Origin of the sequence: Rhizobium leguminosarum, assembly GCF_010668065.1 — a bacterium.
In the GTDB taxonomy this organism is placed as follows: domain Bacteria; phylum Pseudomonadota; class Alphaproteobacteria; order Rhizobiales; family Rhizobiaceae; genus Rhizobium; species Rhizobium leguminosarum_S.
This window is the reverse complement of the sequence record NZ_WUEN01000005.1, coordinates 343,764-401,434: the sequence shown is the minus strand read 5'-3', so window position 1 is coordinate 401,434 and position 57,671 is coordinate 343,764. Positions and strand designations below refer to the sequence as shown.

The 57,671-nt window shown below is 60.4% G+C and carries 53 protein-coding genes and 2 pseudogenes (2 of these 55 cut by a window edge); 32 read left to right on the top strand and 23 right to left on the bottom strand.

Annotated features, from left to right (window positions below):
• The 11 genes from GR198_RS17185 to sdhC all read right to left on the bottom strand — a co-directional run.
• Window positions 1–2,879, bottom strand: partial view of a 2-oxoglutarate dehydrogenase E1 component gene (locus GR198_RS17185; RefSeq protein WP_029870975.1) — the 5' portion only. The gene continues 106 nt to the left of window position 1, outside the view; only the first 2,879 of its 2,985 coding nucleotides appear in the window; the start codon lies at window positions 2,877–2,879; its stop codon lies beyond the left edge, outside the window.
• Window positions 2,880–3,051: 172 nt separating this feature from the next.
• On the bottom strand, window positions 3,052–3,954 hold the full coding sequence (gene sucD / locus GR198_RS17180) for a succinate--CoA ligase subunit alpha (protein WP_029870974.1): 903 nt from the start codon (window positions 3,952–3,954) through the stop codon (window positions 3,052–3,054).
• 19 nt (window positions 3,955–3,973) lie between these two features.
• Window positions 3,974–5,167 (bottom strand): ADP-forming succinate--CoA ligase subunit beta, encoded by a 1,194-nt coding sequence (sucC, locus tag GR198_RS17175; RefSeq protein ID WP_029870973.1) that lies wholly within the window; start codon window positions 5,165–5,167, stop codon window positions 3,974–3,976.
• A 36-nt stretch (window positions 5,168–5,203) separates the two neighbouring features.
• Window positions 5,204–6,166: a malate dehydrogenase gene (mdh, locus tag GR198_RS17170; RefSeq protein ID WP_003543522.1), complete on the bottom strand. Its 963-nt coding sequence runs from the start codon at window positions 6,164–6,166 to the stop codon at window positions 5,204–5,206.
• Between the two features lie 177 nt (window positions 6,167–6,343).
• Window positions 6,344–7,507 carry a cell division protein ZapE gene (zapE, locus tag GR198_RS17165; RefSeq protein WP_029870971.1) on the bottom strand — a complete coding sequence of 388 codons (1,164 nt, stop codon included), beginning with the start codon at window positions 7,505–7,507 and terminating at the stop codon, window positions 6,344–6,346.
• A 47-nt stretch (window positions 7,508–7,554) separates the two neighbouring features.
• The gene (locus GR198_RS17160) at window positions 7,555–8,070 is read right to left on the bottom strand and encodes a protease inhibitor Inh/omp19 family protein (RefSeq protein ID WP_003543526.1); all 516 of its coding nucleotides are present in this window, start codon (window positions 8,068–8,070) and stop codon (window positions 7,555–7,557) included.
• Window positions 8,071–8,206: 136 nt separating this feature from the next.
• Window positions 8,207–9,025 (bottom strand): nucleotidyltransferase domain-containing protein, encoded by an 819-nt coding sequence (locus GR198_RS17155; RefSeq protein WP_029870969.1) that lies wholly within the window; start codon window positions 9,023–9,025, stop codon window positions 8,207–8,209.
• A 5-nt stretch (window positions 9,026–9,030) separates the two neighbouring features.
• Window positions 9,031–9,810 (bottom strand): succinate dehydrogenase iron-sulfur subunit, encoded by a 780-nt coding sequence (locus GR198_RS17150; RefSeq protein WP_003567268.1) that lies wholly within the window; start codon window positions 9,808–9,810, stop codon window positions 9,031–9,033.
• An 18-nt stretch (window positions 9,811–9,828) separates the two neighbouring features.
• Window positions 9,829–11,670 carry a succinate dehydrogenase flavoprotein subunit gene (gene sdhA, locus GR198_RS17145; protein ID WP_029870968.1) on the bottom strand — a complete coding sequence of 614 codons (1,842 nt, stop codon included), beginning with the start codon at window positions 11,668–11,670 and terminating at the stop codon, window positions 9,829–9,831.
• Window positions 11,671–11,676: 6 nt separating this feature from the next.
• Window positions 11,677–12,057, bottom strand: coding sequence for a succinate dehydrogenase, hydrophobic membrane anchor protein (gene sdhD, locus GR198_RS17140; RefSeq protein WP_018448193.1), 381 nt, complete (start codon window positions 12,055–12,057; stop codon window positions 11,677–11,679).
• 10 nt (window positions 12,058–12,067) lie between these two features.
• Window positions 12,068–12,463, bottom strand: coding sequence for a succinate dehydrogenase, cytochrome b556 subunit (gene sdhC / locus GR198_RS17135; RefSeq protein WP_012559217.1), 396 nt, complete (start codon window positions 12,461–12,463; stop codon window positions 12,068–12,070).
• A gap of 315 nt (window positions 12,464–12,778) precedes the next feature.
• On the opposite strand from sdhC, the gene GR198_RS17130 reads away from it, so the two are divergent.
• Entirely contained in the window at window positions 12,779–13,270 is a 492-nt protein-coding gene (locus GR198_RS17130) for a hypothetical protein (RefSeq protein ID WP_029870966.1), read from the top strand.
• 128 nt (window positions 13,271–13,398) lie between these two features.
• On the opposite strand, the gene GR198_RS17125 is transcribed toward GR198_RS17130, so the two are convergent.
• The 6 genes from GR198_RS17125 to GR198_RS17100 all read right to left on the bottom strand — a co-directional run bounded on the left by GR198_RS17125 (window position 13,399) and on the right by GR198_RS17100 (window position 18,894).
• A complete protein-coding gene (locus GR198_RS17125) occupies window positions 13,399–13,752 on the bottom strand; it encodes a RidA family protein (RefSeq protein ID WP_029870965.1) in 354 nt (117 codons plus the stop codon).
• A gap of 178 nt (window positions 13,753–13,930) precedes the next feature.
• Window positions 13,931–14,800 carry a LysR substrate-binding domain-containing protein gene (locus GR198_RS17120; protein ID WP_029870964.1) on the bottom strand — a complete coding sequence of 290 codons (870 nt, stop codon included), beginning with the start codon at window positions 14,798–14,800 and terminating at the stop codon, window positions 13,931–13,933.
• A gap of 133 nt (window positions 14,801–14,933) precedes the next feature.
• Window positions 14,934–15,998: an ABC transporter ATP-binding protein gene (locus tag GR198_RS17115; RefSeq protein WP_029870963.1), complete on the bottom strand. Its 1,065-nt coding sequence runs from the start codon at window positions 15,996–15,998 to the stop codon at window positions 14,934–14,936.
• Window positions 15,999–16,008: 10 nt separating this feature from the next.
• Window positions 16,009–16,848 carry an ABC transporter permease gene (locus tag GR198_RS17110; RefSeq protein WP_029870962.1) on the bottom strand — a complete coding sequence of 280 codons (840 nt, stop codon included), beginning with the start codon at window positions 16,846–16,848 and terminating at the stop codon, window positions 16,009–16,011.
• A complete protein-coding gene (locus GR198_RS17105) occupies window positions 16,845–17,729 on the bottom strand; it encodes an ABC transporter permease (RefSeq protein ID WP_029870961.1) in 885 nt (294 codons plus the stop codon). Before GR198_RS17105 ends, GR198_RS17110 begins: the two co-directional genes overlap by 4 nt.
• A gap of 88 nt (window positions 17,730–17,817) precedes the next feature.
• A complete protein-coding gene (locus GR198_RS17100; RefSeq protein WP_029870960.1) occupies window positions 17,818–18,894 on the bottom strand; it encodes an extracellular solute-binding protein in 1,077 nt (358 codons plus the stop codon).
• 261 nt (window positions 18,895–19,155) lie between these two features.
• Here GR198_RS17100 and speB point away from each other — a divergent pair, with 261 nt between their 5' ends.
• From speB to GR198_RS17005, 19 genes are all read left to right on the top strand, one after another.
• Window positions 19,156–20,217 (top strand): agmatinase, encoded by a 1,062-nt coding sequence (gene speB, locus GR198_RS17095; RefSeq protein WP_029870959.1) that lies wholly within the window; start codon window positions 19,156–19,158, stop codon window positions 20,215–20,217.
• An 84-nt stretch (window positions 20,218–20,301) separates the two neighbouring features.
• A complete protein-coding gene (locus GR198_RS17090) occupies window positions 20,302–21,099 on the top strand; it encodes a transporter substrate-binding domain-containing protein (protein ID WP_012759291.1) in 798 nt (265 codons plus the stop codon).
• Window positions 21,100–21,243: 144 nt separating this feature from the next.
• On the top strand, window positions 21,244–21,912 hold the full coding sequence (locus GR198_RS17085) for an amino acid ABC transporter permease (protein WP_011653827.1): 669 nt from the start codon (window positions 21,244–21,246) through the stop codon (window positions 21,910–21,912).
• On the top strand, window positions 21,909–22,556 hold the full coding sequence (locus tag GR198_RS17080) for an amino acid ABC transporter permease (protein ID WP_164069304.1): 648 nt from the start codon (window positions 21,909–21,911) through the stop codon (window positions 22,554–22,556). Before GR198_RS17085 ends, GR198_RS17080 begins: the two co-directional genes overlap by 4 nt.
• Before the next feature lie 154 nt (window positions 22,557–22,710).
• Window positions 22,711–23,682, top strand: coding sequence for an ornithine cyclodeaminase family protein (locus GR198_RS17075; protein ID WP_029870958.1), 972 nt, complete (start codon window positions 22,711–22,713; stop codon window positions 23,680–23,682).
• Window positions 23,683–23,911: 229 nt separating this feature from the next.
• Window positions 23,912–25,762: a LysR family transcriptional regulator gene (locus GR198_RS17070; RefSeq protein WP_029870957.1), complete on the top strand. Its 1,851-nt coding sequence runs from the start codon at window positions 23,912–23,914 to the stop codon at window positions 25,760–25,762.
• Window positions 25,763–25,919: 157 nt separating this feature from the next.
• Window positions 25,920–27,362: a UbiD family decarboxylase gene (locus GR198_RS17065; RefSeq protein WP_164069303.1), complete on the top strand. Its 1,443-nt coding sequence runs from the start codon at window positions 25,920–25,922 to the stop codon at window positions 27,360–27,362.
• A complete protein-coding gene (locus GR198_RS17060) occupies window positions 27,359–27,934 on the top strand; it encodes a UbiX family flavin prenyltransferase (protein WP_012759297.1) in 576 nt (191 codons plus the stop codon). The genes GR198_RS17065 and GR198_RS17060 overlap by 4 nt, the downstream gene beginning before the upstream one ends.
• Window positions 27,935–28,042: 108 nt before the next feature.
• Window positions 28,043–29,653, top strand: coding sequence for an ABC transporter substrate-binding protein (locus GR198_RS17055; protein ID WP_164069302.1), 1,611 nt, complete (start codon window positions 28,043–28,045; stop codon window positions 29,651–29,653).
• Window positions 29,654–29,798: 145 nt separating this feature from the next.
• A complete protein-coding gene (locus tag GR198_RS17050; RefSeq protein ID WP_027689410.1) occupies window positions 29,799–30,737 on the top strand; it encodes an isocitrate lyase/PEP mutase family protein in 939 nt (312 codons plus the stop codon).
• 67 nt (window positions 30,738–30,804) lie between these two features.
• The gene (locus GR198_RS17045) at window positions 30,805–31,800 is read left to right on the top strand and encodes an ABC transporter permease (protein ID WP_164069301.1); all 996 of its coding nucleotides are present in this window, start codon (window positions 30,805–30,807) and stop codon (window positions 31,798–31,800) included.
• Entirely contained in the window at window positions 31,797–32,720 is a 924-nt protein-coding gene (locus tag GR198_RS17040) for an ABC transporter permease (RefSeq protein ID WP_164069300.1), read from the top strand. The genes GR198_RS17045 and GR198_RS17040 overlap by 4 nt, the downstream gene beginning before the upstream one ends.
• A 1-nt stretch (window position 32,721) precedes the next feature.
• Window positions 32,722–33,747 (top strand): ABC transporter ATP-binding protein, encoded by a 1,026-nt coding sequence (locus tag GR198_RS17035; RefSeq protein ID WP_164048446.1) that lies wholly within the window; start codon window positions 32,722–32,724, stop codon window positions 33,745–33,747.
• Window positions 33,748–33,749: 2 nt separating this feature from the next.
• Complete coding sequence (locus GR198_RS17030) at window positions 33,750–34,817, top strand: ABC transporter ATP-binding protein (protein WP_164048447.1); 1,068 nt, start codon at window positions 33,750–33,752, stop codon at window positions 34,815–34,817.
• Window positions 34,817–35,395: a TIGR02444 family protein gene (locus GR198_RS17025; RefSeq protein ID WP_164048448.1), complete on the top strand. Its 579-nt coding sequence runs from the start codon at window positions 34,817–34,819 to the stop codon at window positions 35,393–35,395. The genes GR198_RS17030 and GR198_RS17025 overlap by 1 nt, the downstream gene beginning before the upstream one ends.
• A 14-nt stretch (window positions 35,396–35,409) precedes the next feature.
• Entirely contained in the window at window positions 35,410–35,613 is a 204-nt protein-coding gene (locus tag GR198_RS17020) for a hypothetical protein (protein ID WP_164048449.1), read from the top strand.
• Entirely contained in the window at window positions 35,588–37,201 is a 1,614-nt protein-coding gene (hutH, locus tag GR198_RS17015) for a histidine ammonia-lyase (protein ID WP_164048450.1), read from the top strand. Before GR198_RS17020 ends, hutH begins: the two co-directional genes overlap by 26 nt.
• 85 nt (window positions 37,202–37,286) lie before the next feature.
• Window positions 37,287–38,477, top strand: coding sequence for an amino acid aminotransferase (locus tag GR198_RS17010; protein WP_164069299.1), 1,191 nt, complete (start codon window positions 37,287–37,289; stop codon window positions 38,475–38,477).
• A gap of 108 nt (window positions 38,478–38,585) precedes the next feature.
• Entirely contained in the window at window positions 38,586–40,388 is a 1,803-nt protein-coding gene (locus GR198_RS17005; RefSeq protein ID WP_164069298.1) for an adenine deaminase, read from the top strand.
• A gap of 76 nt (window positions 40,389–40,464) precedes the next feature.
• Here the strand turns inward: GR198_RS17005 and GR198_RS17000 are convergent, their stop codons facing one another.
• Complete coding sequence (locus tag GR198_RS17000; protein ID WP_029870944.1) at window positions 40,465–40,722, bottom strand: CrpP-related protein; 258 nt, start codon at window positions 40,720–40,722, stop codon at window positions 40,465–40,467.
• A gap of 221 nt (window positions 40,723–40,943) precedes the next feature.
• Between GR198_RS17000 and GR198_RS16995 the strand changes: the two genes are divergently transcribed.
• From GR198_RS16995 to GR198_RS16980, 4 genes are all read left to right on the top strand, one after another.
• Complete coding sequence (locus GR198_RS16995; RefSeq protein ID WP_029870943.1) at window positions 40,944–41,942, top strand: TRAP transporter substrate-binding protein; 999 nt, start codon at window positions 40,944–40,946, stop codon at window positions 41,940–41,942.
• 94 nt (window positions 41,943–42,036) lie between these two features.
• Window positions 42,037–42,501 carry a TRAP transporter small permease gene (locus GR198_RS16990; RefSeq protein ID WP_164069297.1) on the top strand — a complete coding sequence of 155 codons (465 nt, stop codon included), beginning with the start codon at window positions 42,037–42,039 and terminating at the stop codon, window positions 42,499–42,501.
• Window positions 42,498–43,784 (top strand): TRAP transporter large permease, encoded by a 1,287-nt coding sequence (locus tag GR198_RS16985; protein ID WP_130853424.1) that lies wholly within the window; start codon window positions 42,498–42,500, stop codon window positions 43,782–43,784. The genes GR198_RS16990 and GR198_RS16985 overlap by 4 nt, the downstream gene beginning before the upstream one ends.
• Window positions 43,757–45,055 carry an aspartate aminotransferase family protein gene (locus tag GR198_RS16980; RefSeq protein ID WP_164069296.1) on the top strand — a complete coding sequence of 433 codons (1,299 nt, stop codon included), beginning with the start codon at window positions 43,757–43,759 and terminating at the stop codon, window positions 45,053–45,055. The genes GR198_RS16985 and GR198_RS16980 overlap by 28 nt, the downstream gene beginning before the upstream one ends.
• A gap of 92 nt (window positions 45,056–45,147) precedes the next feature.
• On the opposite strand, the gene GR198_RS16975 is transcribed toward GR198_RS16980, so the two are convergent.
• From GR198_RS16975 to GR198_RS16970, 3 genes and pseudogenes are all read right to left on the bottom strand, one after another.
• Complete coding sequence (locus GR198_RS16975; protein WP_164069295.1) at window positions 45,148–46,005, bottom strand: LysR substrate-binding domain-containing protein; 858 nt, start codon at window positions 46,003–46,005, stop codon at window positions 45,148–45,150.
• 151 nt (window positions 46,006–46,156) lie between these two features.
• A pseudogene (locus GR198_RS35855) lies at window positions 46,157–46,290 on the bottom strand (IS701 family transposase); the annotation flags it as partial.
• Between the two features lie 30 nt (window positions 46,291–46,320).
• The gene (locus tag GR198_RS16970; RefSeq protein WP_164069294.1) at window positions 46,321–47,004 is read right to left on the bottom strand and encodes a GntR family transcriptional regulator; all 684 of its coding nucleotides are present in this window, start codon (window positions 47,002–47,004) and stop codon (window positions 46,321–46,323) included.
• Between the two features lie 112 nt (window positions 47,005–47,116).
• Between GR198_RS16970 and GR198_RS16965 the strand changes: the two genes are divergently transcribed.
• The 8 genes and pseudogenes from GR198_RS16965 to GR198_RS35850 form a co-directional block, all read left to right on the top strand.
• Window positions 47,117–47,770 carry a GntR family transcriptional regulator gene (locus GR198_RS16965; RefSeq protein ID WP_312876452.1) on the top strand — a complete coding sequence of 218 codons (654 nt, stop codon included), beginning with the start codon at window positions 47,117–47,119 and terminating at the stop codon, window positions 47,768–47,770.
• A 115-nt stretch (window positions 47,771–47,885) separates the two neighbouring features.
• On the top strand, window positions 47,886–48,722 hold the full coding sequence (locus GR198_RS16960; protein WP_164069292.1) for an ABC transporter substrate-binding protein: 837 nt from the start codon (window positions 47,886–47,888) through the stop codon (window positions 48,720–48,722).
• A gap of 77 nt (window positions 48,723–48,799) precedes the next feature.
• Complete coding sequence (locus tag GR198_RS16955) at window positions 48,800–49,492, top strand: amino acid ABC transporter permease (protein WP_164069291.1); 693 nt, start codon at window positions 48,800–48,802, stop codon at window positions 49,490–49,492.
• 15 nt (window positions 49,493–49,507) lie between these two features.
• Window positions 49,508–50,398: a 4-hydroxy-tetrahydrodipicolinate synthase gene (gene dapA / locus GR198_RS16950; protein WP_164069290.1), complete on the top strand. Its 891-nt coding sequence runs from the start codon at window positions 49,508–49,510 to the stop codon at window positions 50,396–50,398.
• Window positions 50,399–50,409: 11 nt separating this feature from the next.
• A complete protein-coding gene (locus tag GR198_RS16945) occupies window positions 50,410–53,343 on the top strand; it encodes an FAD-dependent oxidoreductase (protein WP_409514054.1) in 2,934 nt (977 codons plus the stop codon).
• Entirely contained in the window at window positions 53,340–54,068 is a 729-nt protein-coding gene (locus tag GR198_RS16940) for an amino acid ABC transporter ATP-binding protein (RefSeq protein WP_164069289.1), read from the top strand. The genes GR198_RS16945 and GR198_RS16940 overlap by 4 nt, the downstream gene beginning before the upstream one ends.
• 204 nt (window positions 54,069–54,272) lie before the next feature.
• Window positions 54,273–54,686 (top strand): DUF3830 family protein, encoded by a 414-nt coding sequence (locus GR198_RS16935; protein WP_018072093.1) that lies wholly within the window; start codon window positions 54,273–54,275, stop codon window positions 54,684–54,686.
• 433 nt (window positions 54,687–55,119) lie between these two features.
• A pseudogene (locus GR198_RS35850) lies at window positions 55,120–55,316 on the top strand (hypothetical protein); the annotation flags it as partial.
• Window positions 55,317–55,373: 57 nt separating this feature from the next.
• Here GR198_RS35850 and GR198_RS16925 read toward each other — a convergent pair.
• Window positions 55,374–57,053, bottom strand: coding sequence for a glycoside hydrolase family 3 protein (locus GR198_RS16925; protein ID WP_164069288.1), 1,680 nt, complete (start codon window positions 57,051–57,053; stop codon window positions 55,374–55,376).
• A gap of 213 nt (window positions 57,054–57,266) precedes the next feature.
• On the bottom strand, window positions 57,267–57,671 hold the 3' portion of the coding sequence (locus GR198_RS16920; RefSeq protein WP_164069287.1) for a class I SAM-dependent methyltransferase. The gene runs 243 nt beyond the window's last position; only the last 405 of its 648 coding nucleotides appear in the window; its start codon lies off the right edge, out of view; the stop codon is at window positions 57,267–57,269.

Sequence of the window (57,671 nt, the reverse complement as noted above, 5' to 3'; positions counted from 1 at the left end):
CGCTGGTACTTCGCGTCGATATGGGCGAGCACCCATTCGAGGAAGGGGTCGATGAACGACCATGCGCCCATGTTCTTCGGCTCTTCCTGGCACCAGACCATCTCGGCATTGCGGAAGCGCGACAGCTCGTTGATCAGCGCCTTTGCCGGGAACGGATAGAGCTGCTCGACGCGCAGAAGATAGATGTCGTCGATGCCGCGCTTTTCACGCTCTTCGAGAAGATCGTAATAGACCTTGCCGGAGCACATGACGACGCGGCGGATCTTGTTGTCCTTCTGCAGCTTGATCGGGCCGTCCTTGATCACTTCGGCATCGTCCCAGAGCAGGCGATGGAAGGCGGATTCGCCGGCCATTTCGGCAAGCGTCGAGACCGCCCGCTTGTGGCGCAGCAGCGACTTCGGCGTCATCAGGATCAGCGGCTTGCGGAAGTCGCGCTTCAGCTGCCGGCGCAGGATGTGGAAGTAGTTCGCCGGCGTCGTGACGTTGGCGACCTGCATGTTGTCTTCCGCGCAAAGCTGCAGGAAACGCTCGAGGCGGGCCGAGGAGTGTTCCGGACCCTGACCTTCATAGCCGTGCGGCAGCAGGCAGACGAGGCCCGACATGCGCAGCCACTTGCGTTCGCCCGACGAGATGAACTGGTCGAAGACCACCTGCGCGCCGTTGGCGAAATCGCCGAACTGGGCTTCCCACAGCGTCAGCGCATTCGGGCGAGCGAGCGAATAGCCATATTCGAAACCGAGCACGGCCTCTTCCGAAAGCATCGAATTGATGACTTCGTAGCGCCCCTGCGTCGGCGAAAGACTGGCGAGCGGAATGTAACGCTCTTCGGTTTCCTGATCGTAGAGAACCGAGTGGCGCTGCGAGAAGGTGCCGCGTTCACAATCCTGGCCGGAGAGGCGGATCTTGCTGCCTTCGACGCAGAGCGCACCGAAGGAGAGCGCTTCGGCCATAGCCCAGTCGATACCCTCGCCGGTGGTGATCATGTTGGCGCGGTTTTCCATGAAGCGCTGGATCGTGCGGTGCGCGTTGAAGCCCGCCGGGATCTCAGAGAGCTTGCGGCCGATCTCCTTCAGCGTCTTCATCGGCACCGCGGTCTTGCCGCGGCGCTGCTCGTCGGCATTGTCGGCCGTGCGCAGGCCCGACCACTCGCCGTCCAGCCAGTCGGCCTTGTTCGGCTTGTAGTGCTGGCCAGCCTCGAACTCCTGCTCGAGATGCGCGCGCCAATCGGCCTTCATCTTCTCGACTTCACCGTCGGTAAGCAGGCCCTCGGCGACGAGACGGGCTGCGTAGAGCTGCAGCACGGTCTTGTGGCCGCGGATCACCTTGTACATCTTCGGCTGCGTGAAGGACGGTTCGTCGCCTTCATTGTGGCCGTAGCGGCGGTAGCAGAACAGGTCGAGCACAACAGGCTTGTGGAACTTCATGCGGAATTCGGTGGCGATCTTCGCCCCATAGACCACCGCTTCCGGATCGTCGCCGTTGACGTGGAAGATCGGCGCCTCGATCATCTTGGCGACGTCGGACGGATAAGGCGACGAACGCGAGAAGGCCGGGTTCGTCGTGAAACCGATCTGGTTGTTGATGATCACATGCATGGTGCCGGCGACGCGGTGGCCGCGCAGACCGGAAAGGCCGAGGATTTCGGCAATGACACCCTGGCCGGCAAAGGCCGCGTCGCCGTGGATCAGCAACGGCAGCACCTTGGCGCGTTCGGAAAGCGGGATGATGTCGCCGTCCCAGACGGTGGCGGTCATATCCTGCTTGGCGCGGGCCTTGCCCATGACGACCGGATCGACGATTTCGAGATGCGACGGGTTCGCCGTCAGCGAAACGTGGATCTTGTTGCCGTCGAATTCGCGGTCGGAGGAGGCGCCGAGATGGTACTTGACGTCGCCCGAGCCCTCGACCTCGTCGGGAGCGGCCGAGCCGCCCTTGAACTCGTGGAAGATTGCGCGGTGCGGCTTGCCCATGACCTGGGAGAGCACGTTCAGGCGGCCGCGATGGGCCATGCCGAACAGGGCCTCCTTGAGGCCGAGCTGGCTGCCACGCTTGAGGATCTGCTCCAGCGCCGGGATCAGCGATTCGCCGCCGTCGAGGCCGAAGCGCTTGGTGCCCTTGAACTTGACGTCGAGGAACTGCTCGTAGCCTTCGGCTTCGGCGAGCTTGGCGAGGATTGCCTTCTTGCCTTCCGGCGTGAAGGCCACACCCTTGTCCGGCCCTTCGATGCGCGCCTGAATCCAGGCCTTCTCTTCGGGATTGGAGATGTGCATGAATTCGACGCCGAGCGTCGAGCAATAGGTGCGCTCAAGGATCTCGATCATCTCGGGGATGGTCGCGTATTCGAGGCCGAGCACGTTGTCGATGAAGATCTTGCGGTCGTAATCGGCGGCCGTGAAGCCGTAATTCTCCGGCGACAGCTCGTGGTAGTCCTCAACGGCAGCAGCGATGCCGAGCGGGTCGAGCTTGGCATGCAGGTGGCCGCGCATGCGGTAGGCGCGGATCATCATGATGGCGCGCACGGAATCGCGCGTCGCCTGCAGCACGTCGATGCCGTCGGCTGGCTTGCCCTGAGCTTCGGCCTTGGCCTTCACCTTGGTCTCGATGACCTTCTCGACGATGCCCCAGTCGCCGTCGAGAGCCGATACCAGATCGCCGCTTGCCTGAAGCGGCCAGTTCTTCTTGCGCCAGGAAGCGCCCTTGGCTGCCCTTTTCACATCGCTGGGATCCTCCTCCAGCGCCTTGAAGAAGGACCGCCACTGATCGTCGACCGATGCCGGATCTTCTTCGTACCGCGCGTAGAGCTGCTCGATATAGGCAGCGTTGGCGCCATCCAGAAACGAGGTGATCTGAAACTGCTCGTTGGCTTCTTGCCGTGCCATGGTGATATGCGGACGCTTCCGTCCGCCTCCTGACTTTGATGAATTTGCCGGCTTGATGGCCGGCTGCCGCATTCCGATTGCCGCCTGTCCGCGGCGCATCTGCTGGTCTGGTTTTGTCGAGGCCGGGCGGAAGACGCAGATGCCGTTCCTCCGCCCGGTCTATATAGGTGGCTTAGCCCTTGAGGACTTCAACCAGCGTCTTGCCGAGGCGGGCCGGGGATGGCGACACCTTGATGCCTGCCGATTCCATCGCCGCGATCTTCGATTCCGCATCGCCCTTGCCGCCGGAAACCACGGCGCCGGCATGGCCCATAGTGCGGCCCTTCGGGGCCGTACGGCCCGCAATGAAGCCGGCCATCGGCTTCTTGCGGCCCCGCTTGGCTTCGTCCTTGAGGAACTGCGCTGCGTCTTCTTCAGCCGCCCCGCCGATTTCACCGATCATGATGATCGAGGTCGTGGCTTCGTCAGCGAGGAACATTTCCAGGACGTCGATGAACTCGGTGCCCTTGACCGGATCGCCGCCGATGCCGACAGCCGTCGTCTGGCCGAGACCTTCATTGGAGGTCTGGAAGACGGCTTCGTAGGTCAGCGTACCCGAACGGGAAACAATACCGACGGAACCCTTGCGGAAGATCGAGCCCGGCATGATGCCGATCTTGCATTCTTCCGGCGTCATGATGCCTGGGCAGTTCGGCCCGAGCAGGCGCGACTTGGAACGCTCGAGGCGAGCCTTGACGCGAACCATATCCAGGACCGGGATACCTTCGGTGATGCAGGTGATGAACGGAATCTCGGCGTCGATAGCTTCGATGATAGCATCGGCGGCTCCTGCCGGCGGAACATAGATGACAGACGCGTCGGCGCCGGTCTTTTCCTTGCCCTCGGCAACGGTAGCGAAGATCGGCAGGCTTTCGCCCTTTGCGCCGGTCCAGGTTTCGCCACCCTTCTTCGGGTGGATACCACCGACCATCTGGGTGCCGTAGTAAGCAAGCGCCTGTTCGGTGTGGAACGTGCCGGTCTTGCCGGTCAGACCCTGAACGAGGATCTTGGTGTCTTTATTGACGAGAATAGACATTCTTTCAGATCCTTCAAAATTAGCCGTTGACCGCCGCGACGATCTTCTTGGCCGCATCGTCCAAGTCGTCAGCCGCCGTGATCGCCAGACCCGACTCGTTCAGGATCTTCTTGCCGAGCTCGACATTGGTGCCCTCAAGGCGCACGACGAGCGGAACCTTGAGGCCGACTTCCTTGACCGCGGCAATCACGCCCTCGGCAATGACGTCGCACTTCATGATGCCGCCGAAGATGTTGACGAGAATGCCTTCGACCTTGGGGTCTGCGGTGATGATCTTGAAAGCTGCAGCAACCTTCTCCTTGCCGGCGCCGCCGCCGACGTCGCAGAAGTTAGCCGGCTCCTTGCCGTAGAGCTTGATGATGTCCATGGTCGCCATGGCAAGGCCCGCACCGTTGACCATGCAGCCGATGTTGCCGTCGAGCGCGACATAAGCGAGGTCCCACTTCGAGGCCTCGATTTCCTTGGCGTCTTCTTCGGTCTCGTCGCGCAGCACCTTGACGTCGTCGTGACGGAAGAGCGCATTGCCATCGAAAGACATCTTGGCATCGAGGACGCGCAGGTGGCCGTCTTTCATGACGATCAGCGGGTTGATCTCCAGCAGAGCCATGTCCTTCTCGCCGAAGGCCTTGTAGAGCATCGGGAATAGCGTCTTGGCGTCCTCGGCGGCAGCACCCTCGAGCTCAAAAGCCTTGGAGATCGCAGCAACGTCGGCAGCCGTCACGCCGGCTTCCGGATCGATGGCGATCGTCTGGATCTTCTCAGGCGTGTCGTGGGCGACAGCTTCGATGTCCATGCCGCCTTCGGTGGAGACCACGAAAGCCACGCGACCGACCGAGCGGTCGACCAGCAGCGAGCAATAGAGCTCGCGAGCGATGTCGGCGCCGTCTTCGATATAAAGGCGGTTGACCTGCTTGCCGGCTTCGCCGGTCTGCGCCGTCACCAGCGTGTTTCCGAGCATTTCCTTGGCATGGGCGACGACTTCGTCGATCGACTTGGCGAGACGCACGCCGCCCTTGGCTTCCGGCGACAGTTCCTTGAACTTGCCCTTGCCGCGGCCGCCGGCATGGATCTGGCTCTTGACCACGTAAAGCGGACCGGGAAGCGACTTGGCGGCAGCCTCGGCTTCTTCAACCTTGAGAATAGCCACACCTTCGGCAACCGGCGCGCCATAGCCCTTCAGCAGAGCCTTGGCCTGATATTCATGAATGTTCATGGGTGTATCCCTGTTTCGATTACTTCAGCCCGTCGACTACTTGAGGGCAGGCGCGATGTTGATGCAGGCTTCGCAGAGACCGGCGACGGCGCCGACGGACTTGTCGAAGGCTTCCTTCTCGGTCTTGTTGAGATCGATCTCGATGATGCGCTCGACGCCGCCGGCGCCGATGACGGTGGGAACGCCGACATACATGTCCTTTACGCCGTACTGACCGGAGAGGTGGGCCGCGCAGGGCAGAACCCGCTTCTTGTCCTTGAGGTAGGATTCGGCCATCTCGATCGCCGAGGCGGCCGGCGCGTAATAGGCCGAGCCGGTCTTCAGCAGGCCGACGATTTCGGCGCCGCCGTCACGGGTGCGCTGGATGATTTCTTCAAGGCGCTCCTTGGTGACCCAACCCATGGTGACGAGATCGGTGAGCGGAATGCCGCCGACCGTCGAGTAGCGGGCGAGCGGCACCATCGTGTCGCCGTGGCCGCCGAGAACGAAGGCCGTGACGTCCTGGACGGACACGTTGAATTCCTTGGCGAGGAAGAGACGGAAGCGCGAGGAGTCGAGAACGCCGGCCATGCCGACGACCTTGTTGGCCGGCAGGCCGGAAAACTTCTGCAGCGCCCAGACCATGGCGTCGAGCGGGTTGGTGATGCAGATCACAAAGGCATTGGGGGCATACTTCTTGATGCCGGCGCCGACCTGCTCCATGACCTTGAGGTTGATGCCGAGAAGATCGTCGCGGCTCATGCCGGGCTTGCGGGCGACGCCCGCCGTGACGATGCAGACGTCAGCGCCTTCGATCGCGGAATAGTCGCTGGCGCCCGTCAGATTGACGTCGAAGCCTTCGACCGGCGACGACTGGGAAATATCGAGACCCTTGCCCTGGGGAATGCCGTCCGCGATGTCGAAGAGAACGATGTCGCCCAGTTCCTTCAGGCCGGCGAGGTGCGCCAGCGTGCCACCAATCATGCCAGAACCAATGAGTGCGATCTTGTTACGCGCCATTTTCGCTGTTTCCTTTGCGATCAAATTCGTTGAACGGACGCGCAAGGCACCGCCCAATGACGCAATCGCATAGACCCAAAGCCAAAAAATGGCAATTCATTATTTTTGATGCAGCGTTTTCAATCGTTTAGATACAAAAATTCTTACGTAAACGTAAGGTATTCTGTCACCAAATTGTTACTCTGCGGCGCGTTTCTCATGGTGCAGCGCAAGATATTCCGCACTGCGCATCTCGAACAGGCGCGATGCCGTGCGGTCGAATTCGAAGCCCTCGATGCCCCGACGTTGCAGCAGCAGTTCCTCCGGCATGGCCGCCGCGGAAATGTAAAGCCGCACGGCATGATCGTAGAATGTATCGACCAGAATGATGAACCGTTTGATCTGGTTCCGCTTTTCCGGCCCGAGCAAGGGAATGTGATCGAGGAAGACCGTATCGAAACGTTCGGCAATGGCCAGGAAGTCGACCGCCCCGAGCGGCTTGTCGCAGAGATCGGCGAAGGAGAACCGCGCCATGCGGTCGACGGCGAGCGGCACATGGATGTGGCGCCCCTTCATCGGAATATCCAGCGGCTGCGCCTTGCGCCCATGCAGCGCCTGCGTCCAGGACGCATCCATCGCCATGTCGTTATGCTCGTTGATCGGCACCAGATAGACCGGCTGGCTGCTCAGCTTCCCCATCCGGTAGTCGGTCGGCGAATCCAGGGTGACGGTATCGACATGCTGCTTGAGCAAGGCAACGAAGGGCAGGAAGAGGCCGCGATTGAGACCATCCCGGTAGAGATTGTCGGGCTCGACATTCGAGGTCGCGACCAGCACGCATCCGCGCGCGAAAAGCTCGGAGAACAGCCGCGACAGGATCATCGCATCGGCAATGTCGGTGACCGTGAACTCGTCGAAGCAGAGCAGTTCTGCCTCGTCATAGAGCGCTGCGGCGACCGGCGGCATCGGATCGGCCTGCCTGGTCTCGCCGTTCTTGAGCTTCAGCCGGTGCGCCGCGATACGGTTGTGCACATCCGCCATGAATTCGTGGAAATGCGCCCGGCGCTTCTTCCTGCACGGCGCCATGGCGAAAAACATGTCCATCAGCATGGTCTTGCCGCGCCCGACGCTGCCGTGGATATAAAGCCCCTTGATGCCGTCGGCGGATTTCTTCTTGGCCGCAAACAGCCAGCCGAGCGCGCTCGATTTTGCCGCCGGCCGCCGCTGCTTCAGCCCGGCGAGCACCCGGTCGAGGTTCTTTGCCACGTCCATCTGGGCGGAATCGACCTGGAGCGCGCCCGATGCGGTCAGCGCTTTAAGCTGTTCGCAGACGCTGAGCGCATAATCGGGCATTGGTTGCATGAGGGCATATCCGCCTGTCAGTCAACGGCGGAGACCCGCCGGAACATTTACCGGCTGAGACTGATCGACTGGCCTGTGCTCGTCTGCCCCTCAAAGCGGTTGTCGGCCGTCTTGTAGACGCTGCCGAGCTGGTTGCCCGAGCGGTCCTTGAGCAGCACCTGCTTGCCGGCGACCTCCCAGGAGCCCATCGCCGTCAGCTCGCCGACGCAGCCACGCGTTCCGCCGCGCGAACCGCTGCCGAGATTGGTGAGCGTCAGGAACATGTCGCAGCTGCCGTTGACACGCCAGCTTCCGACCATCGATTCCTTGGTGATATCGAGCGCATTCGCGGCCATTGCGCCGGGCTGAGCGCCCGGCATCGGCGCCGTCGTCGTCGGCGCGGCCGGAAACTGCGAGCTGCCGGTCGGCGGCGGAAGCTGCCCGCCCTGCACCGAGGGCACGGGCTGCGCCGTCAACGGCGCCGGGCCGGCACTGGCGTTGGAGCTGTAATCATATGCCGTACGCTGACAACCGGCTAGCGACAGAACCACCACCAGACCTGTCATCGCATATCGCAACTGCATCATCATACTCCTGAATTCGGCCATCGCCGTAGAGAAACGGGCGTGAGACAAGTCCGATTATCGTAATTCGCTTTGGTTAATCAAGTCGGGCAGCATAAATTGCCCGTGACAACAACTAACCGAAAAACGATACAGTTCAACTGTCCCGCTGCAAAACTTCCTGCACATAGAATTTGTCAGCAAGGTGTTGCCCGCGTTCATCTCTGTCAGGATCCCTGTCGAACTCGCGCAATGTCTCGGAATAGCGCTCCAGTGCACCCTGCAGGAACACTTGCACCAGTGCCGGTGGCAGGCCTACACCCATTTCGCGCGTCTGCTTCTTGACATGCACGAGATCGAGTATCGCTGCCCGAAGTTCCGGCGCGACGGAGATCGTCTCAAGGCATTCCAGCATATTCATCGGCGGTAGCACGCGATATGAACGCTGCCGCATCCATTCGAGCGCGATGGCTGGCCGCACGGCATAAAGCAGCTTCTTCAGCTTGATCGCGTCGTCGCCCTGGTTCTGAAAATGTTGCCGCATGAGCCCGACATAATGGGCAGCAACCTTCTCGGGCACCATGATGAGATCGAGCAGCGCGCCGAGACGGGAGCGAAAACCAGCTTCTTCTTCGTAGGCGATCGGCGATTTCAACCATTCGACCACCACCGCATTGCCCTTCAGCGCAAGCTGCAGCGCCTTTCGCAGATCCCAGCCGCCCGTATCGATATCGCCGACGATCGGAAACTCGATGACATCACGCGCCGAAACGAGCGAGAGATGATGTTCGACAGGACGGATATAGACAAAGCGGCAATCATAATCGCTGTCGGGAGATGGAAAGCCCCAGGCGCGGCTACCACTTTCGATCGCAAAACCGATGCGGATGCCCCGTTCGCGCACCGAAGCAAGCCGCGACCTGATCTCCATGACGGCTTCGGGATCGAAGCCGTCTATACCGCCATCGGTATGCATGCTGATCAAACCCGGCGCTCGACCATCATCTTCTTGATTTCGGCGATCGCCTTGGCTGGGTTGAGGCCCTTCGGGCAGGTCTGCGCACAGTTCATGATCGTGTGGCAGCGATAGAGGCGGAATGGATCCTCGAGATTGTCGAGGCGCTCACCGGTCGCCTCGTCTCTGGAATCGATCAGCCAACGATAGGCCTGCAGCAGAACGGCCGGCCCGAGATAGCGGTCGCCGTTCCACCAGTAGCTCGGACAGGAGGTCGAGCAGCAGGCGCAGAGGATGCATTCATAGAGGCCGTCCAGCTTCTGCCGGTCCTCGTGGCTCTGCTTCCATTCCTTGGCCGGCGCCGGCGACACCGTCTTCAGCCACGGCTCGATCGAACGGTGCTGGGCATAGAAGTTGGTGAGGTCTGGAACCAGATCCTTGACGACAGGCAGATGCGGCAGCGGATAGATCTTCACCGCGCCCTTGATATCGTCGAGGCCCTTGGTGCAGGCGAGCGTGTTCGTGCCGTCGATATTCATCGCGCAGGAGCCGCAGATGCCCTCGCGACAGGAACGGCGCAGCGTCAGCGTCGGGTCGATCTTGTTCTTGATGTAGAGCAGACCGTCGAGCACCATCGGTCCGCAATCGTCGACATCGATGTAGAAGGTGTCGATGGACGGGTTCTGCCCGTCATCCGGGCTCCAGCGATAGACGCGGAACTCGCGGGTGTTCTTGGCACCCGCCGGCTTCGGCCAGACCTTGCCTTCGCGCATCTGAGAATTCTTGGGGAGAGCGAGTTCAACCATATCAGGTTCCTCTTGAGATCAGTAGACGCGGGCCTTCGGCTCGATCTTGTGCGGATCGATGCCCTCCGCGATGAGCTCGGTGTGAACAGGCCGGTAGTCGAGTTTCACCTCGCCTGCCTCGCTCACCCAGGCGAGCGTATGCTTGCGCCAGTTGACATCATCGCGGCCCGCGAATGCACCCTCGGTATAGTCCTCACGTGCATGCGAACCGCGGCTCTCCTTGCGGGCCTCGGCGCCGTAAATCGTCGTGATGGCATTGGCCATCAGGTTCTGCAGCTCCAGCGTCTCGACCAGATCCGAATTCCAGATCATCGAACGGTCAGTGACCTTCAGATCGCCCATTTCCTGCCAGATCGCCGAAATGCGCTGGCAACCGGATTCCAGCGATTCCTGCGTGCGGAACACCGCTGCATCTTCCTGCATGGCGCGCTGCATCTTCTCGCGCAGTTCTGCCGTCGGCGTGCCGCCGCTGGCGTGACGCAGACCATCGAAGCGGTCCATGATCTTGTCGCAGGCGGCAATGTTGAGATGTGGGATCGGCGCTGCGCGGTCGATCACCTCGCCGGCGCGGATCGCAGCGGCCCGGCCGAAGACCACGAGGTCGATCAGCGAGTTGGAGCCGAGGCGGTTGGCGCCGTGCACCGAGGCGCAGCCGGCTTCACCCACTGCCATCAGGCCGGGAATGATCCGTTCCGGATTGGCACCGTCGGCATTCAGCACTTCGCCCCAATAATTCGTGGGAATGCCGCCCATATTGTAGTGAACGGTCGGCAGAACCGGGATCGGTTCGCGCGTGACGTCGACGCCGGCGAAAATCTTGGCGCTCTCGGAAATCCCCGGCAGGCGTTCATGAAGAACGGCCGGATCGAGATGATCGAGATGCAGGAAAATGTGGTCCTTCGCCTTGCCGACACCGCGGCCTTCGCGGATTTCCAGCGTCATGCAGCGCGAAACGACGTCGCGCGAGGCAAGATCCTTGGCCGAAGGGGCGTAACGTTCCATGAAGCGCTCGCCCTCGGAATTGACGAGGTAACCGCCTTCGCCGCGCGCGCCTTCGGTGATCAGACAGCCCGAACCGTAGATGCCGGTCGGATGGAACTGCACGAATTCCATGTCCTGCAGCGGCAGGCCGGCGCGCGCCACCATGCCGCCGCCGTCGCCGGTGCAGGTGTGCGCAGACGTTGCCGAGAAATAGGCGCGGCCGTAGCCGCCGGTCGCCAGCACCACCATCTTGGCGGCGAAGCGATGGATCGTGCCGTCATCGAGGCACCAGGCGACGACGCCGGTGCAGCGGCTGCCGTCTTCCGACATGATCAGGTCGAGCGCGAAGTACTCGATGAAAAATTCGGCATTGTTGCGCAGCGACTGGCCGTAGAGCGTATGCAGGATGGCGTGGCCGGTACGGTCGGCAACGGCGCAGGTGCGCTGTACCGGCGGGCCTTCGCCGTAATTCTGCATGTGGCCGCCGAACGGGCGCTGATAGATCTTGCCTTCCTCGTTACGCGAGAACGGCACGCCGTAATGCTCGAGCTCATAGACCGCCTTCGGCGCTTCCATGGTGAGATACTGCATGGCGTCGACGTCGCCGAGCCAGTCGGAACCTTTGACGGTGTCGTAGAGGTGCCACTGCCAGCTATCCGGCGTCATGTTGCGCAGTGAGGCGGCGATGCCGCCCTGGGCGGCGACCGTATGCGAGCGGGTCGGAAATACCTTGGTGATGCAGGCTGTGCGGAAACCCTGCTCGGCCATGCCGAGCGTGGCGCGCAGCCCGGCGCCGCCGGCGCCGACGACGATCACGTCGTAGGAGTGATCGACATAGTTGTAGGCTTTGCCATTCTGGGCGGGTGAAGTCGGTGCCATATCAGCTTATCCTACGAATGCGATTTTCAGAATGGCGAAGAGACAGAGGCCGGCAATCAGGATCGCAAAGAACGTGTTCAGCATCAGGAGAACGATCTTGCCGAATTCGCCGTGCACGTAATCCTCGATGATGACCTGCATGCCGAGCTTCATGTGGATGACGCCCGAGATCACCATCAGCCCCATGACGACGGCGACGAAGGGGTTCGACAGCGCGCGAACCACATCCGCATAGGGCGCGCCGGCATAGGCGAGCATGAAGATGACGAAGAAGAGGATGAGCGGAACATTGGCGACGGCCGTCAGCCGCTGGCGCCAGAAATGATCCGTGCCGTCCTTGGCGGAGCCGAGCCCGCGAACCTTGCCGAGGGGGGTGCGCATATCCATGAGAGGACCTTCAGAAGCGAATGAGGAAGCCGATCACCCAGACCAGCACGGTCAGACAGAGCGACCCGATGATGTTGGCGATGGCGAGCTTGGTCGAGAACTCTTTCCCGAAGCCATAGCCGAGATCCCACATGAAGTGGCGGAAGCCGCCGAGCATGTGGTGCAGCAGCGCCCAGGTATAGCCGAGAAGCACAAGCTTGCCGAGAAGGCTGCCGAGCACCCAGTTGGCCCAGTCATAGGAGCCCTGGCCGCTTGCCGCCGCGATCAGCCACCAGGCGACGAGCAGCGTGCCGACGTAGAGCGCGCCACCGGTAATGCGGTGGACGATGGACATGACCATGGTGGGAATAGGTTTGTAGATTTGCAGATGCGGCGATAGGGGCCGGTTATTTGTCACGTTCGCCATCAGAACCTCGCGGCGGCTTCTCTGCGCTCCCGGATTTCGGAGCATGCTCAGTCAACCACACGAATGACAAAATTCTCTGTGTGCGTTGCATCAATTGCGACGTTTAATCACCGGAACCGCCGACGACAAGCACAATCGCTGTCTGCTTTTAATTTAATCGATTCGCGTTACCGGGAAGTTTGCAGGCTAAAGAAACTGGTCTTTTCCGCTCAAATTTTGTGCCGGTTGTCCGACCTGAATGGACAAGCTTCTGCTTTTGGCGCAATCTGGCGTTAACGATTTGTTAGGGATCGGGATTCCGGAGGCCGGCCACCCATGTTTCGCAGTCTGTCCGCAGTCGCCCTGCTTGCCCTGTCCGTGCTTGCTGCACTTCCCGCCGAAGCCGGCGACCGTCGTCATGATCGTCGCTTTTCCGACCACCGCCACGCTTTTCATGGCGGACTGCTTCTCGGCGAACGTATCGGCTGGCGCGATCGCGGCATCCGTTTCGACAATGCCTATCGATATAGGAACCGCAAAGAACGGATGCCGTTCCTGAAACAGTTTTCATCGCCGGCGACAAATCGCATCGCCCGCAACAATCTGATCGTCGTTGTACCCCAGGCGCAGGGTAGTGACGGCGGCGGCACCTATGCCGGCTCTTCCTATGTCTATCAGGTCGATGGCGGGACCTATGTCGGCGGCTATGGCTATGGCTATCCCACAGCACGGCCGGAGCTGCTGGCCCCGAAAGCAAAGGTCATCGATATCGCAGTGCAGGATGATCCCTGTGCCTACGAGGCCAATGTCTGCGTCATCCGGCCTTAGAGCATGTCGCGCAAAAGTGTGCCGCGGTTTTGCGACAATGACATGCGTAAAAACAAAGACCTAAAGCGCGAGGAGCGAATCTGAAAGATCGCGACGCGCTTTAGTGCATGATGACGAACGCAGGCGGCTCAAATTTGCCCGGCCCCACTCTTTCGCGACGCGGCTATGTCAATACGGATGGCGCACATCGGCGGGAGATTCTTGTCCTCAAACGTCGCCCGCCGTGGCGTTCCGCTATCCGGCATCCAAGCATCCCAGGCTCTGTTCATTTCCTCGAATGAGGCAAGGTCCCTGAGCCAGATGTGGGCGAGAATGATCTCTGACTTGTCGGTACCTTCGCGCAGCAGCATGTCATTGATGCGCTCCAGTATTTCGTTGGTTTGCGCCGTCACGCTCGCTCCCCTCGTCAGGTTTGCGACCTGGCCGGGCAGATAGGCGGCATCTGCGAGCAGAGTTTCGTCAACTTTGGCTTGCCCCATCATCGTATTCGCAGACTTCCATCAATGCTTGATATTGGGTCGTCGACCCTTCATTCGATCACTGTGGGGCTTCGCTCGCCACTTCGGTAGAGGGAATTAAATTGACCCGATATAATGGAAGCTGAACGCTCCTGGGACAGGCTGTCGCCCGAAAACCGATGACACTTTTCGGCATCATGCTCTAGCTGGACAATATGGCCGTATGCCGCGAAATGAAGTCCACAAGGTAGCGCGCGCCTTCCGCCGTCTCGGGTTGAGCATAGAGACCGATCTCGATGCGCACCGGACCGGGCAGATCCGCCGATCGGTCAAGCGTCCGGCAGCCCTCCGGCTTCGTGGTAAGCATCATTGGCGCGATACCGATACCGACGCGAACCGCGGTCGCCATGGCGACCAGGGTCGATGCGACGCACGCCGTCTTCCACTTGACGTTCCGCTGGGACAGCGCCGCAATCGTCGGGAGCGTCCAGGGACACTCCTCCTCGAACATGATGATCGGAAGCGGTTTTTCCGTATCCGCCACAAAGTCGGATCTGACCGTCCACATCAAATATTCGGTCCAGATCAGGGTCGGCTTTCGCGAGAGGCAGGTGATGTCGCAAACCACGAGATCGAGCTTCCTGTCTTCAAACAGTTTGGCGAGGCGGCGATTCGGCTCGACAATGATGTCGATCTCGACCTTCGGGTTCTGGGCTCTGAAGGCACTAAGAATGTCGATCAGGTGGCCGGCTGCGAAGTCCTCAACGACGCCGAGGCGAATGCGGTCCTCGATCATCTTGCCTGTCAGCCTTTTCCCGACCTCGTCGCTGAGGGCGACCATTTCGCGGGCATAAGCCAGCATGATCTGCCCATGGCTCGTGAGTTCGAGGCCCTTTGACGAACGCGAAAACAGCGTAACGCCGACAAGCTCCTCCAGCTTGCGGATCTGCATGCTCACGGCCGCCTGCGTTCTGTTCAGCTTGACGGCTGCTCCATTGACGGTGCCGATCTCCGCGACGGTCAGAAATGCACGAAGCAGATAGGAATCAAGATCAAGCATCAGAAGCCGCATTCCATACTTTGTGGCGCTCGAGAGCCGAGGGCCTCTCCGCCTATAAGCGGATATTGGACGAACCATGTTCTTCCGGCAACTGGTGACCCTTAGCCCCCGGGCGCAGCGCAAGCTGCGCCCGGTCAATGCCAGCTTATCGCGCGAAGAGGACGCATGCCTCGGGGGGAATGGAAACGCTGATCTCCTGCCCGCGCGCGAAGGCTATGTCTGGACGGTTCGGGCAAGCCGAGATAATGCGGTCGCCACTGGCGAGGTCCAGAACGACATGCCTGAAGGCACCGAGTGTCACGACGTCGGCAACGCGTCCGGGCATGGCTCCGGCAGCCGGAGCGCCGGACGATATCTCGACGCTTTCCGGCCTCACGCAAATCTCGGCGGCACCTGAAAGACTTCCCGTGGACGCGACCGGAAACTCCCAGCCGGATTCGGAGCGAAATTTCCGGGACGTTCCGCCCGCGGCCGAAATCGAGCCATGAATCCAATTCGTCCGCCCCATGAAATCCGCGACGAAATGCGAGTCTGGACGCCAATACACATCATCCGGCCTGCCGGATTGCATGATTGCTCCACGGTTCATCACGAATATGCGCTCTCCCAGGCTCATCGCCTCCTCCTGGTCGTGGGTTACCACGATCGCGGTCGAGCCGACTGCGGCGAGCACATCCTTCAATTCGGTGCGCAGCTCATGGCGAAGTTTGGCGTCGAGGGCCGACAGGGGCTCATCCAGAAGAAGGAGGCTCGGATGGGTGGCGAGCGCCCGCGCAAGCGCAACACGCTGCTGCTGGCCACCGCTCAACTGATGCGGCCGGCGCTGTCCGAAACCGGTGAGCCGGACGAGCTCAAGCATCTCGGCAATGCGGCGCGGTATTTGCCCCGGCGGATGGTTGCGATGGCGAAGTCCGTAACCGATGTTCTGTTCGACGGTCATATGCGGGAAAAGAGCGTAGTGCTGGAACAGCAGCCCGACATTGCGCTCATAGGGTTTCAATCCGGCCATCGGCTCGCCGTCGATCAAGATCGAGCCTTTGTCGGGCCGCTCGAATCCGGCAATGAGCCGAAGAATGGTGGTCTTGCCGCAGCCGCTCGGTCCAAGCAGTGCGATTGTTTCACCTGGGTTCACCGAGAAGGAGACATCACCGAGGGCGACAGTTTCGCCGAAGCGCTTGCTGACCCCCTCAAATTCCACGGCAGAAATCATCGTATTATCCTCATGAACGAAACAAACCCTGACCGACGACAGTGTCGAAGCCGACGACACGGTCCAGCACGACGATCAGCAGCGCGGTGACGGCAATCAGGACCACAGCCGCCGCAGCGATCGTCAGATCGAAAGCCGCGCGCATGTTGCTGACCAGCGTAACAGGCAAGGTCGTTGCGGACGGATCGCTCAGAAAGAGACTGATCGATACGTCATCCATCGAAATTGCGAAGGCGAAGATCGCGCCGGTAACGACGCCCGTCCGCATGAGCGGCAGAGTAATGGTCCAGAAGGCCTGGCGCTCGGTGGCGCCGAGAACCATTGCGGCTTCCGTCAATCGTTGGTCGCTGCCGAGAAGGCTGGCGAGACTGGTCCTTATGCAATAGGGCAACGTCACGATCACGTGGCCGAGCAGCAGGCGCGCCATACCATTTGTGATACCGGCCTTGGAAAGGAAAAGTAGCAGGCCGAATCCAATGACAACAGGCGGGACGATGAGTGGCGAGAGAAAGGCCGAAGTCAGCGCTGCCTTTCCTGGAAAATTGCCCCGGGCAAGACCGACAGCCGCCGCAGTTCCGATCGTGACGGACAGAATCGTGGTGAGTACCGCCAAGATGAGGCTGGTGCGCAGGCTGGCAAGGATATCCGCCTGGGAGACGAGCCGTTCGAACCAGTGAAGCGACAGGGCAGGTGGCGGCATCGGGCCGAGGTAGGTCCTGGCGTCGAAAGCCATGACGCATGTTATCACCAACGGGATGGCGAGGAACGCCAATCCAAGGCCGATGACACTGTAGGCAAGGGAAGCGGCGATCCGGTCTCCGGTTCGCGCTGCAAGAGACTGTCTGCTCATCGGGAAACCTTCCAGGCCTGCGCAAAGGTTATGACAGCGACGACCGCCAGGGCCGCAGCAAGCATGACGAGCGAGATCGCCGCGCCGCTTGGATAGTTGGCAATATCGCTGAACCGGGTGTAGATGACGTTCGACATGAAAAGCACCCGGCCCCTCCCGAGCACCATGGGAATGACGAAGGCGCTGATCGCGAAAGTCAGCGAGACAAGCGTGCTTGAGATCAGAGCCGGGAAGCTCAGGGGAAGCGTGATCGACAGATGGGCTTTCCATCCCGGCGCGCCGAGCGACTGGGCCGCATCGAGCAGACGCGGATCGATCGATTGCATCGCGCCAATCAGCGTTAGCGTTGCGACCGGTATGATCGAGTGAACCAGACCCGCAATAACGACGATATTGATATATTCGCGGCTGTTGGGAGAAAGGCCCAGTGTCAATAGGAAGGGGCGGAAGATGCCGACCGACCCGAAGGTCAGTTCGATCGCGTACGTCTTGATCAGGACGCTGGAAAGAACAAGCGTAATCAAAAAGCCGAGGGTGAGCGTACGCATCCGCGGCGAAATGCGCCGCACGATGAAATAGGCCAGCGGGAATGCCACAAGCTGGCCGATGATCGCGGCCACTCCGCCGATCCAAAAGGTCGTCAGCAGGACACTTGCAAACGCCTGGTTTGCAAGCTCGTAATAGTTTTGGACCGTTGCTGCGGCATTTTCAACGGAGCCGACGCGCCCCGGCGTAAACTCCTTCAAGCTTTCCATTGCCAGGTTGATGAGCGGTGACAGAAAACCGAATGCGAACACCAGGAGGGCTGGCCCAAGCGTCAGGGCAGCATCTCGGCGATCCGGAATTGAAATGGCAACGGATTGCCGCCTTACCGTGGTCATGATGGAACAGCCTTTTCCTCGCCCTTGCGGGCCATGAGAAAGGGAGGTTGTCGAAGCCCGCGCCTACGACAACCTGCCGCGAGGTGTCTTAGAGCAACGGGGCGATGTCCTGCTCCCAGCGCTTGGACCAGGCATCCTGCTGTTCGAGAACGGCGTTGTAGTCCGGCACATAGACGAAGTTCGAAAACTCGTCCGACGTGAAGGACAGATGCTTGAGATTGTCGGGCGTGACCGCCTTGCTGTTCAACGGCGCTTCGCCAGCCACCTTGGCGTAGAGCGAATTCATGTCCGGGCTGATCGCGAAGTTGACGAAATCGAGCGTCGCCTTGGTGTTCGGTCTATTCTTCAGGACGCCGAAACCGCTCTGGTAGAGGAAGGCCTTGAAGTTGCTGTCCTTGGTGAAACGCGTAACCGGGAAGTTCTTCGCCACGGCCGCCCAGCCGGGCTCAGCGAAGAAGCCGACGGAGGTCTCGCCCGACGTCAACGAATTGGTGAAGTCGATATCGGTGATGGCGACGCGGCCGATATTGCCGGATTTCGCCAATTCCGTCATGAGCTTCCACCCGGGTTCCATATTCGTTTCACTGCCGCCGGCGTGAAGGGCGAGCGCGACGATCTGGAGCATCATGCTCTGTGTCGGGCCCGGCCAGCAGATCGCACCCTTGAGATCGGGGCTGAGCAGATCATCGATGGTCTTCACGGCGATAGGAGCCGTGTCGGTTCGGGCGCCGAAATACATGCCGCCAACTGCGCGTGGGACCGCTTTGATATTGCCCTTGCCGTCACGAATGATGATTTTCTCGGGAATATTCGCAAGATTGGGAATATCGGCAGGATTGATGGTCTCGAGCCAATCCTCCTTCACCATGCTGTTGAATGAGCCTTCCCAGCCTGCGACGTAGTCGTAGTCGACATTCGGCCAGATGGCCTTGATCTTTGGCAGGATCGCGCCCGCGCCACCCTGGTGAAGAACCCAGTTGAATGTCGCTGCATTCTGGTCGGCGGCAATCTGCTTCATCGCTTCGACGACATCGCCGCCCCATTCGACGGCGGTGAGATTGCCGCTGCCGGCTGCGGCGGATCTCGCAAACCCGGTCATCGTGCCGGCAATGCCCGCGGCAGCGGCAGATCCGAGGAAGCGGCGGCGTGTCATATCATGCAACATGGCAGGTTCCCTTTGTTGTCGGCCCTGTGCTGGACCGTTCGCATCGGAGACTGCTTGGAGGTTACCAACCGCGGTAGTGGGAAAATTCTCGCCGGGTTATAAAGTTTTCTGAATGCACCGATGAACGCATTACCCGCGTCGCGGAGCCTCGGCGGATCCAAGCTATCAAGAATCGTTATATCCCCTCTCGAATTTTCGCGGTTCCAAGAGAAGCGTGCGGCGCTGATGATGATGGCAGCATCAATACCGTGGGAGCCTGCCTTGACCATTGACCGGGATTTTCTGGAGGATTTGAGAAAGCGCTTCGGCAGCGCTGCAGGCGGAGAGATGGAAGATCCGCACTTCCGCGCCGTGGCGGCGAGCGTATTCAAGGACGGCGACAGCCGCAAATGGCCCTTCGCCGATCCTGCGACCTTTCTGGACGCCCGTTTCATCGAGAACGGCTTGCAGCCCGAGGTGCTTGAGGCGCTTGACGTGGCTTTGATCGGCGTGCCGATGGACCTCGGCGTCACCAATCGCGCCGGCGCGCGGCTGGGGCCGCGGGCCGTCCGGGCGATCGAGCGTATCGGGCCCTACGAACATGTTCTGCGTGTCGCGCCGATGGGAGGGCTAAAGGTCGCCGATGTCGGCGACGTGCCGATGCGCAGCCGGTTCGGCCTGGCCGAATGCCATGCCGACATCGAGGCCTGCTACCGGATGATCGCGGCAACCGGGGTCATCCCGCTGTCGGTCGGCGGCGACCATTCGATCTCCGGCGCCATCCTCAAGGGCCTGGCGGCCAGCCAGCCGGTCGGCATGATCCACATCGACGCTCATTGCGACACCGCCGGTCCCTATGAGGGCTCCAAGTTCCACCACGGCGCGCCTTTCCGCGAGGCGGTTCTGGCGGGCGTGCTCGATCCGAAGCGTACGATCCAGATCGGCATCCGCGGCGGCGGCGAATATCTCTGGGAGTTCTCCTTTGCCTCCGGCATGACCGTCATCCACGCCGAAGAGGTGGCGGAGATGGGCCTCAAGGCTGTGATCGCAAAGGCTCTGGAGGTTGTCGGCGGCGGTCCGACCTATCTCAGTTTCGACGTGGACAGCCTCGACCCGGCCTTCGCCCCGGGAACCGGCACGCCGGAAGTCGGCGGGCTTCAGCCGAGGGAGGCCCTGACCCTGCTGCGCGGCTTCAAAGGCATCAACCTCATCGGCGGCGACGTCGTGGAAATCGCGCCGCAATACGACAACACCACCAACACCGCGCAGATCGCCGCGCAGGTTCTGTTCGAACTCCTGTGCCTCGCGACGTTCAGTCCCGCGGTCAGGACAAAGCTGACCTGAGAACCAGCTCCACAACGGCAGCGGGCCTCGCGCCCGCTGCCATCCATCACCTGTCGCACAACACGTCTCAAAAAGGGGAACGACATGACTGCTCTTATGAAATTGCGCTACACCGCCACCGCGGCAATTGCCGTATTCGGCATCCTGGCAGGGGCCGCGCAGGCCGACGAACTTGCCGATATCAAAGCCGCAGGCGAGATCAACATCGGCATCTTCTCTGATTTCCCGCCCTTCTCTTCGGCAAGCGCCGATATGAGCATCAAGGGCTATGACGTCGACGTCGCCCAGAAGATCGCCGACGGGCTCGGCGTGAAACTCAATCTGGTCAGCGTTACCGGCCAGAACAGGATCGCCTACCTGAACGACGACCGCGTCGACCTGCTGATGAGCGTCGGCTATTCGAAGGAGCGCGCCGAGGTTATCGATTTTGCCGCCCCTTACGCCCCCTACTATATCGCCGTCATCGGTCCGGCGGCGCTGAAGGTGAGCGGCAAGGAAGACCTCGCCGACAAAACCGTTGCCGTCAATCGTGGGACGCTCGAAGACACCTCGCTGACGGCCGTCGCCCCCGGCTCGGCTGCGATCCAGCGTTTCGAGAACTATAATTCGGTCATCCAGGCCTTCATATCCGGCCAGACCCAGTTGATGGTCGTCGGCAACGATGTCGGCGCGCAGGTTCTGGCACGACAGGACGAGCTGAAGCCGGAGCAGAAGTTCCAGCTCCTCAGCTCCCCCTCGCACATCGCGCTCCGCAAGGGCGAGGAAGGCCTGAAGAAGGTCGTCAACGACAGCGTCGCCGCAATGATCTCCGATGGTTCGCTCGACGCAAGCTCGAAGAGCTGGCTGAAAGCGCCGCTCAACCCTGAAAACCTGAAGGACTGACGAGGGCAGCCTCCCACTCACCAGAGCGTGATGCCGAAAACTGCAGGCGATTGCGGTGGCATCATGCTCCAATTCTTTGCTTGAGAGGCTGATCGGGATTTCGGGCCGACCCGGCCCGGATCATCCGGCTCCAAAGGACAAGCGATGAGATACAGCCTCGATTTCAATTGGCTTTGGGACGGAATGGGAGCTCTGGCTTATGGCGCAGGCACGACGCTTGCACTGACGGTCTCCACATCGGTCCTCGGGATCGTTCTCAGCATTCTCGGCGCGGCCGCGCGCCGGGGACCTTATCCATGGTTGCGCAAGCTCGTCGGGCTGTATGTGGAAATCATGCGCAACACGCCATTCCTGGTGCAGCTGTTCTTCATCTTCTTTGGCTTGCCTAGCCTCGGCATTCGCCTCGATCCGATCACTGCCGCCGTCCTTGCCATGACCCTCAACATGGCCGCCTACACGATCGAGGTGGTCGGGGCCGGGCTCGATGCCATACCGAGAGGCCAGAAGGAGGCGGCGCAGGCACTCGGCCTCAGGCCTCGGCTGGTGTTCTTCAAGATCATCCTGCCGCAAGCGATCGCCATCATCTTTCCGGCGCTGACGAGCCAGATCATCATCATGATGCTGGAATCGGCGGTGGTTTCGCAAATATCCGTCCGCGAGCTGGCGCAGGAGGCCGATCTGCTTCAGTCGCGCACCTTCCGCTCCTTCGAGACCTATCTGGTGGCGACGTTGATCTACCTTTCGATGTCCGCCGCACTTCGCCGGCTCCTTTTCGCCGGGAAGCGCCGTTTTCTGGGAGCCGGTCTGGCATGATTGAGTTCACCTTCTGGGACATTCTGCGCAATCTTGTCTTCGCGACACGCTGGACCCTGCTGCTTTCGCTCGCAGCCTTTGCCGGCGGCGCCATCGTTGGCCTGGCGATCCTGTCTGCGCGGATATCGAAAACACGCTGGCCGCGCAGCTTCGCGTCCGGCTACATTGCCCTGTTTCAGGGAACGCCGCTCCTGATGCAGCTGTTTTTGATGTTTTTCGGCCTGCCGATGCTCGGCTTCCGGATCGAGTCATGGACCGCCGCCGTTTGCGGCCTGACGTTCTACGCCAGCGCTTATCTTGCCGAAATCTGGCGGAGCGGCGTCGAGGCGGTGCCGCGCGGGCAATGGGACGCCGTAGCCAGCCTGGGCTTGCATCGTCTCCTCGAACTTCGCCTTATCATCCTGCCGCAGGCTTTCCGGATCACCCGCGCGCCGACGGTCGGGTTCTTGGTCCAGTTGATCAAGAGCACCGCACTGGCCTCGATCCTCGGCTTCGACGAACTGCTGAAAACCGCGAACGCCATCAACAACGCGACCTTCGAACCTTTCAAGGTCTACGGTCTCGTCGCGGTGATCTTCTTCGCCCTGTGCTATCCGCTGACGCAATACGCCAGATTTCTGGAGAAGAAAGCGGCGTTTGGCTGAGCGGTGCTCAATGCTCCGCATTCCGATCGCAACGTGTCCAAAGGGCCGATGCTGGTTGAAAAGCTGGTGCGCCGCGCAGCGGCGACGCGGCTCTCGTTCAATCACACAGAATTCGCTTTATCCAGCAGTCAGAATTTACCGGGAGATCGCTTCAATGACCGACACACAAATCCGTATTCTCGATGCCCGGACAACGTGCGAACTCCTCCCTTTCGGTGCGCTGGTCGCGACCCTGCGGCAAGCATTCGCCGAAGGCTGTGTCGTGCCGGTGCGGCATCACCACACGATAGCCAATAGCGGCGAGCCGGATGCGACGCTGCTTCTGATGCCTGCCTGGCATGAAACGCACCGGTCGGAGCGCTACCTTGGCATCAAGATCGTCACCGTCTTTCCCGGCAACACGGTGCGCGGCATTCCCGGTTTGACCTCGACTTACATGCTCTATGATGGTCGGACCGGGATGCAGCTTGCGCTACTTGACGGAAACACGATCACCACGCGCCGCACGGTAGCGGCATCGGCCCTTGCCGCGGATTATCTTGCCCGAAAGGACGCCCACCGTCTGCTGGTGATCGGCGCAGGCCGCGTCGCGAACCTCATACCCGATGCCTACCGCGCCGTCCGGCCGATCGCGCATGTCGATATCTGGGATATCGATCCCGCCAGCGCCGAACGACTGGCGCAGAGCCTCCGGCAACGTGGGCTCCAGGCCACTGCCGTCACGGATCTGGAAGCAGCAGTGCGGCAGGCCGATATCGTCAGTGCGGCGACGCTGGCGACAGCACCGCTTATCCGCGGCGCATGGCTGCGGCCGGGCACCCACGTCGATCTGATCGGCGGCTTCACCCCGGCGATGCGCGAGGCCGATGACGAGGCGCTTCGGCGCTCGTCTGTCTATATCGACACGCACGAAGCCCTTCACGAAGCGGGCGATCTGGTTCAGCCGATCAGGGCCGGCGTCATTTCTGCGGATGCGGTGCGTGCGACACTTGACGAGCTGTGTCGCCGGGATGTTCCAGCGCGGACGTCCAACGATGAGATCACTCTCTACAAGGCAGTCGGAACGGCGTTGGCCGATCTTGCCGCCGCGACGATGGTGTATGAAGCCGCTTTGATCGCCGGCTGACGTCTTTTTGGGTCCGGGCGATCGCGAATGATCTGAACTCCCGGTTTCGACGCTCTCGGCCTGTCCAGGCATTCGATCGCCAGTGCTGCGAGCGACCAAAGTCCGACACCGACCATGTCGGTTCGGTGGGCGAAGGGGAAGCAATGGGCCGGCGCTGATATTCGTGCGGTATAACGCTTTGTATGCCATAGTCGGGGAAGCCCCTTGTGCAATCCGATATAGACCCGCAGTGATTACAAATCCGCCGCGCATCGAAATCCAGCAACTGGCCCATTTCGTGCTGGCCTGTCAGAGCCCGACGCTGGCAGAGACCGCGCGCGAGCTTGGAATTGCTCCTTCGGCGCTGACATCAAGTCTGCGTACTTTGGAAAATGAACTTCAACTCAAGCTCTTCATTCGGAAAAGCGGTCACCTCAGCCCTTTACCGGCAGCCTTCTGGCTGTTTCAGCAGGCAACGGCCATCCTTCATCGCGAAAGGTTCGTGCGTCGGATGCGGAACGGGGGCACGGGGCCCCTTCGCATCGATATTCGTCTCGATCTCAGTTTCTCCATCGGCCGGTTTTCGAAGGCGATCGGACGTACCGTCGAAGATATGGAACGCGAGCGGCCCGACCTGCTGATCGACGTGATGTTTGCAGACATGCGAGAAAAATCCCTTGTTGATGACGGGGCCGCGGAAATCCCGGACAACGCGGGTTCGATGGAGATCGAAGTCGGCTATATGACCGGCGTGCCATCTGCGAAGCTGCCTGCGATGACGCCCTTTTACGATGAGGTCTGGTTTTCCGTCGGAACGGCGGAGGCCGCGGTTGATCTTCGCTCCCCCAATCAGAAATTTGTCGTTTTGAAAATGCGTCAGGCACTTCGCGATGCCGTCACCCGATATGCGGACGAGCACGGCATCCGCGACCGCATGATCCTGATGGACGAGGAGCCGGCAGACCTTCATCGACTGCTCAACGAGTTTCCGCAAATGCGTTTCCTGATGCCCCGCAGTATGGTCGCCGACCGGCTCGGACTTGCGCGCCTGCATCTGGAGCCCCTCGATCCGCCGTTGTCGAGCACCTTGGGCGTGCGCGCAAACGGGCCGGACCAGGAGGTCGTGTCCGCCCTGCTTTGTAACCTCAAGAAAAATCTGGAGGCAACGGAGGCCAATATCGTCTTCCGGCCGCAGTTGACGGCACGTCAATTGCACTACTTCAACCTTGCGCATCTCAGCGGAGGTATTTCGGCGGCGGCGCGCGCGGCGCATATCACGCAACCTTCCGTTTCGACGCAGATTCAGAAGATCGAGGCAGTTGTCGGGCAACCCCTGTTCGAACGGCGGCGCAACGGTGCCGAGAGCACGAAGGCCGGCAAGGCATTGCTTCCCTTCACCCTGGAGATCGAGGAGCGCATCGATAACCTCCTTCGGGCCAGTCTGGATATTGCCGCCCACACACAGGCGACCATCTCGATCGGCATGCTGCCGAGTTCGGGGCATGACAGCGTCATGACGGACAAGGTGGCGCAGGCACTGACGGCAACCCGCCTTGGCCATCCCGAATACCGGCTGAGAATCATCGAAGGTTCCAACGCTGCGCTTCACGACCAGGTACGTGCGGGAGAGCTCAATCTGGCCATTGTCGGTGCCGTCCAGACGCAGATGACCCGGATCCATCTCGGGCCGAGCGAGCGCCTGTCGGTCGTTGCCAATCCGGCCTTGGACCTTGCCGGTCGCACGGAGATTCCACTGGCCGAAGTTTGCGGATTTCCGTTGGTTCTCGGAATCAAGCATCTCAGCATCCATCAGGCGTTCATGGCAGCCGCCAGTGCGCGTCATCTGCGTGTCGAACCGGTCATGGACGTCGGTTCCCTGCCATTGGCCATCGCCATGGTCCGCCGTTTGCCGGTCTGTACGGTTCTGCCGGTGTCCTCGGTCCAGCAGGATATCGACAGCGGGCGCCTCACCGCGGCGCCGATTACAGAAGACGTCATCGCCGGAAACCTCTCGGTGATTTTCTCCGGCGAAAGGACGCTGTCCGAGGCCGAGCGGACGATGATCCAGTCACTCGCTGCCGTCTTCGGCCGACAGGCGTGATCTAAAAAACATATCGTGTCGAATCGCGCTCATGCACCGAGCATTCTGATTTTCCTATCCTCCAATTCATGATTTTCGAGCTACCCAGCCTCCGGCCTGCGGCTGATACTTGCCGCATCAAAACAGCCCTCGGAAATGACTTTCACAGGATTGCCGGATGAATGATCACCCTGATCCGCTTGAAAACGCGGCCATGACATCCGGGACGGCCGGCGCTGCAATGCCACGCGGCGAAAGCGATCAGTCGTGTCGGGGCATTCTTCAGGAGCTCGACCGTCGCGGTCGGCTGCTGGTGATTTCGGAGGAAGTCGACCCGATCCACGACGTATCGGCCATTCTTTCCATCGTCGATGAAAGGGCCGCGGTGCGGCTCGACTGCATCAAAGGTCACGACATGCCGATCTTCGGCAACATCCTGTCGGATCTCGATCGTGTCGCCCTGGCGCTTGGCGTCGCGAAAAGCGATATCCAGGAAACGCTGCTGTCCTCGATCGCGTCTCCGGTGCCGCCAGTCTTCGTGGACGATGCGCCGGTACAGCAACAGCTATTCCAGGACGATATCCTGACCCGGCTTCCAGTCCCGACATTCTTTTCCAAGGAGACCGGTCCCTACATTACCGCGGGTCTGATCGTGGCGCGCGACCCTGAAACGGGCCTGGGCAACGCGTCCTATGCCCGTATCAAGGTGCTTGGTCCGAACGAGGCGATGATCGGAATTGCACCAAACCATCATCTCGCCATCATGGCCCGCAAGGCGGGCGCCAAAGGCGAGCCGCTCCCCTTCGCCGTCGTCCTCGGCGCGCATCCAGCCATTCAGCTTGCCGCCTGCTTCTATCTGGGGCTTGGTGACGATGAAATGCACTGCGCCGGATCGCTGCTCGGCGAGCCGGTGCGGCTTGCCCGCTGCAAGTCGGTCGATCTTGCCGTGCCTGCAGAGGCGGAGATCGTGCTCGAAGGTCATATTCATATCGACGAGCCGATCCTCGAAGGGTTGGTCTCGGAATATCACGGCATGTACGAGGATTACGGTTCCGGGGTGCGCGTCAGATTTGAATGCATGACTTGCCGCTCCGACGCGATGTTGCAGGTGATCGAGCCCGGTTACCACATGGAGCACCTCTATCTCGGCGCGGTGCCGATCGCTGCCAGCCTCAAGGCCGTCATCCGGCGGTCCGTTCTCAATGTCGGCGAGGTTGCCGTCACCGCATCAGGCAGCGGACGGAACAACGTGGTCGTGCAGATCGATGCGCCCCGCCCGGGACAGGCACGCCGCATCATGTCGATCTGCTGGGGTGCGGTCAGCATCGTCAAGAACATCACGATCGTCGACAGCGATGTCGACCCTTGGGATCTCGATGCCGTCGAATTGGCAAAGATGACGCGCATGCGCGCGGAGCGCGACATTCTGATCGTCACGGACCTTCCGGCAGACCGGTCCGAGCCTCAGGAAGACGGCGGCGTGATCGCCAAGGTCGGCTACGACGCCACGATGAAGCCGGGCGATCGAAGGGAAGGGTTCGACAAGGCGCTTCCGCCGCCGGATTCCTACGAACGGATGCGCAAGCTGCTGTTGCGCGTCAAGCCGGAGATGCTGATTTGAGGCGATTGATCATCGGCATATCAGGGGCTTCCGGTGCAATCTACGGACTGCGTGCGCTGGAGATGCTGCGGGACTTCGACGATGTCGAGACGCATCTCGTCATATCGCCCGCGGCGATCCGCACGGCACTGGCCGAAGGGACGGGAAAGACCGCAGACGAAATCCGTGGCCTCGCCGACCGGGTCTACAGCCACGGGGATATCGGCGCTTCGATCGCCTCCGGTTCCTTCCGGTGCGACGGCATGCTGGTTGCGCCATGCTCGATCAAGACGCTGAGCGGGATCGCGCATTGTTATGCGGACGATCTGATCGTGCGCGCCGCCGATGTCTGCCTGAAGGAACGCCGCCGGCTGGTGCTGATGGTGCGGGAAACGCCGTTGCATGCGGGCCATATCGCGCTGATGGACCAGGCAACACGCAACGGCGCCGTCATCATGCCGCCGGTGCCGAGCTTTTACACGCTGCCGAAATCAATCGCCGAAATGGTCGACCAGACCGTGGGGCGTGCGCTGGATCAATTCGGGCTTCATCATCCGACGGTCCGGCGCTGGACGGAGGATCATAACGACTGAGCCATGAAGAGCAGCGCTGAAAGCTGCCGGGCCATCATGTCAACCGCATGCAAAACAACGACGCACAATCACTCCCCCAGGGGAACTCAAAAAAAAGGAGATAGAGTGATGTTGTCAGACAATCGTTCCAGAAGGTTGCAGAGCCTGTTCATGCGCGGCGCCGCCGTGTTGCTGTTGTCGCTCATGGCGGCCGCACCCGTGATGCTCGCCGCGTCTCAAGCCGCCGCGCAGACGGAAAAACCCGTTAGCGGCGGCGCGATGACCATCATCAACGGTTCGGACATCAAGAGCTGGGATCCGGCGATCACCGCCGGCACCTATCCCGGCGGGCCGATGGATGTGCTCGACGCCGTCTACGGCTTTATCGTCTACGTCAACGACAAGGGCGTCGTGACCGGCGGCATGGCCGAAAGCCTGACCAGCACAGACGCCGTGACCTGGACCTTGAAGCTTCGCAAGGACATGAAGTTCACAGACGGGACGCCCTATGATGCGGAAGCCGTCAAATACAATTGGGACCGCGCCGCCGATTCGGCCACGCTTTCACCGGCGCAGCCGTTCATATCCTCATGGAACAAGGCGATCACCGTCGTCGATCCGCAGACGCTGACGATCAAGCTGTCCTCCCCGAACGCCAATTTCGCAGCCCAGGTCGCCGAGCTGTGCCCCTTCATCGCCTCGCCGGCAGCATTGAAGGCCGCTAAGGAAAAGACCGACATCAAGCCGGTGGGCGCCGGCGCCTTTACGCTGACCGAATGGAACCAGGGCATATCGATGACCATGGCCCGCAATCCCGGTTATTGGGATCAGCCGCGCCCCTATCTGGAGACGATCAAGTTCGCGATCATTCCCGAAACCAACAGCCGCATCGCCACCGTCGTGCAGGGTGGTGCAACGATGATGGCCGGTTATCCCTATCAGTTCGGCTCGAACGCAACGGCGCCGGGGGTTGCGACCCGCGAGATCCCGATCCGCGGCATCAACCGCGCCTATCTCAACCAGGCCAAGGGTATCTTCACGGATGTTCGCGCCCGCGAGGCCTTCTATTCCGCCATCGACCGCGCGCGGCTGATGCAGGCCTTCACGCAGATGCCCGGATACAAGGCACCCAGCAATTACTTTGGAGAGAATTCGCCCTATTTCGACAGCGCTTCATCTCTTCCGGCCTATGATCCGAAGAAGGCGCAGGAACTGTTCGACGCTCTGAAGGCGGACGGCAAGCCGTTCTCGATCAAGATCGTCACCTATACCAACTCGGACCTGAAGCGTCTTGCCGCCTACATCCAGCAGGTGCTGACCGGCTATGAAGGCGCCTCGGCTGAGATCGTCGAGGTCGACCAGGCCTCGCTGATCCAGCGATGCAAGACGCAGCTCGACTTCGACATCTGCGTCGAAGGCGGGGTGCTGGTGTCGAACGGCGCCGAGCCGAACATTTCCAATCTGCTGAGTTCCGGCGGTGCTTTCAACTGGGGACAGTACAAGAGCGCCGAGATGGACGCTGCATTGAAGGAGGCCAGCTCCACCCTCGACCCTGCCGCTGTCAAAGCCGCCTATGTCAAGGTTCAGAAGCTCGTCGCAACCGAAATGCCGCTTTACATCTTCGGTGAACAGACGCGCTCGCTGCTGCTGCGCGACAATACCGGCGGCGTCGTTCCTTCGAACGGCGGCATCCTGCAAAAGCAGTTCCTCTACGTCTGCACGGATGTCTGCCAGAAATAGCGGGTTCCAGATCACGACGTGCAGGCTCGCCCGGAAGATCCGGGCGGGCAGCGAAGGGCCGGTCGATGGGCTGGACGACCGTACAAGCCAAAGACGTTAAGACGACAGAATGAGCCCTGCGATGCGGGGCGATCGGAAAAGGTGGATGACGATGATCGGCAATCGCGAGAAGGTGAAGTTTCGGGACCTGGTTTCCCGCAAGCAGGTGTTCACGCCCTGCGTCTGGGATTGCTACTCCGCCAAGGCGGCGGAAATGGCCGGCTTCGAGGCGATCCTGCTCAGCGGCGCATCACTGGGATTCAGCATGTCCGGCGTGCCGGATCTTGGCCTGCACAATCAGGAGGAATTGGTCTACGCGACCGACCGCATCGCCGACTATTCGCCTCTGCCACTGGTCATCGATGCCGATGACGGTTTCGGCGATGTCGTCCAGACCTTCCGCACCTGTTATCGTCTCGCCAAAGCCGGCGCCGGAGCGATCCTGATCGAGGATACGCCCAATGAACGCGGCTACGCGCGGTTCGGCCGCGCCATGGAGGCGGCGACGCTTGCCGGCAAGGTCGATGGAAACGTGCCGCACGAGGTCGTCTCGCAGGAGCTCTGGCTCGCCAAGATCAAGGCCTCGATCGAAGCCTGTCAAGGCACCGATTGCGTGGTTATCGCACGCACTGAATCCAAGCTCGAAAAGGGGTTGGACGACGCTATCGAACGCTGCGTGCGCGCCGCAGCACTCGGCGCTGAGATGACCTATGTGCACGGCCTGCGCACATTGGAGGAATGCCGGAAGGTGGCCAAGGAATTGCCCGGCTGGAAGATGTTCGGCGATGTCGCGACCGTCAACGGCGTGCCCTTCGTGCGGCTCGAGGAAATCGAGGCGCTCGGCTTCAACCTGGTGACCATGCACTATCTCGAGAAGGGATCGATGTATGGCATGATGGATTACGGTCGGCATGTCTTCAAGGACCGCAGCACGCGTTACGCGGACGAGCACAGCATGGGCGGCATGACGCCTGCCGAGCAGAAGGCCTCGCTGGAGCGGGACAGCGGCTGGCTCGATGCCGAGGACAGATGGAAGGCGCTCTGATCCCGGAGGCCGGCCGCTCTGCCGTCTCGTATTGCGAAATCCGGATGCCGGTCCAGTCCGGCATTGGATGTTCCACCTGACAATCGGAGTCCGATCGTTGCGAATTGCCAAGCTCTCCTATCTGAAAGCGGTCGGCGTCCGGCTTCTGGCCGGCATTCCGGTCTTCCTGCTGGTGACGTTCTCGGCGACGGCGCTGTCGAGCCTGATGCCGGGGTCGGCCGCGCAGCTGATCCTTGGAGAGAACGCGACGCAGGCGCAGATCGATGCGCTGAACAGCCGTTACGGTTACGATCTGCCGGTCTGGGAACGTTATCTCGGCTGGCTCGGACGGCTTCTGCAGGGAGATCTCGGGCAGACCATGTTCAGCCAGCAGTCGGTGGCAAAACTGCTGGTCGACCGGGCGGCGGTGACGTTCGAGATCGCGTTGCTTGCCATGTTCGCCTCGCTTCTGATCGGCGTGCCGCTGGCCATGTACACCGCCAGCCGTCCGGGCGGCATCCTCGATACGGTGCTGCGGGCAGTGTCCTCGGTCATGCTGTCGATCCCGACTTTCGTCATCGTGGTTCTGCTCGGTTTCGTCTTCGCGATCGTGCTGCGCTGGCTGCCGGCGACCGGCTGGGTTACCTTCAGCGACGATCCGATCGGCAATCTCTACTACGTCGCCTTGCCGGTAATGTGCCTCAGCGTGCACCAGGCAGCCTATTTCTACAGGGTGAGCCGCAGCGAATTCGTCGCGGTCCTCCAGGAGGACTATGTCCTCGTTGCCAGGGCCAAGGGCCTGCCGACGCGCTATATCCTGATGCGCCACGTGCTGCGCCCGGCCTCTCCTCAGGTGCTGACGGTGATGGGCCTGTCGATGACCTATCTGCTCGGCGGTTCCTTCATCGTCGAGAGTTACTTCGCGGTGCCCGGCATCGGCTGGACCGTTCTCAATGCAGTCAGCAGCCACGACCTGCCCGTCATGCAGGCCATCCTCTCGCTGACGGTGGTGATCTTCGTCGTGATCTTCATCCTGGTCGATCTCGGTTACGCGCTTATCGATCCGCGGGTGGACGTGTCATGAGCCGCCTCCAGCCGACACAAACGGACCTCGTGCCCGGCGAAGCGGTCGCATTGGCGGAGACGTTGAATGCCGCGATGCCGAAGACCGCGCGGTTCCGTATGCCGAGCGGCCATCCGATGGAATGGTTCGCCTTCTTGTTCCTGGCGGTTCTGATCATCTCCTCGGTTTTCGTGGAGTTCATTCCGGGTCTCGTTCGGGCAAGCTTCCCCTATGGCGATTTCTCGCAAGGCCCGGAATGGAGCCTGAACGGCCTGTTCGGAACCGATGCGCTCGGGCGCAGCATCCTGTCCCGCGTGCTCTACGGTGCGCGAACGACGCTCGCCATCGTCTCGGTCGCGACGCTGATCTCGCTGGTGATCGGCATGATCCTCGGAATGCTGGCCGGCTTCTATCGCGGCCCGGTCGAGCGGATCGTCGATCTCTATGCCAATTCCATGGCGTCGCTTCCGCCGATCCTCGTCATCCTGGCGCTGATATCGGTGACCGGAAACTCGGTTTTCACGATGATGCTGGCGCTTGGCCTGCTCGACATCGGAACTTATGCACGCATCGCCAAGGGCGGCGTGATTGCCCAGAACGATCGTGATTACGTGTTGGCAGCACGCGCCATGGGCGCGTCGGATGTGCGGCTTCTGCTGCGCGAGATCCTGCCCAATCTCGTTCCGGCGCTGACGGCCATCGTTCCGCCGCTGATGGCGGGGCTGATCATCACGGAGGGATCGCTGAGTTTTCTCGGTTACGGCATTCCGGCGCCGGCGCCGAGCTGGGGCGGGATGATCGCCAGCTCGACCGACCTGCTCAGCCGCTTTCCACTGCTGATCTTCGGACCAATCGTCGCCATCGTTCTAACAGTTTACTCGCTCAACACGGTCGGGGATTGTCTGGCCCGTCGCATGAACCATCGCGGCAGGGAACTCTGATATGAACGAGGCAGCGAACACCACCCCGGTCCTCGATTGTCACGAGCTCTCCTGTCATTTCAGGTCGCCGTTCGGGCCGATCCGCGTACTGCACGACGTCAGCTTCAGCATCCCGCCGCGCACGACGCTCGGCATCGTCGGAGAATCCGGCGCGGGCAAATCCATGCTGGTCAAGACGATCATGGGCATTGCGCCGGAGGGCATGAAAACCAGCGGTCGCATCCTTGTCGACGGGACCGATCTGTCGACGCTTAACGAGACGAAACGCCGCGCTTTTCTCGGCCGCAAGTTCGGGATGGTTTTCCAGAACCCGATGACATCCCTCAATCCGTTCGTGCGGGTGGGACGGCAGATCGAAGAGGCAAGCCGCTTCCATCTGCGGCTCGGAAAGGCGAAGGCGAAGGCACTCGCGATCGAGCTGCTGGCAAGCGTCGGCATTCCCGATGCGGCGGAATGTTACGGGCACTATCCGCATCAGTTTTCGGGCGGCATGAAGCAGAGGATCATGATCGCCACGGCACTTGCCTGCCAGCCGGATCTCTTGATCGCCGACGAGGCGACGACCGCGCTCGACGTGACGGTTCAGAAGGAAATTCTCGATCTGCTGCAGCTTATCCAGCAGCAGCGGCAGATGTCGATGATCCTGGTCACGCACAATCTGGGCATCGTCGCGGGACGCACCGACGACATCCTCGTGCTCTATGGCGGGCATGTCGTGGAATACGGCCCGACGGACACCGTCTTTTCCCATCCGCGCCATCGCTATACCGAGGCTCTGCTTTCGGCGATGCCGCGCATGGACCACCCGGCTCATACGAAACTGCGCACGATCCCGGGCCGTCCGCCCGATCTTGCCAACCCCGCGCCGGGATGCCCGTTCGCACCGCGCTGTCCCGCCGCCGAGGCTCGCTGCCATGTCTCGATGCCGCCGATGACCACCAGTGCGGACGGCAAGCATCGCTTCGCCTGCTATGTGCCTGTTCAAACCGGCGATGCAGCCGACACCGCGGCCGAAAGGAGGGCATAGTCATGAATGACGAGGCTTCCGGCCAGGCCGTCGATACAGGTGCCGCAACGCATGCCTTCGATGCCTTCCTGCGCGACGACGCGCTTTTGAAGGTACGCGATCTGTCGGTCAGATACCGGCGCGGCGGCAAGACCTTTGTTGCGGTCGACGGCGTCTCCTTCGACGTGGCACCTGGGGAAACGCTCGGTCTTGTCGGAGAGTCGGGCAGCGGCAAGACGACCATCGGCCGTGCCCTTCTGAAGCTGCTGCCGAAAGCGGACACGCGTGTCGACGGCCACGTCGAATATGACGGCCTGAATGTTGCCGATCTGTCTGCTTCCGATCTTCGCGCCATCCGCAGCAAGCTGCAGATGATCTTCCAGGACCCTATTTCTTCCTTCAATCCGCGCCGCAAGGTGCAGGATATCGTCGGAGAAGGCCTCGAGATCCAGGGCATCCGCAAAGCGGAAAGACTGGAAAGGGTCGAGCGCGCGCTCAACGATGTCGGCATGAGCAGGACGATGGTGGAGGGCCGCAGGCCGCATCAGTTTTCCGGCGGCCAATGCCAACGCATTGCGATCGCGCGGGCGCTAGCCGTCGGGCCGGAGCTGATCGTCTGCGACGAGCCGGTTGCATCTCTCGACGTGTCGGTGCAGGCGCATGTGATAAATCTTCTGCAAGATATCCGCCAGAAGCGAAACCTGGCGCTGATCTTCATTTCCCACGATCTCGCCGTCGTGCGCAATGTCAGCGACAAGGTCGCCGTCCTCTACATGGGCAAGATCGTCGAGATCGGAACCGGCGATGCCATCTATCGGCGTCCGGCGCATCCCTATACCCGCATGCTGCTGGAAGCAGTCCCGGTTCCCGATGCCAGCCGGAAGATCGTGCCGAGCGCAACGCCGACGCAGGCCTCGTCGCGGAGCACGCCGCCGTCCGGATGCCGGTTCCGCCTGCGTTGCCCACGCGCTCAGGCGATCTGTGCGGGAGAGGAACCAAAGCTTACGGCGATGCCCTACGGCCAATTCGCGGCCTGCCATTTCCCTCACGACGAACCGGCGCCCGGAATGAAGACGGCGGAACAAGCGTGATGGAAAAAGCCCCTGATGCATTCGCAGAAAAAACGGTGGCAAGCGGCAACGCGCGCTCGGAACAGGATACCGGAGCTGCGAGGCGCGCTGCTTTCTGTGCCAATGTGTTCGATGTCATGGTCCGGCTCTACGGCGAGCCCGGCATCGCGTCCTGGTGCCTCGAAGCCCAGACACGTCATGCGGTGGACGTGCCGTCCCTGCTGTTCTTCGCTCTTGCGGATCGTGACGGACACGGCGCGGATGACAGCGAGATGCAGCGGCTTCTCGAACGTGCCGGCGAATGGCGCGCGCTTTTCGTCCTGCCGTTGCGACATCTTCGGCTAACCCTGCGTCAAGGCCGCAGGCACACGGCAGAGATTGAATTTTACCAGAAGATCAAGGCAGCAGAGCTGGAGGCGGAACGGCTGCAGGTCCGGCGTCTGGCCGACGACTTTCTCCCGCTCGAAGGGCCGGGCGAGCTGGTAGCCCGTTATCTCGAAACGATTTCCATGCCGGAATCCGAAGCAGGGACATTGGTCGGACAGCTTCGAGCCGCCGCCAAAGCCGTGTGCCACGGCTTTCCCCATCATGCGCACTGAGGATCGAAGACATCATGAGCGATTTCGACGCCGTCATGACAGGAACCATCGTCACCGATGAAGGTGTCGCGGAAAACTACGTCGCCGTCACTGGTGGCTTTACCGCTGCGATCAAGACAGGCTGCGCTCCCGGCGCGCGTGTTCGATTTCGGCACTACTTTCTCACACCTATCGAGCTTCAAGGACATCGAGATGAACGCCATAATTCTAGACGGTGACAGCCTGACGATCAAAGATACCGTTCGCATCGCGCGCCAGGGCGCCAAGGTAGTGCTCGCCGATGCAGCGCGCGCCGAAATCATCAAGGTGCGAAACTATATCGAGGAAAACTGGCTGACCGAAAACGCGCCGCCAACCTACGGCTTCAACACCGGCGTCGGTAAGCTCAAGGATTATGCCATCAACCAGACCGATAACGATCGCTTCCAGCGCAATATCGTGCTCTCGCATTGCTCCGGCATCGGAGAACCGGCGTCGGAAGAAATCGTCCGCGCCATGATGGCCGTCCGTATCAACGCCTTCTGCCTCGGAGTTTCCGGCCTGAGGATCGAGGTGGTCGATCGTCTCATTGAGATGTTGAACCGCGGCGTTCACCCTGTGGTGCCGATCCAGGGGTCGGTCGGCGCGTCTGGCGATCTGGCACCGCTCGCGCACATGGTTTCGGTGCTGATCGGCTATGAGGAAGCGGAAGCCTATTACCAGGGCGAACGCATGCCGGCGCCGCAGGCTCTGGAAAAAGCCGGCATCTCCCCAATTGCTTTCGATCTCAAGGCGAAGGACTGCCTTGCCCTCATCAATGGCAACAGCCTCTGCGCGGCCATGGCGGTTCTCAACCTCCACGACGCCGAGATGCTGATGAAGACAGCCGATGCGGCCGGCGCGCTCAGTCTGGAGGCGATCCGCGGCGAGCAGGCGGCATTCGATCCCCGCATTCATCTCGTGCGCAAGCAGCCCGGGCAGATCGCGACTGCGGAAAATATCCGTCGCATTATCGAGGGCAGCCGTCGCACGACCGAGGCAGCACGTGCGGTACGCCTCGAGGACGATATCCTGCATCCGAAACACACCGCCCGGATCCAGGATCAGTATTCCTTCCGTTGCCTGCCGCAGGTGCATGGAAGCTGCCGCGACCAGCTGGAGCACGCCAAGGAGGTGATCACGCGCGAGCTCAACGCCGCGACCGATAATCCGCTCGTCTTCTGGAACGAACTCGGCGCGCTGGAATTCCTGTCCGGCGGCAACTTTCATTGCGAACCCATCGCTTTCGCCATGGACTTGCTGACGATCGCTTTGGTGGAAATCGGCAATATTTCCGAGCGTCGCCTGTTCTCGCTCTGCGACACGACATTGAACTACGGCCTGCCGCCGAATCTTGCCGGCAAGCCGATCGGCCTGAATTACGGCTATGGCATCATCTCGACGGCTGCGGCGTCCGTCGCATCGGAAAACAAGACGCTGGCTTTCCCCGCCGTTGCCGATACCATCCCGACCAAGAGCAGCCAGGAAGACCATGTTTCGATGGCGACATGGGCATGCCGCAAGACGCGTCAGGTGGTCGACAACATGCCGAAGATCCTTGGTGTCGAATGCCTGCTTGCGGCCCGCGCCATCTTCCTGACCGAAGAGGCACTCGGCGGCTACAAGCTCGGAGCCGGCAGCCAGGCGCTCTATGACGCGCTTCGCGACGCGATCCCGTTCCAGCAGGAGGACAGCTACATGCCCAAGCAGACCACACCGGCTCTCGAGATCGTGCGGTCCGGGGCATTTCTCGAGACCATCGAGAACAAGATCGGCGCCCTGAAATAGGCGGGCCAGCTGATTTGCGCTGCGGCCGCATCATGAAGCGCCGGCGTTTCATCGCCGCCCGCAATTCCCCTGACCGGAGAGAACCATGTTCGATGATCTGATAATGCCGCCAGCCGACAAGATCCTGTCGTTGATGCCGATTTTCCGGCAGGACAGTCGTTCGAACAAGATAGATCTCGGCGTCGGAGTCTACCGGGACGCCTCGGGTACGACGCCGATCCCGCGGGCGGTGAGGGAGGCAGAAAAGCGAATCCATACCGCGCAGACGACCAAAGCCTATGTCGGTCCGGCCGGGGATCCTGTTTTTTGCGATCTCATCGGCAGGCTTGTCTTCGGCGAGGCCGCGCCGTGGGAGCGAATTCGCGGCATCCAGACGCCGGGCGGAGCAGGCGCCTTGACGGTGCTCGCCGGCCTGATCTGCCTGGCGCGCCCGGGTGCTGCGGTCCATGTGCCCGATCCGAGCTGGGTGAACCATGTGTCGATCCTTGAAGACAACCGGCTTCGGGTCGTCACTTACCCGTACCTCGATCGCCGAACAGGCGAGGTGGATTTCGACGCCCTGCTCGATCATTTCTCACGATCGGAGCGGGGCGACATCGTGTTGCTGCACGGCTGCTGCCACAACCCGACCGGCGCCGACCCGAGCCGTTCGCAATGGCAGGCACTGGCAGAGATCATCGCCGAGCGCGGGCTCGTTCCGCTGGTCGATATCGCTTATCAGGGGTTTGGCGAGGGTCTCGAGGACGATGCCTTCGTGGTACGGCTGCTCGCCGGCATGGTTCCGGAAATGCTCGTCTCCTCGTCATGCTCGAAGAATTTCGGAATCTATCGCGAGCGCACAGGTGCCGCATTCATTCTCGCCGCCAACGCGGATCGAGCGGATGCAACCAAGGCGCAACTCACGGTGCGAGCCCGCGTCGTCTATTCGATGCCGCCGGATCATGGCGCGGCTATCGTTCGCACCGTCCTGGAAGACCCCGCACTCGCGGCCGACTGGCGCGCCGAACTGGATGGTATGCGCTCCAGCATTCTGTCGCTGCGCCAGGGGCTTGCTGCCTCCTTCCGGCGTTTCACCAATGGCAGCGACTACGATTTCCTCGCCAAGAACAAAGGCATGTTTTCGCTGATCGGTCTGACACCCGGAGAAGCCGTGATGCTGCGCGAGCACCACGCCATCTACATCGTCGAGGACGGACGCATCAATGTCGCCGGGCTGCAGACCAGCCAGATCGACACCTTTGCGGAAGCCGTTCTGGCGGTTCGCGGGAAACGCTGATTGGCATTCGTTTGAGGCCAGAGACAAGAACTATTCGTGCTTCCTTCCGCCGACGGCGTTCCTTACAATCTCGCCAGTCCTCCCCCGAGCCCTGGAAATGAGGTTTACATGAGCACGCTTACCCGCTTCTCCGTTCAGCCGCTCTCGACCATGACCCGCCGTCTTGCCGATGTCGCCTCCGCTCGTCGCGAACCCGACCTGGTCATCCAAGGCGCACGCGTCTTGTCCACCTATTCGGAGCGCTTTCTCGACGGACGCGAAGTCTGGATTTCGGGGGGCCGCATTGCGGCCGTGAAGCCGGCCGGCAGCTACAGAGGCGGGAGCGCCAAACTCTACGACGCCAGGGGCGGCATCATCGCCCCGGGCCTGGTCGATCCGCATATCCATATCGAATCCTCGATGGTGACGGCCTGCGCCTATGCGGAAGCGGCGCTCCTCAACGGCACGACGACGATCTTCTGCGACAGCCACGAGATCGGCAATGTCATGGACGTCGCCGGCGTCGAGGCCATGCTCGAGGACGCACGGCAGGCGCCGCTGTCGATCTTCCTGACCGTGCCGAGCACCGTGCCGGCGACGACGCCGGATCTGGAAACGGCCGGCGGCGACCTGACGCCGGACAAGATCGCCGCCCTGTTCGACAAATGGCCGGAAGCCGTGGCTCTCGGTGAGAAGATGGATTTCGTCCCCGTTGCGATGGGCGACGAGCGCAGCCATGCGATCCTGGCTGCAGCGCTCGAGCGCGGCAGGCCGGTATCGGGCCATGTCTACGGACGGGAGTTCGTTGCCGCCTACGCCGCATCCGGCGTCACCGACACGCATGAAGCCATCGACCGCGACATTGCCGACGACCTGCTGGAAGCCGGCGTGTGGATCTTCCTGCGCGGCGGCCCGCCGACGACTCCCTGGCATTCGCTGCCGCAGGCGATCAAGACGATCACCGAGCTCGGCGCTTCCCACAAGCGCGTTGCCGTCTGCACCGACGACCGTGATGCGGAAGATCTGCTCGCCTTCGGCCTGGACTGGGTGACTCGCGAAGCCGTGAAATACGGCATGAGGCCGGAACAGGCCTGGGCGATGGGTTCGCTGCACGGCGCGACGCGGTTCGGCATGGAAGGCGAAATCGGCGGTCTGGGCGGCGGTCGCCGCGCCGACCTGGTGCTTCTCAGCGACGACCTTACGCCTGTTAGCACCTGGTATGGCGGCGAGCTCGTCGTCGACGGCAAGAAGATCACGCCGATCCTCGACGAAGCCCTGTCGAAACCGTACCGCTATCCGGACGCCGCCTACCACACGGTCAAGCTGCCAAAAAATCTCAAGCTGACACCGGACCTACCGACGGAGACGGTCGTCGCTCATACGATCAAGACGGAGCTGCCTGGCATCACCCTCGGCCATGTCACCGTCACGCTGGAACCGGCCAATGACTGGCAAGCCCATTTCGACAAGCACGACCTCTGCTTCGTGACGGTGGTGGAACGTCACGGCAAGTCTGCCGGCAATGTCGCCCACGGACTGCTCAATGGCTTCGGGCTCAAACAAGGCGCTGTCGCATCCTCGGTCGGCCACGACAGCCACAACATCATCGTCGCCGGCACCAATGCCGCGGACATGCAGGTGGCGCTCGACGCGATCGAAGAAAAGCAGGGTGGCGTCTGTGTCGTGATGGACGGCAAGGTGACGGCCATGGTGCCACTGCCGGTCGCCGGGCTTTTGTCCGACAAGCGCGTGCACCAGGTCGCCGACGAGGTAAAGGCCCTGAAGCTCGAATGGGAAAAGGCAGGCTGCACCATCGCCTATATGGGCTTCAACCTTATCCCGCTATCAGTCATCCCGGAAATCCGGATAACCGACAAGGGCCTGGTGCTGGTGCCGGAAATGGTGATCTCACCGCTCTTCGAAAAGGCCTGAACGCTGAGGTGCCGATCCTTCGCCGTGACGGAGCAAGAAAACCTAACTTGTCGCTAGCGAACGACCATCAATAACGTTAGGCATCGAGCGCCCGTTGTTTGGCAGTCGAGATCAACTCCTTGAAGTGCGCAGCAATCCTACCTTCGCGGCTAGCGTCCTCCGCTTCCCAACCGAACTTCCACGCGTCGTGACGCGCAAGCCAATCCCCGAGGGCGCTGGTATCACCAGTCGGCATCCTATGGGCGGCGAGGTATGGGTTTTCGTGAGCCTTCAGGCCGAGCACCCGCGCCCTTGAGCCTGCTTCCTGTAGATCGATCAGCTCTTCAATTGTCATACGCGATCCCCCACGATGTCGGCGACGGTAGCATCGTGGTCCGCGCATGCAAGTGAATGCTAATTAATGGGTTAATTTGGGACAGTTGCGTGACAAGCGGCGCAGCATAACGATCTGATATAGCAACATAACGTTTCCTGATCGAAGACGTTGCTTTACCGATTGTACCCCTGAGAAAGGCCGCACATACTCTTGGTCATAACAATGACAAAGAGGGTAACATGTTAGAATTCAATATCATGCGGGCTCACGCCGGTCGCCTTTCCATGTCCACCATCGCTGGCATCCTGTTGCTTTGCACCGGCCAAGCGAATGCCGAAACTCTTCGGCTCGCCCACGCGTCAAGCTCGAAGAGCCTCATTCAGGAGGCTGTCTTGGTGTTCGCCGACAAGCTCGCCGGCGAAACCAAGGGCGGCCTTACCGTCCAGATTTTTCCAGATGGTCAGTTGGGCGATGAGGGACCGATCGCCGATGGTGTCGGTTCCGGCTCCATCGATATCGGGCTAGGCGGTGTTGCGGATGCGATCGATCCGAAGCTCAACGTCGTCACCTTGCCGTTCTTGTTTTCCGATGCAGAAGCGGCGCACGCCTTTCTCGACGGACCAATCGGGAAAAAGGTCTTCGACACGGGTGCAGACAACGGCTTCAAGATGCTCGGCGCGCTTGATTCCGGTTTCCGTCAATTTGCAACCGTCAGCAAATCAATCGCTACACCGGAGGATATCAAGGGTCTGAAGCTGCGGACGCCGCCGAACCCGGTCATTCTCGCAACCATCGAACAGCTGGGTGCCCTGCCGCAATCGATTCCTTTCGGGGAAGTCTATACCTCGCTGCAATCGCATGTGGTCGACGGCGTGGAGCCGGAAATACGCGATTTCGCGGATCAGAAATGGTATGAGAGCGCGAAGTTCCTGTCTGTCTCGAACTATATCTGGACGCCGAATTACTGGTTCATGAACAAGGAGCGCTTCGACGCTCTGAGCCCGGAAGACCAGGCTGCGGTGACCAAAGCAGTCGAAGAGACGACGATCTGGTACCGCGGAAAACTTGACGAAGTCTATGCTCAGGTCATTGAGGATCTCAAGTCGAAGGGTGTCACCGTAACGACGGTGGACACGACACCCTTCCGTGCGATGGTTGATCCTGTCTATGTGAAATTCGGGGCGGAATGGGGCGACGATCTGGTGTCGTCCGTGCGCTCGGCAGCAGCCGGAAAATAGGCAATGCCTAGGGCGAGGATGCAATCGGTCCTCCGACGTGTCCTTGCCGCATTCGTTGCCTGTGCAGCCACGTCCTCCTTTGATGGAAAGCCCTATGAAACGCCTCGCTTCTTCAGCGGTCTTCGTGATGACGATCGTTGGTGTCCTCGTTGTCGTCGCCCTAATCCTTTCTACCGGGCTTGGTGCCGTAGGCCGGTATCTCGGTCTTTCCGGAATCACTTGGTCATTTGAAATGGTCGGCATCCAGTTCTTGTGGACGACCGCGATCGGTGCTGTTCTGTCGGAGGTCGCCGGCGAAAACGTTTCCATCGACGGCAACACGTCCACCAGTGGCCGGAACCGCTGGTTTCGCATCTATCACAATCTCATCCTGCTCACCGTTGCCGCCGCCTTTCTGTGGAGCGGCAAGGCCATGCTTGCGCGCACGGGATTTGTTCCGACCCCCGTTATGCGCGCGCCGAGTTGGACCGTTCAGAGCATCATCGTCTTCATGGGCGCCACTCTCGCCATCATCGCCATTGCGCGCATCGTTTCGGCATTCCGGGAGCGTGGCCAATGACGCTTCTGGTTCTCTTCGGCGTCTTCGCCATCACGCTCTACACTGGTGTGCCGGTCGCATGGTCGATCGCGTTTTCCACTCTTGTCGTCATTTACTTCGGTCTGGTTCCGCTCCCACCCTCCTGGTTTGCGCAACAGGTCTATATGGGAGCCGATTCCATTTCATTGGCGTCCATCCCGCTGTTTCTCGTCGCCGGCGGCATCATGAACGAGGGTGGCCTGACACGCCGGATCATCGACCTTGCCAATGACATGGTCGGCTGGGTGCGAGGAGGATTGGGTGTCGTCAATGTCGCGACCTGCATGATTTATGGCGGAATTACCGGATCGGCCACGGCCGACACGGGTGCTGTCGGTGCCATCATGATCCCGGCGATGGCCGAACGGGGCTATCCAAGAGACTTCGCTGCAGCCGTCACCGCTGCGGCCGGTACGCTCGGCATCATTCTTCCGCCGAGCGTCGTCATGATCATGTACGGGGTCATAACGGATACGTCGATCGGCGGGCTATTTGCAGCAGGCATCATTCCAGGTCTTATGTTGGCGGTCACATTCATGCTCACGGCCTGGTGGGTTGGGGTGAAGGAGAACTTTCCAAAATCGGAGACCCGTCCGACCGTAACAAGCTTCAGCAAGCACCTTTTGCGGGCACTTCCTGCGTTAATGATGCCGATTGCGGTTCTCAGTTCCATGCTGAGTGGGCTTGCGACAACAACGGAGGCTGCTTTCGTGGCAGTGGTCTGGGCTCTTCTGGTCGGAGGCGTCCTCTACCGCGAAATTACCTTGGCCGGCCTTTGGAAGATTGGGGTGGAGACGGTGCGCATGACCGGCGCGATCATGATCATCATGGCTGTTTCCGTTCCGTTTTCCTGGATACTGACCGTCGAGCAGATTCCGCAATGGACCGCCGGGCTCCTTCATGCTTGGGGAGCCGGTCCGACAATCACCATCCTACTGATTCTGGCGCTTCTGACCTTCGTCGGCACCTGGGCGGATCTTGGGCCTTCGTTGATCATCCTCGCACCGATATTACATCCGATCGGCATGGAAGCCGGATTACAGCCCTATCAGCTTGGTCTGATCTTCACCATGGCGCTGGGTATCGGATTGTTCACCCCACCGGTGGGCACCAACATCTTCGTCGTCTGCAACGTCGCCAAGGTCGGGGTGAACGCGGTTACGCGCAGGCTTATCCCGTTCTTCATTACCAGCAACATCTGCCTCCTGCTCGTCGCCTTCATTCCGGAGACGACGGAATGGCTTCCGCGTTACTTCGGGTTCTAGCAACCGTCCGTGGCCGCAACGAATGGACAAATACGATGACGACACATCTGGTTGGGGGAATCTCCAGCGCCGGGCGGGCCTTGCCACCCATGGACGGCAAACCCTTTGTCGCCCGACGGTCCCAAGGCGCCTATATCTGGGACGACAGACAGCGCCAGTATATCGATACGGCGCTCGGATTTGGGGCGACGGTGATCGGCCATGCGAATCCGCTGGTTGTCGAGGCAGTCACTGCCGCCCTGCGCAATGGGCCGATGCCGGCCTTTGCCCATGATGGAGAGGAGGAAGCTGCCAGCGTGCTGACCGCTGCGACGCAGCATTTGTCGCGGGCGATCTTTACCAATACCGGTAGCGAGGCTGTTCATCTCGCCTGCCGGCTCGCTCGCGCTGCCACGGGCCGCTCCTATATCGCAAAAATGGCTGCCGGCTATGATGGCTGGTATGACGACGTTACGCTGGGCCAGGCGGGATCCGCCGATGCGGCAATGCTCACAAACGCACGGCCGGTGCACGAGCGAACCACGCTGCTGCGCTTCAACGACTTCGATGACGTCGATCAACTGTTCGCGGAAAACAGTAGCATCGCTGCCGTCATCCTGGAACCGATGCTGGCCAATGCGGGATGCATCCCGGCAGCGCCCGGGTATCTTGCGCATGTGGAAGCGACGGCGCGGCGCCATGGCGCGCTTGTCATTCTCGACGAAGTGCTGATGGGATTTCGCACGCGTTTCGGGCTGACGGGGCATAGCATGGAGGTGGAAGCAGATCTGGCCACCGTCGGCAAAGCAATCGGCAGCGGCGTCGCAGTGGCCGCAGTCGTCGGTCGACCCGACCTCATGGCGCTTGCAGAAGAGGGTCCAGTCAACCGCGCCGGGACTTACAGCGGCAATCCTGTGGCCACAGCCGCCGTCACCGCAACGTTTCAGGTTCTGAGAGACCTCGATTACGCCGCCTTGCTGGCGCGCGGCGAGCGGTTGAGGCATGGCATAAATTCAGCCTTTGCCAGTTATGGCAGGGCGGTTACAACCTCTGGGGAGGGCTCTGTGTTTACAATCTGGTTTGCCGATAGCCCGCCCTCGAACTACGCAGAGACGCTGGACAGGGCAAATGCCGTCATGACCCTCAAACTTCACGAGGCGCTTCGCCGCCGCGGGCTGTTGATCATGCCGTTTGCCTTCGGTCGTCTCTATCTTTCCAATGCCCACACCGATGGCGTTATCGACGAGATGATTGGTATTTTTGAAGACGCTGCAAGAGACATGGCGGCTTAGCCAATTTGCTGTTTTTGGATTCTCAAAACCATATGCCTTGCAACGGGCCGTTCGCCGGATCGCGACCCTGATCACGGCGACAGTAGATAGTGTCAAAGCTGCTGAAAATGCGAGCGGACAAAGCTGGCGACCGTGCGAACAGCGGCGCGCGCGCCATGTGGAACGAGAAGGGCGATCTCGAGCGGTTTCAGCGACGGCAGGCCGTCGTCTTCCGTGGTCAGGCGGCGGTGTCGCGAAGCGACGACCGAGGCCGGCAAAGCCGTAACCGCGGCACCCGCATCCAGCGCCGCCTGAATCGACGGCAGATGTGAGGATGTCCATGCCGCTCGCCATCCGATGCCGGCCTGGGTGAGAGCGTGGACGATATGGGGCCGTGCTCGACAATCCTTCTCTGGAAACAAGGCAAGAGGGAGGGGCCGCTGTCGTTCAATCTGCCCATCCGGAGGTCCACACCAGACCAGCGGCTCGCGACGCAGCAATTCGCCGACGATTGAATCCGGCGCACGAGTGATGATAGCGAGATTGATAGTGCCGTGTTCGACCATCGCCTCGAGGGAGCGGGAGAAGTCGCACTGGATCTCGACCTGGATACGGGGATTGGCGCGCGAAAACTCTTCGATCAAAGGCTTGCCAAACAGCTCGATGTAATCGTCCGGCATTCCAAGACGGACATAGCCGCGCATGGCACCTGGATCGAGCGCTGCCAGCGCCTCGTCCTCGATCGCAATGATACGGCGGGCATAGCCAATCAGGATCTCGCCTGTTTCAGTCAGGTGCACGCCGCGTCTTGTCCGGTCAAACAGCTTCCGCCCGATCTGTTCTTCAAAACGGGCGATGATGAGACTGACGGCCGCTTGCGACTTGCCGATCCTCATCCCTGCTGCAGTAAAGCCACCGGCGTCGGCCACTGCCACGAATGTCGCGAGCGCATCTGTGTCGAAGTGCTGCATTTTGAACCTTGGAACTCGCTATGGGACGTGCGGCGATCTGATCGTTCCGACTAAGCGAGCTTCACCAAAAGACCGCCGGACTGCAGATATCATTCTCCCTTTCCTCAGGTGAGTAAAGCGCTGGCCATGACGCGAACACGCCGATCTGGCCAGCCAATGTCTCAAGGGCATGGATACACACGATGTCGCACAAACCAGCCGCGCCCCAATGACCACGCCCAGAATAGCCTGCTGCCACCGCGGGCCGGTGTCGCCCGCCGCCTCCGCCCGCATCCAACCCGTCTTGTCGTGACACAGAAAAATGCAACTGCAATACTAAAGGTCAGCGACTTGTAGATGCATTCGCGTAAATGCGATTAGGCTTTCGATGTGTTGGGCGACAGCTCGGCGCGTTTCCTCGACGTTGCCCCGGTCGATCGCCTCGATGATAACGAGGTGTTCCGTGGAGTCCGGCTTCAAGCGATCTTTCAGGCGGTCGATTTCGAAGAGACGCGTGGTCGCCCGAAGCTCCCGCAGTACCTTTGCCATGACCGCGTTGCCGCAATGATCAATGATCATATTGTGAAGATTGTCGTCCGAGAACCAATGCGCATCTGTGTGATACGCCGTCGCGCCCAAAAGGTCGTGAATTTCCTGCCGGACGCTCATCAAAAGTCGTCGCGGAATGGCGTTGATCGACAATACCGCTGCTTCAGGTTCGATCAACAACCTCAATTTCAAGCTTTGAAGATACTCGCCGACATCCACCTGTCGCACGACGTAGTTTCGGCCATCGCCCTTGCGAACCAGGCCTTCGCCCTCTAGCCTCTGCAGCGCTTCGCGCAGCGGCGTCCTCGAAATCCCGAGTGTCTCGGCAAGCCTTGCCTCAACGATGACGTGCCCGCCTTTCAGCCGGCGATGCCGGATCATGTCGGACACGGCCTTGTAGGTCAGCGATGCAAGATTGTGCTGCCCTTTCTCCGCGATTTTCCGACCCGGGGCCGCTAAGGCGTCTGTCACCGTCTGCCATTTCCTTGTTCTTTAGGGCGTTGGCCGCTCGACGCGGCACCGCGCTTTCCTTACGCGATCACTTGTTACATATGATAGCCGATTTGGAAAAGGACTGGAACGAGTGCAGATGGACGATGGTCTGAATGAAGTTGGCGACTCCAGCCTTGCTGACGAAACCTACCGTTCCCTGCTGGCCGATATTCTATCAGCCAGGCTCGCGGGGGGATCGGTCGTCCAGCAACGCCGCCTGGCGACGAAACATGCTGTTTCGCGTTCTCCCATGCGCCACGCGCTGGGACGTCTCGAAGGAGAGGGACTACTTGTCAGAAACGAAAAAGGCGTTCTCTCGGTCAGGGTCATCAGTCTCAAGGACTACCTTGACAGCCTCACCATGAGGATGCTGCTCGAACCAACGGCGGCAGCGCTCGCCAGTCCCCATGTTTCGCGACGTGAGCTGGACCCTTTGACAAGGATGCTTGACGAGATCGAGGCCGACCCCGAACCGGACCCTGAGGTGGTCTGGGCGTTTGACGATGCGCTTCACAACTATATCGCAAGCGAAAGCCGCAACCCATTTATGGCAACCACAATCGGGGAGATGCGGCGCTACACAACGATCTTCGAGCGGCAGCTGCCTGTCGTGCGCGCAAAGCCGGGCGTGCTAGAACATCGAGCGATCCTGCTTGCCCTAGCCTCCAACGATGCCGAGGCGGCTCGCCGAGCCATGACCGATCATCTCGAAGTCGTCCGTCAGGGCGTGCTTGCGAACTACTGAATCGATGAGTTGAGAATGCACTTGCATCCACGGTGGACTTTTGTATAAAAGTGGGATCCCACTTGAATGCACGGTCGGGATCCAACGATAAAGAACCGAACTCCAGAGGCTCTCCATGCTCCGTTCACACTTCTCTCGCAGCGTTCTTGCCGCGTCCTTCCTGTCGGTCACAGCGTCTTTTGCCTTCGCTCAATCCTGCGAACCCAAAGTGGCGGCAGGCGAGTTGATCAAGCCCGGCACGCTCGTCATGTCGACCAATCCAACGCTTCCTCCGCTCCAGTTCATCGACTCCACGGGTGATCTGAAGGGCATGCGCATCGACCTCGGTAAAGAGATCGCCAAGCGCCTTTGCCTTGAACCCGAATATGTCCGCATCGAATTCTCCGCGATGGTTCCGGGTCTGCAGGCTGGCCGCTGGGACATGATCAATACGGGCATTTTCTTCACCGAGGAACGCGCCAAGATCATGCAGATGATCCCCTATGAAGATCAGGCCATCAGCGTCTCCGTGGCGCCGGATTCGAAGAAAAACGTCGCCGCAAAAGATGATCTGGCCGGCATGACGATCGGTGTCGAAATTGGTGGTTTCGAGGAAACAAAGATACGCCTTCTCGACAAGGAACTGCGTGACGCGGGCAAGGAAGGCCTGACCATCCAGACGTTCGATAATTTCGCCTTGGCCTTCCAGGCTCTGCGGGCAGGCCAGGTCCAGGGTGTCGTGTCGATCGACGCGGTCGCCAAGGAGTACGATTCCCGCGGGGACTTCAAACGGGCAATCAGCGGCCTCTACCCCGCTCCGGTTTCTGTCGCATTCAAAAGCCCGGCTTTGGCTGATGCCGTGTCTGCGACGTTGAAAGACATGAAGGCGGATGGATCTCTGAAGGCGCTCTTTGACAAATACGGTCTGCCGATGGTCGCGGGTGACTATTCGGTCAAAGGCCCCGGCCGCTGAACTGATTTCAAAGATCGTTTAGAGATGAGGCGGGGCGCGACCACGTCGCGCCAGCGCTCTTGCAGAAGGTCGTCTTCATGTCGCTTTGGAACTGGTCTGGCTTCTTCGGTTACCTGTTCAACCCCTTTATACTTGGCGGGGTGTTCACGACCGTCTGGCTCACCGTCGTCTCGTTGGTTGCGGGGCTAATTCTTGGTTTTGCCCTTGCATTGATGCGGCGATCGTCACGGCGGGTGCCATATTACATTGCCAAGGCGTATATCTGGCTTTTTCGTGGCACGCCGCTTCTTGTACAGTTGATTGCGATCTACACGGCGCTTCCACTGTTCGGCATCAAGTTCACCGTCATAGAGGCGGCGTTGCTCGGATTGGCTCTCAACGAGGCGGCTTATCTCGCGGAGATCATTCGCGCCGGTATCGAAGCCGTGCCGGAAGGCCAGACCAGGGCCGCGCGCGCGCTCGGCATGACGGAGCGTCAGATCATGCGCTACATCGTCATGCCGCAAGCCTTTAAAGTTATCGTTCCGCCTCTCGGCAATTCGGTGAACGGTCTCTTGAAAACGACCTCTGTCACCTCCGTCATCTCGGTCGAAGAACTCCTTCGCCGGACCCAGGTTCTCATCCAGGAGCGGTTCATGGTGCTCGAACTGTTTGCGGTCGCGGCGATTTATTACCTCCTCCTCACAACACTCTGGGACTTCTTCCAGAACCATATCGAAAAGCGTCTCGGTCAAGCCGGATCTCGGCTTTCCATTAACGAGAAGCGCTAGAACCAGGATTTTCAAATGCAGAAGACGTTCCGCGGTGTCTACACCGTGATGATTACGCCCTTGGATCCCAGCGGCGCGGTAGATCTGAAGGGGCTGGCTGCCTTTACCGACTGGCAGGTCAAGGAAGGTATCCATGGTCTGATCCCTCTTGGATCGACGGGTGAGTTTCTGTCGCTCAGCGAGGAAGAGCGCGAAAGTGTGGCGAGGACCGTCATCGAAACTGTCGCGGGACGGGTGCCTGTTCTGATCGGCACCGGAGCGGAAGATACGCGGGAGTCCATTCGCCTTAGCGTCAAGGCCGAAGCAATGGGCGCTGACGGCGTCATGATTATTCCACCGTTCTATTCGACCCCAACGGATGACGAACTCGTTCACCACTACAAGAGCATTGCGTCTGCCGTGACCATCCCGATTATGGTCTACAACAATCCCGCGACCGCAAACGTCGATCTGAAGCCGGAGTTGGTCAAGCGCATCGCCGAAATCGACGGCTGCGATTATATCAAGGAGTCCACCCTCGAAGTGACGCGCGTGCGCGATATCATCCGGCTGGCCGGCGACGATATGACTGTGTTCGGGGGTATTCTCGGGTTCGAGTCTTTCGTTATGGGTGCGCAGGGCTGGGTGGCAGTGGCTTCAAATGTTGCGCCAGGACCGATGGCGCGGATCTTCGAACTTGTCGCAAATGAGAAAAAGTTCGATGAGGCAAGAGAGCTTTACCTCAAATGGCTACCTGTCATTCAGGCGGTCGGGGGTCAGGCCTATGTCGCAGGAACGAAGTCACTGCTGACCCACATGGGATTTGGCGCAGGCCTGCCGCGTCCGCCGCGCCTACCGTTGCCACCCGAGCAGGATGCCGCCATGAAGAGGCTGGTGGCCGATTTCGGTCTGACGTTCAGCGTCTGAGGAATTCCATGATGCCCGTCGCTTCCATAAACCAGAGTTTGAGGCCCGACGATGCGCGGGTCAGGCTCTCGGTCGACGGTCTGCAGATATTTGCCGAAAAGGGCATGTCTGTTGCCGCCGCCATCGAGGCGACGGGGCGGCATGAATTTTCCCGAGGCATCAAAGGCGACGGCCGTGGCCTCTTCTGCGGAATGGGTGTCTGTCACGATTGCCTCGTGACGATCGACGGAAAAGTCAGCCAGCGGGCCTGCATGACCACTGTCGACAATGACATGCAGGTCCTGCGCCCTGCTGCGCGGTCGAATCTTGCCACTGGTCAGATTGCCGATCTCTGCGGTGTGCCGCAGTCCTTGACGACAAGGACGATGGACGTTCTCATCGTCGGAGCGGGACCTGCAGGGCTTGCCGCCGCGCAGGCCCTTGCTGCGGCCGGTGCCAAGGTGATTGTTATTGATGAACGGCCGTCTGCCGGCGGGCAGTATTTCAAACAACCCTCGACACGGAGCGCCACTGAGCAATTGAGTGGCGACGAGCAGGCTTTGTCCGGCGCAGCGCTTATAGGGCAAGTGCGCGATCACGGCGTGACATTTCTAACCGCTACGGTGGTGTGGGGTGCCGCACGTGATAACGACAGTTCGCTTATTATCGCCTGCTATGGGTCCGGCCATGCGTTTTACTGCAAGCCGAAAATACTGATCATCGCGACGGGGGCCTACGAACGCCCAACGCCAGTCAGGGGTTGGACACTTCCTGGTGCGATGACAACAGGGGCCGCCCAGACGTTGCTGAGGAGCTATGGCACCGTTCCCGGCCGAAGGATCATTGTCGCCGGAAACGGTCCTTTGAATATGCAGGTCGCAAACGAACTTCGAAAGGCAGGAGCCTCCATAGTCGCTTTGCTGGAAGCAGCGCCGCCACCCTGGTCTCGCCCTGCAGCAGCCCTCGGCCTTCTGACAACAGATCCCGCTCTCGCCCGCCACGGATTGCGCCAGATATCGTCGCTTAGGTCCACGGGCGTCAAGATAGGCTGGAATAGCGTGCTCACCTCGATCAACGGTTTGCAGCGTGTGGAGAACGTCACGTTTGCCGGACCAGGCGGTGAGACCAATCTCGATGCTGACACGGTCCTTATCGGCGGCAATTTCACATCCTCCAATGAGCTGTCGCGGCTACTCGGGTGCGGCCATGAGGTCGTCGGCAGCGATCTGCGGGCAGTGCGGGGTCTCGACGGTCAGACAACGCTTGCAAACGTGCATATTGTCGGTGAAGCGGCGCGTTTCGGCGGTGCGCATGTTGCGATGGCAGAAGGGCAGATCGCCGCCGCGGCGATTGCGCGAAAACTGGGCCTCCTTGTCCAAGCCGACGAAAGCACAGTGAAAAGGCTTGCCCGCCACAGACGCTTTCAAGAGGCCCTTTGGAAGGTCTTTGCGCCGAAGAACGATGCAAAGACAAAGACGGCAATTCCGCCAGATGATGCATTGATCTGCCGTTGCGAAGGCGTGACTTACGGTGTCTTGAGGACGCTCAGCGTAGATAGTGCGCAGGACGTCTCGACATTAAAGCGCCTGTCGCGTGCCGGCATGGGGCGGTGTCAGAGCCGCTACTGCGGCAAAGCGATCGCTGACGTCGTGAAAGAACGGCACCTCACGGGCGAAACAAGCGGTTTTCTGGCTCCGCAAATGCCACTTCGACCCATTCCGCTGGCGGCGCTTGCGGTCGAAAAGCCGGAATGGGGCGGCCACAAGCGCGCCCTTTTGCCGGAAAAACCTCCATTGGCGAGCCCTCAAGCTTTGCCGGTGGCGGAAACGTCCACGCTGGTAATCGGCGCCGGCATTGCAGGCCTTTCGACGGCGCTCTTCCTTGCCCGGGAAGGCGAGGACGTTGTGGTGGTGGAGCGCGCTTTTGCGAACTCGCTGGCATCAGGAGGGAATGCAGGAAGCCTTCATGCCCAGTTGCTTTCCTTCGACCATGGTGCCCGTGCCGAAGGTGGCGGCGGAGCCGCCGCACAAACACTTCCCCTCCAGCGCGATTCAATCGCTCTTTGGGCCGCACTGCAAAGCGAGCTCGGTCAGGATTTCGAGATGAAGGTCACAGGCGGCCTCATGGTGGCCGAAACCGATGACCACATGCGTTTTCTGGCGGAAAAGGTCGGGGTGGAGTGCGCGGCCGGGATCGATTGCCGCTTGATCGGGCAAGAGGAACTGCGCTCCCTGGAGCCTGCTCTGTCTTCTCACTTCGTCGGCGCTGCCTACTGCTCCCAGGAGGGCAAGATCAATCCTCTCGTCGCTACGCAATATATATTGGAGGCGGCGCGGCGAGACGGCGCTCAAGTCTTCGAAAATTGCGAGGTCACCGGAATAAGGACCTCGGACGACGGGTTCGAGGTCAAGACATCGAGGGGCATATTGCGGGCAAAACGGATCGTCAATGCGGCCGGAGCCTTCGCTTCAAGGATCGGCGCGATGCTCGGTGTCGATGTGCCGGTATTTGGTGCTCCGCTGCAGATGGTGGTTACCGAGGCCGCAGCGCCTTTGATCTCGTGTCTCGTCGCCCATGCCGACCGCCATTTGACACTGAAGCAGGCGGCAAACGGGAACTTCATCATCGGCGGCGGCTGGACCGCAGGCCTCGATCCCGTCCATCAACATCCGCGCCCGCTCCTGTCGAGCCTTGAGGGGAACCTTTGGGTTGCCCAGCATGTCGTCCCCGCTCTGCGCAAACTTCACGTCATCCGAAGTTGGGCGGCGATGAACATCAATATCGACGGTGCGCCGATCCTCGGCGAACATCCGTCAATGCCCGGGTTCTTCAACGCCGTCACGTCAAACGGCTATACGCTCGGCCCGATCGTCGGCCAGTTAACATCTCGGCTCGTTCTCGGTCGCGAGACCGATAGAGCCTTGCAACCCTTTTCCATCTCGCGTTTCCAGAAAGGCCGGGCATGATTGAGATCACTGGCGTTACCAAATATTACGGTCAGTTCGCTGTCCTTAAGAACTGCTCGGTGAACGTCGAGCGCGGCGAGGTCGTGGTTGTCTGCGGTCCCTCGGGGTCGGGCAAATCGACGTTGATCAAATGCGTCAACGGGCTCGAGCAGTTTCAGGAAGGTTCGATCCGGGTGCATGGTATCGAAGTCGGCGACCCGAAGACCGACCTGCCGAACCTTCGCACACGGGTAGGCATGGTCTTCCAGAATTTCGAATTGTTTCCGCATCTGACGATCATCGGCAATATCATGCTGGCGCAGAAGATTGTCATTGGCCGCAGCGAAACGGCAGCCCACGCGAAGGCCATGGCGCTTCTTGATCGCGTTGGGCTGACGGACCACGCGAACAAATATCCAAGCCAACTCTCCGGCGGGCAGCAGCAGCGCGTGGCGATCGCGCGGGCGCTCGCGATGGATCCGCTCGCCATGCTCTTCGACGAGCCGACATCCGCGCTTGATCCAGAGATGATTTCCGAAGTGCTCGACGTCATGACCGGACTGGCAAAGGACGGCATGACGATGATGGTCGTCACCCATGAGATGGGATTTGCCCGCCGGGTGGCGACACGCGTGATTTTCATCGATCAGGGCGAGATCGTCGAGGATCGTCCGAGCGAGGAGTTTTTCGCGGGAAAACACAACCCACGAACCGAAGCTTTCCTTGGCAAAATCCTGCAACACTGAAGGTCAGGCCTGTGAGCAACTACGATCTCATCATTCAGAACGGCACGGTGGCGACCGGCATCAAAGACGGCCAATAACGACAATTGTCGCCGGAAAGCCTGTCGTCGAAAACGGCGTCCTGGTGGGTACTAAGGGCCACGGGCAATATCGGAAAGCCGCGGCGAGACAAATCAACAAGCAGTCAAATCTAACAAGAGCGACATCATGAAACTGAAAATTACAGCAGGGCCATTCATCTTCGACGCTGTCCTGGAAACAGCCAGAGCGCCCAAAACCTGTGAAGCATTCATCAAGCAGATGCCGTTCGATGGTAAAATCGTGCACGTTCGTTGGTCTGGCGAGGGCGTTTGGATCCCGCTTGGCGACCATGATTTCGGCGTCGGTTATGAGAACCATACAAGCCATCCGGCCCCCGGTCATATCATCCTTTACCCGGGAGGCATTAGCGAAACGGAAATCCTGCTTGCCTACGGAGGCGTCGATTTTTCATCGAAAATGGGCCAACTGGCTGGCAATCATTTCATCACAATCACATCCAATCTCGACCAACTCGCCGAAATAGGGCGCCTCACGCTGTGGGAAGGCGCGCAATCCATTCGATTTGAGGCCGTATCCTAGCGCAGGATGATTTTAGGCCGGGTCGGCCTAAAATCTGAATCCTGTTTTAAATTAAATAGTTAGAGCATGATGTCGTCCGAAAACCGCTCACACTTTTCGGCATCATGCTCTAGGCGCAATAGCGCGAGGCGACAAGGTTGACGCCGGCGTGCCAGCACCGCCAAACGCAGCGGTTGGCACGTTTCCTGCATTCTAGTCTACGAGAATTTCTTCGAGACTTCCAAATGTTGGACGAGGCCCGAAATGTCTTTTGATTTTGACTTCGAACTTGCGAAAAGAGCGGCGCAAGAACTGCCTCCGTCGCAGAAGCAGCCAAAAACGCGTAAGATGTCTCTTCTACAGAGGCTCATGGCTTCGCCGCCAATTCCTCCTCGTCCGTCTCGCAGGAGCAGGTAAGGCGGTGCTATGCCGACGGTTCTATTCCCGTTGAGGCGGCGTCATGTCTACACATGCGGTGCGTGCGACACTTGACGACTGTGTCGCCGGGATAGCCCAGCGCAGGCGTCCAACGACGAGATCACTCTCTACAAGGCAGTCGGAACGGCGTTGGCTGATCTTGCCGCCACGATGGTGTATGAAGCCGCCTTTGATCGCCGGCTGACATCTTCTGGTCGGGGCGATCGCGAATGATCGGAACGCGCCTGTTGCCCCGTTCCAATAGGCCGGCAGCCTCTGCTCCCGACGACTTCAATAGCGCGCATCTTCAAGGCCACAGAAAGGGTCTACCGGGTTGGTGCCGAGGAAGGGCTTGCGACCGAGCATACAATCAACGACGGCTTCCTGGACGCTGTCCATGGTGGAGTACGCATTGATATAGGCCGGTACGCGCGGCGCATCGTAAAGGTGATAGGGATGCCCAAAGGAGATCATTACGGAGGGAATATTCGTCCAGGGTCGGTACATGGCCTTGAAAAGGCCTCCACCACCCATCCTATGCCAGTCGACGAATATCCGACCTCGCACGAGTAGCGACTCGTCGCCTAGCGCGTAGAGGACGAGGTCGAAGTCGTCGGGGGTCGGCACGATGTCCGATCGGTCGATCGTGACTTCGAAACCTTCCTTCCGCAACAGCGCGGGTAGCAAGAATTCCAGTGGCTGCGGCATGAGCGGATGAATGATGCCGCCGTCGACCAGCAGCACGCGCTTTGTTTTCGCCGGATCGAGCGGAAAGATACCATTGACGTCCTTCACAAGCGTAGGCGAGCGGCCGATGTATTCCCTTGATGCTGCGACATTGTCTGGATGCGCAAGCAGGTGGCGCGCTTCCGCCGCATCGGGGAGGACGTCTGACGGTTGAAAAAGTTTGAGATGGGCCTTGAGCGCCAGCACGCGAAGAACCGCTTCCTCAAGTCGTTCCGGAGTAATTCGCCCATCTTCGATGGCACCCTTGACCGCCGCCATATCCTCCTCAGGTTCATCGCTGAAGAGGATCATGTCGCAGCCATTCGCGATGATATCAGGCAGCGTATCGAGGTGGTGGCCCCAGGCGGACAACCCTCCCATGGGTGTCGCGTCAGAGACGATGATGCCATTGAAGCCGAGTTCATTTCGGAGAAGATCAACGTTCAGCAACCGGGAAACCGAGGCCGGTCGGAAAGCCTCAAGCCCGGCATCTGGCATCTTCGACCGAATATAGGCCGGAAGGGAAATGTGCCCGCTCATGATTGCCAACACGCCTTCGGCGATCAGCGTTCTATAGAGCCGACCGAAGGTTTCCTTCCACTCGTCCATGGAAAGCGGATTGGTCGTCGTAACGAGGTGCTGATCGCGGTCGTCATATCCCTCGCCCGGCCAGTGCTTTGCGGTGGCGGCAACTCCATTTCGTTGGAGACCGTGAACATGGGCAACCGCGTGCCGCTCGATCTTGTTGACATCGGAGCCGTATGACCGCGTACCGACAATCGGTGATCGGAACGCGGTATTTATGTCGATGACCGGCGTGAAGGACCAGCGCACCCCCATCGCGCGGCCCTCGCGTGCCAAGATTTCTGAACTTTTCTCGGTCGCCTGGACGTCATCGACGGCGGCAAGGCCAAGTTGGCCCAGCACCGGAGTGCCGAAAGCGAAGGAATGACGGCTGCCTTCAAGGTCTGCGCTGATGATGGGCGGGACTTTGCTCTTGGCCACGAGGTCAGAGATAACCCGCCGCTCGAGCTCGAGGTCAGCCGTGAAGAAGCGGGTTACGCCGCCCGGCCTTAGTGAAGCAATGCGTTTGAAATCCTCCTCATCCGTCCCGATCATGATCAAGGTGAAGAGTTGGCCGATCTTGTCATCGAGATCGAGCGAGGCATAGACATCGCGGATCCAGGATATCGCAGCGTCGTCGAGGTTGAACGGCGCTTTGCGAAGCTCGTCGTAGATCGTCATAAGTTCCCCCGTTGATCAACGCTCTGCGGATAGCCCGTGTGAATATGCACGCTATCCCGTCATAAGCCAGCGCGGTGATGTCAGGTTAAGTTCGTCGGGAACATTTTGGATATCGAGGGTCGGCTTGAGCAGTCGCTTGAGCAGCGGGCGGCGAAGCGACGGCCGCTTTAGTTCCCCCTGAATGGCCTGGGACATCAGGCTCTCATTTTTGATCTAGGAAGCGAAGCGCCACACCGTCGTCTTTTTGATTTCGCTGTCCTCCAGCGCCCGCGTTACCGGCACCTCATAAACCGCGCAGAATTCCAGCTGATCCCGCGGCAGATAGCTACGTCCGGGATCGCCGACCAGCACCGGCTTGCCGTCGGCTGCCAGCTTGGCGAACCAGGGAACGAGCGCATCGGCGAAAGCGCGGTCGTAGAAGACGTCGCCGGCAAGCACGATATCCGCATCGACGGCTTGCCCGATCAGATCGGCGCCTGTAAATCCGAGCGAAACGCGATTGGCCTCGGCATTCAGCCGGACTGCGGCTTCCGCCCAGGGATCGATATCGGCGGCCGTGGCTTCCCGGGCACCGGCGATCATCGCCGCAATGCCGACAAGGCCGGAACCGCTTGCGAA

Bases quoted from the DNA above. Each gene is read 5' to 3' on its own strand.
- GR198_RS17085 (WP_011653827.1), top strand. From the start codon at position 21,244: ATGAGATACAGCCTCGATTTCAATTGGCTTTGGGACGGAATGGGAGCT.
- GR198_RS17065 (WP_164069303.1), top strand. From the start codon at position 25,920: ATGAATGATCACCCTGATCCGCTTGAAAACGCGGCCATGACATCCGGG.
- GR198_RS17155 (WP_029870969.1), bottom strand. From the start codon at position 9,025: ATGCATACCGATGGCGGTATAGACGGCTTCGATCCCGAAGCCGTCATG.
- sdhC (WP_012559217.1), bottom strand. From the start codon at position 12,463: ATGGCGAACGTGACAAATAACCGGCCCCTATCGCCGCATCTGCAAATC.
- GR198_RS17055 (WP_164069302.1), top strand. From the start codon at position 28,043: ATGTTGTCAGACAATCGTTCCAGAAGGTTGCAGAGCCTGTTCATGCGC.
- GR198_RS16995 (WP_029870943.1), top strand. From the start codon at position 40,944: ATGTTAGAATTCAATATCATGCGGGCTCACGCCGGTCGCCTTTCCATG.
- GR198_RS17050 (WP_027689410.1), top strand. From the start codon at position 29,799: ATGACGATGATCGGCAATCGCGAGAAGGTGAAGTTTCGGGACCTGGTT.
- GR198_RS17105 (WP_029870961.1), bottom strand. From the start codon at position 17,729: ATGACCACGGTAAGGCGGCAATCCGTTGCCATTTCAATTCCGGATCGC.
- GR198_RS17000 (WP_029870944.1), bottom strand. From the start codon at position 40,722: ATGACAATTGAAGAGCTGATCGATCTACAGGAAGCAGGCTCAAGGGCG.
- GR198_RS17150 (WP_003567268.1), bottom strand. From the start codon at position 9,810: ATGGTTGAACTCGCTCTCCCCAAGAATTCTCAGATGCGCGAAGGCAAG.
- GR198_RS16940 (WP_164069289.1), top strand. From the start codon at position 53,340: ATGATTGAGATCACTGGCGTTACCAAATATTACGGTCAGTTCGCTGTC.
- sdhA (WP_029870968.1), bottom strand. From the start codon at position 11,670: ATGGCACCGACTTCACCCGCCCAGAATGGCAAAGCCTACAACTATGTC.
- sdhD (WP_018448193.1), bottom strand. From the start codon at position 12,057: ATGGATATGCGCACCCCCCTCGGCAAGGTTCGCGGGCTCGGCTCCGCC.
- GR198_RS16945 (WP_409514054.1), top strand. From the start codon at position 50,410: ATGCCCGTCGCTTCCATAAACCAGAGTTTGAGGCCCGACGATGCGCGG.
- GR198_RS17120 (WP_029870964.1), bottom strand. From the start codon at position 14,800: ATGCGGCTTCTGATGCTTGATCTTGATTCCTATCTGCTTCGTGCATTT.
- GR198_RS17115 (WP_029870963.1), bottom strand. From the start codon at position 15,998: ATGATTTCTGCCGTGGAATTTGAGGGGGTCAGCAAGCGCTTCGGCGAA.
- GR198_RS17020 (WP_164048449.1), top strand. From the start codon at position 35,410: ATGAGCGATTTCGACGCCGTCATGACAGGAACCATCGTCACCGATGAA.
- GR198_RS17035 (WP_164048446.1), top strand. From the start codon at position 32,722: ATGAACGAGGCAGCGAACACCACCCCGGTCCTCGATTGTCACGAGCTC.
- GR198_RS16975 (WP_164069295.1), bottom strand. From the start codon at position 46,005: ATGCAGCACTTCGACACAGATGCGCTCGCGACATTCGTGGCAGTGGCC.
- GR198_RS17045 (WP_164069301.1), top strand. From the start codon at position 30,805: ATGTTCCACCTGACAATCGGAGTCCGATCGTTGCGAATTGCCAAGCTC.
- GR198_RS17075 (WP_029870958.1), top strand. From the start codon at position 22,711: ATGACCGACACACAAATCCGTATTCTCGATGCCCGGACAACGTGCGAA.
- GR198_RS17080 (WP_164069304.1), top strand. From the start codon at position 21,909: ATGATTGAGTTCACCTTCTGGGACATTCTGCGCAATCTTGTCTTCGCG.
- sucD (WP_029870974.1), bottom strand. From the start codon at position 3,954: ATGTCTATTCTCGTCAATAAAGACACCAAGATCCTCGTTCAGGGTCTG.
- GR198_RS16990 (WP_164069297.1), top strand. From the start codon at position 42,037: ATGAAACGCCTCGCTTCTTCAGCGGTCTTCGTGATGACGATCGTTGGT.
- GR198_RS17090 (WP_012759291.1), top strand. From the start codon at position 20,302: ATGACTGCTCTTATGAAATTGCGCTACACCGCCACCGCGGCAATTGCC.
- GR198_RS16985 (WP_130853424.1), top strand. From the start codon at position 42,498: ATGACGCTTCTGGTTCTCTTCGGCGTCTTCGCCATCACGCTCTACACT.
- GR198_RS17110 (WP_029870962.1), bottom strand. From the start codon at position 16,848: ATGAGCAGACAGTCTCTTGCAGCGCGAACCGGAGACCGGATCGCCGCT.
- GR198_RS17025 (WP_164048448.1), top strand. From the start codon at position 34,817: ATGGAAAAAGCCCCTGATGCATTCGCAGAAAAAACGGTGGCAAGCGGC.
- GR198_RS17005 (WP_164069298.1), top strand. From the start codon at position 38,586: ATGAGCACGCTTACCCGCTTCTCCGTTCAGCCGCTCTCGACCATGACC.
- GR198_RS17010 (WP_164069299.1), top strand. From the start codon at position 37,287: ATGTTCGATGATCTGATAATGCCGCCAGCCGACAAGATCCTGTCGTTG.
- GR198_RS17125 (WP_029870965.1), bottom strand. From the start codon at position 13,752: ATGATGGGGCAAGCCAAAGTTGACGAAACTCTGCTCGCAGATGCCGCC.
- GR198_RS17030 (WP_164048447.1), top strand. From the start codon at position 33,750: ATGAATGACGAGGCTTCCGGCCAGGCCGTCGATACAGGTGCCGCAACG.
- zapE (WP_029870971.1), bottom strand. From the start codon at position 7,507: ATGCAACCAATGCCCGATTATGCGCTCAGCGTCTGCGAACAGCTTAAA.
- mdh (WP_003543522.1), bottom strand. From the start codon at position 6,166: ATGGCGCGTAACAAGATCGCACTCATTGGTTCTGGCATGATTGGTGGC.
- GR198_RS16955 (WP_164069291.1), top strand. From the start codon at position 48,800: ATGTCGCTTTGGAACTGGTCTGGCTTCTTCGGTTACCTGTTCAACCCC.
- GR198_RS16960 (WP_164069292.1), top strand. From the start codon at position 47,886: ATGCTCCGTTCACACTTCTCTCGCAGCGTTCTTGCCGCGTCCTTCCTG.
- GR198_RS16980 (WP_164069296.1), top strand. From the start codon at position 43,757: ATGGCTTCCGCGTTACTTCGGGTTCTAGCAACCGTCCGTGGCCGCAAC.
- GR198_RS17040 (WP_164069300.1), top strand. From the start codon at position 31,797: ATGAGCCGCCTCCAGCCGACACAAACGGACCTCGTGCCCGGCGAAGCG.
- GR198_RS16925 (WP_164069288.1), bottom strand. From the start codon at position 57,053: ATGACGATCTACGACGAGCTTCGCAAAGCGCCGTTCAACCTCGACGAC.
- dapA (WP_164069290.1), top strand. From the start codon at position 49,508: ATGCAGAAGACGTTCCGCGGTGTCTACACCGTGATGATTACGCCCTTG.
- hutH (WP_164048450.1), top strand. From the start codon at position 35,588: ATGAACGCCATAATTCTAGACGGTGACAGCCTGACGATCAAAGATACC.
- sucC (WP_029870973.1), bottom strand. From the start codon at position 5,167: ATGAACATTCATGAATATCAGGCCAAGGCTCTGCTGAAGGGCTATGGC.
- GR198_RS16935 (WP_018072093.1), top strand. From the start codon at position 54,273: ATGAAACTGAAAATTACAGCAGGGCCATTCATCTTCGACGCTGTCCTG.
- GR198_RS17130 (WP_029870966.1), top strand. From the start codon at position 12,779: ATGTTTCGCAGTCTGTCCGCAGTCGCCCTGCTTGCCCTGTCCGTGCTT.
- GR198_RS17160 (WP_003543526.1), bottom strand. From the start codon at position 8,070: ATGCAGTTGCGATATGCGATGACAGGTCTGGTGGTGGTTCTGTCGCTA.
- GR198_RS17100 (WP_029870960.1), bottom strand. From the start codon at position 18,894: ATGTTGCATGATATGACACGCCGCCGCTTCCTCGGATCTGCCGCTGCC.